A 56,931-nucleotide genomic window follows, 5' to 3' on the forward strand; every position below is an offset into this window, starting at 1 on the left:
GCGCGGCGGTGATGGCATGCCCCAGCCGCTGTTCCAGTTCACGCAGGTTCAAACGTTGCGCCTCATCCAGCACGGCCGCAAGAAACTGCGCCTCATCGGCAAACGGGCTTGCCGCGAGTGCCAGCTGCCAGGCTTCGCACTGGGCGAGCTGCTCGCCTTGTTCAGTCTCGATACGCGCCCGCACGGTGTGCAACTGGCCCTGTAACCGATCACGTTGCTGCTGGGCAGCCGGCCAGCTGCTTTGCAGGCTGTGCAACTGCTCTAGGGGCTGCGCCGCCGGGACAAGCAGTGGCAACGCCTGCGCACCTTGCTCGACCCAGCGCTGCTGCCAGACCAACGCCTGCTCCTGCGCAGACTGCACGGCATGCCTGCACGCTTGCACTTGGCTGGCCAAGCTCTGGCTCAGCGCCTGCTCAGCCTGCCAATGCTGCCACGCCTGCTGCTGTTCTTGCAGCCAGCGCACTGGGGTTTCAGGCCAGGCATAGCCCAGTGCCTGCAAACTACTGGTTAGCCGTGCCTGACGTTGAGCCTGTTTGCGCACCAGCTGCTGCATGTGCGCCTGACTGTCGAGCTGACGCTGTTGCTGGCTGCCTTGTCTGGCCAGCAGTGACTCCAGCTGGGCACGGCAGCGATTGAGTTCGCGCTCAGCCTGCAAACGCCCATCAACGCACCCCTGCAGCGCGCGCTTGAGCTGATCGAGCCGGGTCAGCCGTGACTGCTGCGCCGCCAGCTGTTGCTCGTGCTGTTGCTGTGCGACGAGCAGCGCCGCGGCATCCACAAGCAGCTCACCGAGTCGCTCACAGCCTTGTTGCCAGCGCTGGCTGCACTCTGCCAGCCCCTGCTCGGCGCTGCTGAGCTGAGCCTGGCTGTGCGCGACCTGCGCCTCGATCACGCCCAGTTGCTTATTCAGCGCCTCGCCCTGCGCCCGCACCGCATCCTGCTCATGCTGCTTGGCCTGCAAGGCTTGGGCAGTTTGCGAGGGATCGAGCGCCTGATATTCAGCGATTGCCGGATGCTCATGGGAACCGCACAAGGGGCAAGCCTCATCGACCTGCAGCGCCGCGCGATGCTGCTCCAGTTGCTGGATGCGCTGTTCCTGCTCAAACAGCTTCTGTTTATCGGCGATCTGTTGTTTGAGGTCGACGAACTGACTGCGCAATGCCTCACGCCGACGGTTCAACTCTGTCAGCTCGCCCTGCTGTTCGCTCAGTTGCGCCTGGCTCTGGGCCTGCAGCACAACATCGCGCCGACGTTGCGTCTCGATAAGCTGCAGATGCTCAAGGACACGCCCGCGCTCAGTCAGTTGCTGCGATTGCTCACGCAGCGCGGCATCGTCCTGCCCGGCCAACACCTGGTCGAGCTGCTGCTGGGCCACGCGGGCCGCCTGCTCGGCCTGCTGATAGTCCGTCTCGGCTGTCTTTAGCGCGACCTGTTGCCGAGCCAGCTCGACGCCTAGTTCGCTCAGTATCTGGCCGGTCTTCTCTTGCTCGGCCTGTTCAGCCGCCTGCTCCAGCTCGCCCTGCTGCAAGGCATCGAACTGCTCTTGCCACACCGGCAGGTGCGCCCCGAGCTGTGCACGCTGGGGTTGCCGCGCCAGTTGTTGCACGTTTTCATCAGCGCGCTGCTGCACGTCCGCCAAAGCCTGCTGCTCTACCTGCAAAGCCTGCTGACTGAATTGCTGACCTTGCCAGGCGTATTGGCTGATCTGCTGCAGCGCCTGCGCATGCTGCGTCTGCAGCTGCTGCGCCTGAGCCTGACTGTCGTGCAACTGCCGACGTAGCCGTTGCAGCTCGTGGTACAGCGGCTGCAACTGGGTGGCGGGCACACTGGCGGCCAATTGTTGCAACTGCGGCTGTGCCTGCAGCTGCGCCTGCCGGGCCGCATCAAGTTGCTGGCGGGCCTGCTGCAATTGCGCCTGGGCGGCAGCGCTCGCCTCACGCCACTGCTGCTGGGCCTGCGCGCTGGCTTGCTCAAGCGCCAGGCGCTGCTCATCCTGCGTCAACTGCTCGGCTTCAGCACTGAGTTGATCCCGCTGCTGGTCGCCGAGCAACTCGACGCCTTCGGCCCTGGCACGCAGCTGGTCGAGGGCGACCTTGACCTCGCGGGTCTGCTCGAACACGCGCTGGGAAATCTGGCCGTAGATATCGGTGCCGGTCAGCTCTTCCAGCAGCTCGGCGCGCTGGTTGGCATTGGCCTCGAGGAAGGCGGCGAAACCGCCCTGGGCCAGCAACATGGACTTGGTGAAGCGCTCGAAATCGAGGCCGGTGAGGCGCTCGGTCTCGCGCAGCTTCTCGCTGATCTTGTCGCTGAGGATGCTGCCATCGGCCGCCGCCAGCTCCACCTTGGGCGCCTGCAGCGCGCCGCCGGCCTTGTCGCGGGCACGGCGCTGGCTCCAGAAGGCGCGGTAACGCGCTCCCTTGACCTCGAATTCGACCTCGGCCAGGCAATCGCCGGTGTGTCGGGTCATCAGCTCGTTGGCGCTGGCCGAGACGCTGCTCATGCGCGGCGTGCGGTGGTACAAGGCCAGGCAGATGGCGTCGAGCAGGGTGGTCTTGCCGGCACCGGTCGGCCCGGTGATGGCGAACAGGCCGTTGTCCTTGAACGGCTCGGCGGTGAAATCGATCTTCCACTCGCCCTTCAGCGAGTTGAGGTTTTTCAGGCGCAGGCTGAGGATCTTCATGCCTGGCCCTCGCGCAGTTCGCCGACCACCTGGCGGTACAAGGCGAGCAAGGGGGCCTGCTGCGCTTCGTCCAGGGTTTCGCTGCTCAGGCGCTGGGCGAACACCTCCTCCACGCTCAGTTCGTCCAGGGTTTCTTTAGCCTGGCCCGGCAGCGCGGCCACGGCAGTGCCGCGCTCGCGGCGGATGCGCAGCACTTCGACCGGCAGGCCCTCGCACAGCGCGGCGATGCGCAACTGCAGGTCGCTGAGGTAGTCATCGCTGCTCACCTGCACTTCCAGCCACACCGGCCGCGCGCTGCTGCCCTGCTGCGCGGCCTCGGCAATCGCCGCTTCCAGCACCTTGAGCGAGCCGCGCAAGGCCAACAGCGGCTGCAAACGCGGCACCGGCAAGGCCGTGACGCTGCGCAAAGCACTGCCCTCCAGCTCGACCAGCAGCACCTCCTTCTGCTGTCTGGCCTCATCGAAACTCAGCGGGAGCGGCGAACCGCAATAACGGATATGTTCCAAACCGCCGACCTTCTGCGGCCGGTGGATATGGCCCAGGGCGATATAGGCCGCCGGCGGAAAAGCGCTGGTAGGGAAGGCTTCCAGGCTGCCGACGTAGATCTCGCGCACCGACTCGCTGGCGCTGGCACCGACCGTGGTCAAGTGCCCGCTGGCGATGATCGGCAGCTCGCCGCCCAGTTCGGCGCGCCGGGCCTCGGCCAGGGCATACAGCGCCTGGTAATGCTGCCCGATCGCCTGCTGCAACGACAGTTGCTTGTCCTGCGCACTCTGCCCGGCCTGGCTCAGCAGCACATCGCGCGGACGGATAAAGGGGACGGCGCAGAGCAGCGCGCCGGGCGTGCCGTCGCGCCGATGCAGCACCAGCAACTGCTCGGCAAGCTGCTCGCAAACGCCGGGAACCACCCGGGTACCGAGCTGCGCCAGCAGGGTCTTGCTCTCGCCGAGCATGGCCACCGAGTCGTGGTTGCCGCCGAGCACCACCAGCTCGCAGCCGCTGCCGCGCAACTCGACGACAAAACGGTTGTACTGCTCGCGGGCGTAACTGGGCGGCGCGCCGGTGTCGAACACATCGCCGGCGATCAGCAGCGCATCGACCTCATGCGCGCGCACCTGCTCGATCAGCCAGGCGCAGAACGCCTGATGCTCGGCCTGGCGGGTCTTGCCCATGAAATGCTGGCCGAGGTGCCAGTCGGAGGTGTGGAGGATACGCATGGGCCGGCTCAAAATGCCCAATCCTTGACCACCACATGGGTCTTGACCTTCTGCATGCCGGGGAAGTTTTCGATCTGCCCGCGGATCTCGCTGAAGCGCTGCATGGACGCCGCCTCGAGATACACCAGCATGTCGGTCTCGCCGCTGATACCGCTGCAACGACGCACCTCGGGAAATACCCGCATGCGCTCGACATAGTGCTCGCAGCGCCCGCCCTGGTAGAACAGCTCCAGGTAGGCCTTTATGCCGGCATCGCCCGGCGCGGCTATCCGGGCGTGATAGCCACTGATAATGCCGCTTTGCTCCAACTGGCGAATGCGCTCGCCGACCGCCGAACGCGACAGATTGATTTCACGGGCGATCTGACTCACGGCCAGACGGGCATCGGCACGCAACAGGGCGAGGATCTGCTGATCGAACTTGTCCACTCGGGGCGTCTCATGCAAAAACAGATTGACGGGTAATAGCGCCATTTTGCCGGTCAGAGCCGGCAGCTTGCCGCGGGTTGGCGGCTTAATATGGCGACATTCTTCGAAAGGACACGAGCATACCTTATGAGCCGCCTCAACCAGGAACTGGGCCTGCTGCAAGGCATCGGCCTGCTCAGCACATCGCTGCTCGGCACCGGCATTTTCGTCGTGCCGGCGCTGGCCGCCACCGCCGCTGGCGCCGCCTCGTTATGGGCCTGGATGATCCTCATCGCCCTGGTGCTGCCGATCGCCTTCACCTTCGCCCAACTGGGTCGTCGCCACCCCCATGCCGGCGGTGCGCCGCACCTGATCGGCCGCGCCTTCGGCCCGCGCATGGAGCGCCTCAGCGCCTGGCTGTTCCTCGCCGTGTTGCCGGTCGGCTTGCCGGCGGCACTGAATATCGCCAGCGGTTTCTGGCAGGCCGTGGTCGACTTGAATCGCGGCCAGGCGCTGACCATCCAGCTCGCCACCCTCGGCGCCATCCTGCTGCTCGGCCAGCGTCCGGCCAAGGCCTCGGGGCTGCTGCAGGGGCTGATCGCCGTGGCCATTATCGGCAGCGTCGCGCTGATCTGGTGGGTCGGCGACTTGCCGCGCACCGACCACCCCTTGTTGCCGCCCATTCAGGGCTCCTGGCAGCTGCTGCCGGCGGCGCTGGGGGTGATGTTCTGGTGTTTCGTCGGCATCGAGGCCTTTACCCATATGGGCGAAGAATTCAAACGCCCCGAACGCGACTTCCCCCTGGCCCTGCTACTCGGCGTGCTGCTGGCCGGCCTGGTGTACTGGGCCTGTTCGGTGGCGGTGCTGAGTTTCAACGCCTACGGCAATGTGCAGACGGATGCGGCCTCGCTGCCGCGGCTGTTCGACCTGCTGCTGGGCGAGCGGGCGCGTTGGCTGGTCGCGGTGGTCGGCTACCTGGCCTGCTTCGCCTCGATCAACGTCTACATCCAGGGTTTCGCCCGATTGATCTGGAGCCTGGCCGACGAAGGCAAACTGCCGGCCCGCCTGGCCCGGCGCAACCACCACGGCGTACCCGCCCGCGCCCTGCTGCTGGTGGTGCTGGGCTGCGCCCTGTGCGCCAGCCTGGCCGGTCTGCTCAACCTCACGGTGGACGACCTGATCCGCTACGCCAACGGCAACTTCGTGGTCATCTACCTGCTCAGCATGGCCGCAGGCGCAGTGCTGCTGCGTGGCCTCTGGCGTTGGCTGGCCAGCTTCAGCGCGCTGCTCTGCGCCCTGGTGCTGATCATGCTCGGCGTGGATGCCTGGTATGCCCTGGGGCTGCTCGGCGGGTTGGCGCTGCTCGATTGCGCGCGCCATCCGCCCATGCAGGCGGCAAAGGTGACCTGAAGCCGCAGATGCTTCTATCCTTGCAGCGAACCCGCCGAAAGGAAGCCCCATGCGCCGTGTGCTCAAAGACCTGAAGATCATGCTGCTGGCCAACCTGTGGATCGTCCCGGTGCTGGCCGCCTTGATTGGCGCGCTGTTCTATTTCGTCGCCCCGCCGCCACCGATGCACGCCCGCATGGCCACCGGCGCGGAGGGCGGCAATTACCGGCTATTCGCCGAGAAGCTGAAGACGCAACTGGCCAGGGAAGGCTTCGAGCTGAGCCTGGTGCCCAGTGCCGGCTCGCGAGACAACCTCGAGCGCCTGCTGGCCGAGCAACCCGCCGTGCAGATCGCCCTGGTGCAGAGCGGCCTGGAGCGCCAGCTCGAAGATGCCGACCGCGCCCGCCTGCACAGCCTGGGCGCGGTGTATCAGGAACCGCTGTGGTTGTTCTACCGCAAGGACATTGCGCTCGAGCGCATCGCCGACCTGCTGCCGCTGCGCCTGGCCCTGGGCAGCGTCGGCAGCGGCACCCGTGCGGCCAGCGAGGCGATCCTCGCCGCCAACGCCATCAGCCCAACGCAATACTCCGCGAGCTGGCAGGATCTGGGCGGTAACAAGGCCGCCGCCGCCCTCAACGCCGGCGAGCTGGACGCCGGCTTTTTCGTCGGCCCGGCAGAAAATACGCGGGTACAGCAACTGGCGGCCAACCCGGCGTTGCGCCTGGCCAACTTCCGCCGCGCCGCCGCCTATGAAGCCCGCCTGCCGTTCTTCAAGCGCGTGACTATCGACGAGGGCCTGCTCAACCTGGCGCAGAACAGCCCACCGCAGACCACCGTCACCCTCTCCCCGGTGGCCACCCTGGCGATCAACCAGGACTTCCACCCCGGGTTGGTGCCGCTATTCCTCGAGGCCAGCCGCGAGGTGATGAAGCACGGCACATTGCTCGATCCGGCCGGCGCCTTTCCCAGCGCCGCGCCACGCACCTTCGAATTGTCCGGCGCTGCCGAACATTACTACCAGAACGGCCTGCCGCTGCTGCAGCGCTACCTGCCGTTTCGCATCGCCTCGCTGGCCGACCGCTACATCATCCTGCTGATCCCGCTGCTCGTGGTGCTGGTGCCGCTGCTCAAGGCGGTCGGGCCGCTGTATCGCTGGCGCATCCGCGCGCGCATCTACCGCTGGTACAAACACCTGCGCGAGATCGACCGGCAACTGGATGCCGGCACCCTGCCGGCACGCCTGGATAGCGAAGTCGAGCGCCTGGAACAGCTGGAGGACGAACTGGCCAAGGTCGAGGTGCCGCTGTCCTACTCCAACGAGCTGTATGAGCTGCATGTGCACCTGCGCTATGTGATCGAGCGGCTGCACACCCTGCAGCGGCGACGGGCGACCCAAGCCGGGACTCTCGGGTAAACTGCGCGCCATCCAATGCTTAGCCGATTCCCAAGAGACCGCCCATGCCGATCCGCCATTGCATCGTCCACCTGATCGACAAGAAGCCCGATGGCAGCCCTGCCGTGCTGCATGCCCGCGATACCGAGCTGGGCGCCTCGCAAGCCATCGAGAACATGCTCGCCGACCTCAACGAGAGCTACAACGCCAAACAGGGCAAGGCCTGGGGCCTGTTTCACGGCGAGTCCGGCGCCTATCCGTTCAGCGGCTGGCTCAAGCAGTACCTCGACGGCGGCCAGGACTTCGCCGCCTTCAGCCGCCAGGCGGTCGAGCACCTGCAGAAGCTGATGGAGGAGTCCAACCTGTCCACCGGCGGCCATGTGCTGTTCGCCCATTACCAGCAGGGCATGACCGATTACCTGGCGATCGCCCTGCTCCATCACAGCGAGGGCGTGGCGGTCAACGAGGCGCTGGACGTGACCGCCGCCAAACACCTGGATCTCGGCCAGCTGCACCTGGCGGCGCGGATCAACATCTCCGAATGGCAGAACAACGCCCATTCCAAGCAGTACATCTCCTTTATCAAGGGCAAGCACGGCAAGAAGGTCTCGGAGTACTTCCGCGACTTTATCGGCTGCCAGGAAGGCGTCGACGGCCCGGGCGAGACCCGTACCCTGCTCAAGGCCTTCAGCGACTTCGTCGAAAGCGAAGACCTGCCGGAAGAAGCCGCCCGCGAGAAAACCAAGACCCTGGTCGACTATGCCAGCAGCCAGGCCAAGCTGGGCGAACCCATGGGCCTGCAGGAGCTCTCCGGACTGATCGACGAGGAACGTCCGCGCGCCTTCTACGAGCATATCCGCAACAAGGACTACGGCCTGTCGCCGGAGATTCCCGCCGATAAGCGCACGCTCAACCAGTTCCGCCGCTTCACCGGCCGCGCCGAAGGCCTGTCGATCAGCTTCGAGTCGCACCTGCTCGGCTCGAAAATCGAGTATGACGAAGCCCAGGACACCCTGACCATCCGCAACCTGCCGACCCAACTGACCGATCAGCTCAAGCGGCGCAAGGACTGAGGCCGCGAGCCATGCAACGGCGACGCACCGCAACGCTCATCGGCCTGGGCCTGCTGCTGGCGAGCCTGGCGCAAGCGGAGCCGGAGCCGACCAGGGCGGTCGATGAGCTGCGTTTCGTCACCGCCAACGCCGAATTCACCCTGCTGCATGAAATGGGCCACCTGCTGATCAGCGAACTCAAGCTGCCGGTGCTCGGCCGCGAAGAGGATGCCGCCGACCAGTTGGGCTTTATGGGCCTGTTCCTGCTGTTCGAGCGCCAGCGCGATGCCGGTTTCTACGCCAGGCTGCTCGACGTCGCCGATTACTGGCGCCTGGAATGGCAACGACAAACGCCCGGTCAGGAAGAGATTAAGGCCTGGGACAGCCATGCACTGGATGCCCAGCGCTTCTTCAATATCGCCTGCCTGGCCTACGGCAGCGACCCGCAGCGCCTGGAATGGATCATCGAAGAGACCGGGCTGCCCTATGAGCGAGCCCTCTATTGCCCGGAGGAATACCAGCAGGTGGAGCACGCGGTGAACTGGATCCGCGACTACTTCCGCCGGCCCCCGGATCAACCTGTGCGCCATCGTATCGCGGTGGTTTATGAGCCGCCGCCCCAGCATCTCGATGGCGGCGTCGAACTGCTCGAGCGGGTGCGCGCCTCGGGCGAAGTGGAAGCGATCGCGGACAAAGCCAGCCAGACCTTCGACCTGCCCCGCGACCTGACCCTCAGGCTCGCGGCCTGCGGCGCGCCGGATGCCTGGTATAACCGCATCAGCGGCGAGCTGACCCTGTGCTACGAGCGCATACTCTACTTTCGCCAACTGGCCGGCGAACTGCAGCGCCAGCCCCCTGCTACCGCGACCAAGCAACGCCCATGAAGAAAATTCTCGTATTACTCACGGCGCTGGCGCTCTACCAGCACTGGGGGCGGCTGCAAGACTGGTTCGACCCGGCGCCGGCCAACGGCCGCGCCGAGGTGGTGCTGTATGCCACCCAATGGTGTGGCTACTGCGCCAAGACCCGGGCGCTGCTCGCCGAGGAGGGCATTGCCTACCGCGAAGTCGATATCGAACAGAGCCGCGCCGGCCAGGCCGCGTTTCAGGCGTTGGGCGGGCGCGGCGTGCCGCTGCTCGATGTGCGCGGCGAGATCATCCACGGCTACAACCCGCCGGCCATGCGCGCGGCCTTCTGAATGCGGGCGCCCACCCGCCAGCATCGGCCGAACCCGCCCGCGACCTGTAATTACAGCGCCTTGATGGCGAAGCCCAATCGCGGGAAATGCACATGCACCACCCCGGCACGCGGGTCTTCGCGGCGCAGGATCAGCTCTTCGCGGCCGCTGAACAGCAACTCGCCCTCGACCGCATCGACGCCGTAGTCGACGGCGGCGATCGCCACCCGCTGGCCGGCCTGGAAGCCGTTGGGCTCGACCAACGGCTCATTCGGCAAGGCCGCTGGCGTGGCGTCACGCGCCAGCGCGATGGCCTCTTCGCCACTCATCTCGCTATGCGCACCGTGGCCGAAACCGAGCACCCGGTTCAGCCATGCGGCGACGGCCGGGTAGTCGTCGACCAGTGGCGCCGTCACCGGGGTACCGCGCAGGAACCACAATGAATGAGCCATGGCGAAGTCGGCCAGCGAGGGCTCGCCGAACAGGAAGTCGCCCGCTTCGCGCTCCAGTTGCTGCTGCAAGCGGGCCATCAGGCTTGGCCACTGGTGCCGGGCCAGCTCCAGCGGCAGGCGGCTGGCCTGGCCGCCACTGAACAGCGCGCTGCGGTCGGCCATAAAGGTCTTGAGGAATTCCGCCGGCAAACGGCCAAAACGGGCGGCAATGGACGCGGGCTGGAACACCAGGCTGACCGCATGCTGGAACAGCACCGAGTCGGCCCACTGGGCGATGCCGGCGACATTGAATTCCTGGCCTTCGGGGAATAACGCCGGGATGGCCTTTTCCGCCTCCAGACGCCGGGCGATCAGGGCACTGTCGCAATAGATGTCGGCGCCGACCTGCAGCACCGGGGTCTTGCGATAGCCTCCGGTCAAGGCGGTCAGCTCCGGTTTGGGCATCACCGCCGGGATCAGCACCGAACGCCAGGACAGTTGCTTGAAGCCCAACAGCAGGCGAACCTTCTCGGCAAACGGCGAGGTCGGGTAATGGTGCAAGATCAGCTCGTGCATGACAGGCTCCGCAGCGATGGCTAAACCAGCAGCTTACCCGCGCCGACAGCAACGGCCTACCCGCTTAGCCTGATAGCTCGCCATCAGCCACAGCGATAAGACTGCCGCCTGCCACCAGCGCTTCCTTGGCCGCCTTGCCCAGCCGCTTGATCGTGCGCTCGCGGCGCAGGGCATCGCCCTTGCCCGCACAGGCTTCGGTGTAGACCAGCGCCAGCGCCGGGCTGGAGTAAAAGAAGCGCGCGCCCTTGCCGCTCTGGTGCTGGGCGAAACGCCGCTGCGGATTGTCGCTGATCCCGCAATAGAGCGCGCCGTTCTGCGCCCGCACCAGATAGACGAACCAGGCTTTGCCGGTGGCCTCAGTCATCGCAGGCACAGCCCACCAACCGAGTCAGGCGAACCATTCGCGGGCCGTGCGCCACAGGCAGATAGCGACGAAATAGACAGAGGCCAGCCCCCAGACCAGCAGCAGCCAGGTCTGGTTGAGTGGGTACTGCACGACCAGCAAGGCGCAGGCCGCCATCCACACCAGGGTTACGCCGATATTCAGCGGCATGAACTGCTTGACCCGAAACGGGTGGAGAAACTTCATCTTGGTCAGGGTCAGGCCCGACAGCAGCAGGACAGTGGCGAAGCTCAGCCAGGGAGCGAAGTCCAGCAGGTAGAGGTACACCACCACCACGTTCCAGGCCGCCGGAAAACCGACGAAGTAGTTGTCCTGGCTCTTCATGTTGAGGTTGCAGAAGCAGAACAACGACGACAGCAGGATCACCCCGACCGACAGCAGCAGGGTGTATTCGGGCAGAGGAATGAAGCGATACACGAAGATCGCCGGAATGAACACATAGGTGAGGTAGTCGATCACCAGATCCAGGGTCGAACCATCGAAGTGCGGCAACACCCCCTTGACGTCGAATTTGCGCGCCAGGGTGCCGTCCAGGCCGTCCACCAACAGCGCCAGGCCCAACCAGAGCAGACAGACCTGCGGCCGGCCATCGAGTACGGCCAACAAGGCCAGCAACGCCAGAATCACCCCGCTGGCAGTGACGGCGTGCACGCTCCAGGCCTTGGCTTTGCTTGCGGACAGCAACATTACACTCATGATCAGACTTCCTGACGGACTGGCTCTTGGCTGGCAGCTGAAGGGCAACTGCTCCCGGTTAGCACCGCGCTCTGCAGCGGTCTGTTATTCAACGAATAGTCCAGGTTTACAGCTTGCGCCGGAGGTCGCTGAGGGTTCAGACCAGAAAGCCTACCATTGCGTTGGTTAAATCGGCTAAAAGCCGTGAAGCAAGCGCTAGCAGGCCGTTGAAAAATGTAGGCGAGGCAGGCAAGACAAGGCAAAAACGGCCGAGGAAGCGGAGTTTACTGGCTGTAAATGAGCATTCCGAGGCCGTTTTTAACGCAGTATTGCCAACGCAGGTAGTTTTTCAACGGCCTGCTAGCGAGAGGCTCTGAACTGCGCCAAACCCTTGGCCGCCTGGCGCCGGATGGCGTTCTGCACCGGCGGCGCCCAGCCCAGCAACAGCCCTTGCATGCCCAAGGCCTGACGTGCCCAGCGCCACAGGTCGAACTGGTCGCGGTGTTCGACGATCTTGCCGTCGCGAAAAACGAAGTGGGCATCGATACGGTTGACCACCGTGTTGCCGGTCTGGCTGAACAGGTAGGTCGCCACCCACTGCGCGCGGCCCTGCCGCTCGTCCGCCTCGACGTGGTCGAAGGTCAGCGAGAAGTTCTGCGCCCGCGCCGTCAGCATCCGCCACATGTCCGCGGCTTCGCGGCCGCGCAAATCCCCGAACACCGGGTCGCTGAAGCGCACATCATCGGCATAGCAAGCCGCCATGGCCTCGGCGTCACGCTGCTGGAAGGCTTGGTAGAAACGGCTGATGAGTTCGGCATTGGGGTGCTTCATGGACGCGGCTCCGTGGCAAAGGCTGCCTCCAGTATTGTCGGCAAAGTGGCGGATGGCGATTGGCGCGCACGCCAACTTTGCGTCAACAATCGCCAGCTCTTCCCTATGAGCCACTCGCCATGCTCGGCATTGCGCTCTACGTCTGCCCGCAAACCGTCTGCTCCAGCCTGAACATGGCCTGCGATGCCTTTGCCAAACGGCTCAAGCCGCTCTGCGGCGAACCCCGGGCGCCCTGAACGCCCGAACCAACCAGCGGGCATGGCAGGGACGCGCGCATTGACGGCCTGGATCGCGCCGGTCAACGCGCGTCGATTTGCTGCTGCAGGTTCTGGATCTGGGCTTGCAAGGTGCTGATATTGCGGGTCATCTGCCCGCGGAAGGCATCGAACTCGGCGGTGTTGCTGTTCGCCGCCGGGCGATTGTCCAGCTCGCTGCGCAGCACCAGCAGATCCTGCTCCAGACGGCCGATGGCCTGATTCGGATTACCGATCTGCTTCAGCGCCTCGACCTCGTCACTCAGGCTTTTCAGCCGACCATCGAGCTTGCTCAGCCCGGCTTGCGCGGCTTTCAAGGACACCTGTTCGGCTTGCAGCGAAGCCTGGTTTTTTTTCAGCAGCGCCTGTTCGCCGCTCAGGCCCTGCAGGCTGCCGTCGAATTTGCTGGCCGCGCCTTGCTGGGTTTTAAGGTCGGCCGCCAACTGCTCGATCCGCTGGTTCTGGCCACTCTGCTGACCGGCAACGCTTTGCTGCTGTTTGCTCAGTTCGGCCAGCTTGTTTTCCAGCTGTTTGACTTGCAACTTGAGCGCCTCACTGCCGCTGGTGACCGTGGACTCGGTAGCCACCACCTTGCCGCTAATATCCTGGATCCGCCCGGCAGCCTCCTCGCTGATACGCGCGAAGCTCTCCTGGGTGGCCACCAATTGCTGCTGCATCAGGCCGATCTGCTGAAAACTCCACCAACCCAAACCCCCCAGGGCGATGGTCAGGGCACCGACCAACGACCACAGCGCGCCGTTGCTGGCCGTTTTGGGTGCGGCCGCCGCCGCGCGGGCGGGAGTGCGCATGACGGACTCGTGGCGACCCTCATCGAAGTCCTCGCGATCACGCTGGTCGGTGGTCAGGCTGGGCACATGATCGGGTTCGTCGTGGGCATCGTTACGCATAAGTAAACCTTTTAGAAACGCTGAAGACGCGAAATGCCGGCCAGTATAACGGTTAGTGCGCGACGCTTCAGTGTCGCGCCAAGCCAGGGCAAGACGCACCGGCGCAGAGCCCAGCGCTGACGCAGTGGCCGGCTACAGACCGCGCAGTTGCGCACTATGTGAACGGGTCGACGCTCAGGCCGCAGCCTGCACAGCCCTTCGTTGACGCGCCCCACGGCGCTGGCGGCATTGCTGCGGGCCTAGCGAGGGCAACGTTTATACCAGCTACCCTGTTACCCATGACCCACCAATCCCAACCGGAGTCAGGCATGGCCACAAACAGTTGGATGATCTACGGCGCCAACGGTTACACCGGCCACCTGCTGGCCGCCGAGGCGCAACGCCAGGGGTTGACGCCGATTCTGGCCGGGCGCAATCCGGCGGCGGTGCATGCCCTGGGCAGCCTGCTCGGCCTGGAATGCCGGATATTCGACATTCGGCAGCCCGAGCGCGCTCGTCAGGCACTGGCCGATGTGGCGCTGGTCGCCCACTGCGCCGGGCCCTTTTCCGCCACCAGTGCGCCGATGCTCGATGCCTGCCTGGCCAGTGCGACCCATTATGTCGATATCACCGGCGAGATCGGCGTGTTCGAAGCGGCCCACGGTCGTGACCTGCAAGCCCGGGAGGCCGGGCTGGTGGTCTGCCCCGGCGTTGGCTTCGACGTCATCCCCAGCGATTGCCTGGCCGCCTGCCTGCACCAGGCGCTGCCCGATGCCAGCCACCTGGCCCTGGGTTTCGACACGGCCAGCGGGCTGTCGCCGGGCACCGCGAAGACCACGCTGGAAGGTCTCAAACTCGGCGGCAAGATACGTCGTGCCGGGCTCATCGTCGATGTGCCGCTGGGTTATAAGCGCCGTGAGATCGACTTCGGCCGCGGCGCCAAGCACGCGGTCAGCATTCCCTGGGGCGACGTGGCGACCGCCTACTACTCCACCGGCATTGGCAACATTGAGGTCTATCTACCCACACCGCCAGCCCTGGCCATCGGCATGCGCCTGCTCGATCCGCTGCGCCCGTTGCTCGGCCGGGAGAGCGTCCAGCACAGGCTCAAGCGTCTGATCGAAAAGCGCGTGCACGGCCCCGACCAGAGCAGCCGCGAGCACCAGCGTACCTGGCTGTGGGGCGAGGTTCGCAACGCCGCCGGCGAACTGAAAACCGCCCACCTGGAGACGGCCAACGGCTATGCGGTGACCGTGCATGGCGTGTTGCTGGCAGTGCGCCACCTGCTCGCCTACGACGGCCCGGGGGGCTATTTCACGCCGTCCAAACTGTTCGGCGAACGCTGCGTGGAACAGCTGCCCGGCTCGGGCCCCATCCTCATCAGCTGAGGCGAAGCCGCCAAACCAGGCGGCTATTTTGCCTGCCAAGTGCCGGCCCTCCTGAACCTGGTGCGGCTCCCAGCGGCTGTGGAAGGCTTCTGCGTCGCTCGCCGAACATCGCCGGGCGCGATTGTCCCTGAGCGATGCCGACAGATGCCGACAGATGCGCCAGGCCATAGCATCCGCGCCGACCCGCTGGAGCGGGCAGCCTATCCCTCTGCGCCGCCGCGGGTGTCGCCCGGGTGATTCTTTTTATTTACACGCGTCAATTTATCCGCACGATTCTTGCAGAATATCCAACAAACACCCGACCGTGTAACCCTTCTACCCGCGGAACTCCGAACATGCCATTACGCCTCAGACTCGCCCTCAGTTACCTGGCAATTGGCCTTATTCCGGTGTTGGCGGTGGCATTCACCGCCTACCACCAAGCCAGCAAGGCGCTGCAGGAACAAACCCTCAACGCCCTGGAAGCCGTCGCGAATATCAAACAGCGACAGCTGCTGGACAACTGGCAGGCACGACACAACCAGCTCAGCACCCTGGCCAGCAACCTGGCCACCAGCTACCAGGGCCTGAACGATGCGGCCCTGATCAGCGCGGCCAACTACGACCGGCCGATTTTCCTGAACTTCATCAAGACCTTCGGCTTCAGCGAACTCAAGCTGATCGCCAGCGACGCCAGCGTGGTGTTCAGCGTGCTGCGCGGCGATGACTACCAACAAAATCTCCACACTGAGCGCTGGCGCGACACGCCCATGGCCCGGCTGGCCAAGGCCGCCTTGACCAGCCAGCAGGTGCAGATTGGCGACCTGCTGATCAACCCACAGACCGGCGAACCCAGTCAGTTCCTGGCCGCGCCGATCATCGCCGACGGCGAGCTGCTGGCCCTGCTGATGCTGGAGTTGCCAATCGCCCCGCTCAATGACGTGATGCAGACCCGCCAGGGCCTTGGCCAAGCCGGGGAAACCTATCTGGTCGGCGCCGACGGCCTGCTGCGTTCCGACTCGGTGCGCTTCGCCGAGCAACGGGTCAGCCGCCGCGAACAACCTGGCCAGCCGCTCGCCGGCAATGCCGTGGCCCTGGCCCTGCAGGGCCAGCAGGGCCGCCTGAGCGAAGCCGGACTGGACGGCCAGACGGCCCTCAAAGCCTTCGTGCCATTGGAGTTTGCCGGCCAGCACTGGGCACTGATCGCCGAGATGAACCAGGCGCAAGCCTTTGCCGCGGTGCACCAGTTGCTGCGGCAGATGCTCCTGCTCGGCCTGTTGACCATTGCCGCCGTGGCCCTCGCGACCTGGCTGGTCAGCCGTAGCCTGATGCGCCCCCTGGGCGGCGAGCCGAGCAACATGGCGGCCCTGGCCCGCCGCCTGGCGGCGGGCGAACTGCGCCTGCCCGCACAGGCGGCCGCGCACAGCGGCCTGATGCAGGCCTTGCATGAAATGGCCGATGCCTGGCGCACGGTCATCGAACAACTACGCCACGCCAGCCAAGCGGTTGACGATGCCAGCGGCAATATCCTCGGCGCTGCCGGGCAGACCAGCAGCCGCCTCGACCAGCAGCAGCAAGCGCTGGAGATGGTGGTCAGCGCGGTCGACCAGATGGCCGCCACCGTGCAGGAAATCGCCGCCAGTGCCAGCCAGAGCGCCGATGGCAGCGCCGCGGCGCGGCAGGCCTTCACCACCATGCAGGACACCTTGCAATGCATGATCGGGCGCCAGGATCAACTCCTCGCCGGTCTGCGCCAGGCCGACGAGGTGGTGCACACCCTGGCCGCCAGCAGCCAGCAGGTCGGCTCGGTGCTGGCGGTGATTCGCGGCATTGCCGAGCAGACCAACCTGCTCGCCCTGAATGCGGCAATCGAAGCCGCCCGCGCCGGCGAACAGGGTCGCGGCTTCGCCGTGGTCGCCGACGAGGTGCGCAGCCTGGCTCTGCGCACCCGCACCGCCACCGAAGAAATCGAGCAGACCCTCGCCAGCATCGGCGCCTCCTCCAGCCAGGCACAAACCTGTATGCAGGGTTCGACCGCACAGGCCCGCACCCTGGAACAGGAGACCCAGGCCGTGCTCGGCTCGCTCGCTCACCTCGACGACTCCCTGCAGGGCGTGCATGCCCTGGCCTTCCAGATCGCCGCGGCCGCCGAGGAGCAGGCGGCGACCACCCAGGAAGTCAATCAGCACATGCACCGCCTGCACCAGATGACCGGGGAAAACCGCCAGACCGCGGCCCATACCCGCGACTGCGGCGAGCACCTGCAGAAGCTCGCCGGCAGCCAGCAGCAACTGGTGGCGCACTTCAAGCTCTAACAGGCCGGCGCGACCAACCAGACCTTCGCCGCCTGCTGCAGGTGGCGGGTGAGCGTCGCCATCAGCTCGCCGCCGTTGCGCCAGTGGTGCCAGTACAGCGGCACGTCCAGTGGCCGTCCGGGCAGAACTTCCTGCAGCGCACCGCTGGCCAGTGCCTGCTCGACCTGCAGTTCCGGCACCAGGCCCCAGCCGAAGCCGGCACTGGTCAGGCGCACGAAGCCCTCGGAGGACGGACACAGGTGATGGGCGAAGCCTCCCGCCACGCCCAGCCCGGCCAGGTAGCGATGCTGCAACTGGTCATCCGGACCGAACACGATAGCCGGCACCCGCGCCAGTTCCTGCGCCGCTATGCCCTGGGGGAAATGCCGGGAGATAAAGCCCGGGCTGGCCAGCGCCCGATAGCGCATGGCGCCCAGCGCCAGCGAGCGCGCCCCCGCCAGCGGGCGCTCGCTGGCGCAGACGCAGCCCGCCACTTCGCCGGCGCGCATGCGCTTGAGACCGACCTCCTGATCCTCCACCACCAGATCCAGCAAGACCCGCTGTGCGGCGCAGAACTCGCCCACCGCCGGCGCCCACCAGGTCGCCAGGCTGTCGGCATTGAGGGCGATGCGCAGGCGCTCGGGCAAGCCGCCTTCGTCCAGCGCCGGCACCTGCCCCTGCAGGTCGCGTTCGAGCAGGCGCACCTGCTGCACATGATTGAGCAGACGCCGGCCGATCTCGGTCGCCGTGGGCGGTGTCGCGCGCACCAGCACCGGCTGCCCCACCCGCGCCTCGAGCAGCTTGATCCGCTGCGACACCGCCGATTGCGACAACCCCAGCACCTGGGCCGCCCGCTCGAAACCGGCCTGTTCCACCACTGCGGCCAGGGCGGCCAGCAGCTTGTAATCGAACATATCAATTCTCCTAATGAGCGATCAGCAATATTGATTTTTCTTATACAACCAAGCCACGCAGACTGACCAGCATTCAAGAGGAGAGAACGTCATGTGGCACAGCTATCTGAATGGTTTATCGGTCGCCGCCGGGCTGATCATCGCCCTCGGCGCCCAGAACGCCTTCGTCCTGGCGCAAAGCCTGCGCCGCGAACATCACCTGCCCGTCGCCTTGCTCTGCGTGGCCTGCGATGCCCTGCTGGTGGCCGCCGGGGTGTTCGGCCTGGCCGCGCTGCTGGCGCAGAACCCGCTGCTGCTGGGTGTCGCCCGCTGGGGCGGCGCGGCCTTCCTGCTCTGGTATGGCGCCCAGGCCCTGCTGCGCGCCTGCCGGCCACAAGGGCTCGAACAAACGGCCGCAGCCACTCCGCGCCCGTTGCGCGCCGTACTGCTCGCCGCACTGGCGGTTACCCTGCTCAACCCCCATGTGTATCTCGATACCGTGCTGTTGATCGGCTCGCTCGGCGCCCAGCAAAGCGTCCCCGGCGCCTATGCCCTGGGCGCCGCCAGCGCCTCGCTGCTGTGGTTCTTCAGCCTGGCCCTGGGCGCCGCCTGGCTCGCCCCCCAACTGGCACGACCGGCAACCTGGCGGCTGATCGATCTGGCCGTGGCCTTGATGATGCTGGCCATCGCCTGGCAGTTGCTGGCCAGTCCCGCAGCCGCCTGAATCGCCCGCCTAACCAGCCTGGGATCGCCACTTCAAGTGGGTTTCCCACACAGTTGCCGCGTGTTTATGTCGCAGGCCCAGTGCTATGCTTCTGAGCCTGCGGCGCAAAGAGATAACTCCCGCCGCTGAGATGGCCGCCCGTGATCGGCTTCGCGAACACCGCACCTGACCTGATTAGGAGATCAACCATGGCTTTCGAATTGCCGCCACTGCCGTACGCACATGACGCTCTGCAGCCGCACATTTCCCAGGAAACCCTGGAATACCACCACGACAAGCACCACAACACCTATGTCGTGAACCTGAACAACCTGGTACCTGGTACCGAGTTCGAAGGCAAAACCCTGGAAGAGATCGTCAAGACTTCTTCGGGCGGCATCTTCAACAACGCCGCTCAAGTCTGGAACCACACCTTCTACTGGAACTGCATGAAGCCTAACGGCGGCGGTCAACCGAGCGGCGCCCTGGCCGACGCGATCAACGCGGCCTTCGGTTCCTTCGACAAGTTCAAGGAAGAGTTCAGCAAAGTGTCCATCGGCACCTTCGGTTCCGGCTGGGGCTGGCTGGTGAAGAAAGCCGACGGCTCCCTGGCTCTGGCCAGCACCATCGGCGCCGGTTGCCCGCTGACCAGCGGCGATACCCCGCTGCTGACCTGCGACGTCTGGGAGCACGCCTACTACATCGACTACCGCAACCTGCGTCCGAAGTACGTCGAAGCGTTCTGGAACCTGGTCAACTGGGACTTCGTCGCGAACAACTACGCCGCCTGAGACCTGCCAGCGCCCTCCCCCCCAGGGCCCGCGCAAGTAGTCAACGGCCATGTGTACCCGTTAACTGAGGGCAAAGCCCGGCAGATCTGCCGGGCTTTGCCCTTTTCACTGTGCGCTCAGCCCCGCACCACAGCCCCTCGTCCAACGCCGGCCATGGCGTGAAGGGGTGCAACCACCCAGTGCCAGCAGAATCAATAGCGAGTTCGGCATCCTGATCATCACGGGGACACTTCACGGATCAGGGCGCGACGCAGTGAACGGCGCAAAATAAAAGCTCATCGCAGCCAAGGACTCAGCGCCGGCGCATCGACATCCTAGAGGGGCTGCCAACGCCCTGTCGCCGCCACACCGGCATCGACTGATGCGCATTGCGCTAATGGCCCTTTGACGGCAACCGCGAGTTTGCTAATACTCACAGCGGTCTGACGCCTCTGGCATCGAACAAGGAACCGCCATTTGAAGCTGGAACTCAAAAACAGCCTGTCTCTCACGTTGCTGCGCGTGGTGCTGCTTTCGGCACTTGCCGTTGGGGTGGTATTGAGCTGCGCGCAAATTGTCTTCGACGTTTACAAGACCCGCCAGACCGTGACCAACGATGCCCAGCGGATTCTCGGCATGTTCCGCGACCCCTCGACCCAGGCGGTTTACAGCCTGAATCGCGAAATGGGCACACAGGTCATCGAAGGCCTGTTCCAGCACGAATCGGTGCGCATGGCGGCCATCGGCCACCCGAACGAGCCGATGCTGGCGAAGAAGTCCCGTGATCTCGCGCAATTACCCACCCGCTGGCTGACCGACCCGATTCTCGGCCAGGAACAGCACTTCACCACCAAACTGGTGGGCCGCGGCCCCTACAGCGAGTACTACGGCGACCTCAGCATCGCCCTCGACACCGCACGCTACGGCGAGGCGTTCGTCACCAACTCGGTGATCATCTTCATTGCCGGCGTGCTTCGCGCCCTGGCCATGGGCCTGGTGCTGTACCTGGTCTACCACTGGCTACTGACCAAGCCGCTGTCGAAAATCATCGACCACCTCAGCCAGATCAACCCGGATCGACCCGGCGCCCACAAGCTGCCGATGCTCAAAGGCAACGAGAAGAACGAGCTGGGTCTGTGGATCAACACCGCCAACCAGTTGCTCTCCTCCATCGAACGCAACACCCACCTGCGCCGCGAAGCGGAAAACAGCCTGTTGCGCATGGCCCAGTACGACTTCCTCACCGGCCTGCCGAACCGCCAGCAACTGCAGCAGCAACTCGACCAGATCCTCGAGGACGCCGGCCGCCTGCAGCGCCGGGTTGCCGTGCTCTGCGTCGGCCTGGACGATTTCAAAGGCATCAACGAACAGTTCAGCTACCAGACCGGCGACCAACTGCTGCTGGCCCTGTCCGACCGCTTGCGCAGCCACAACGGTCGGCTCGGCGCCCTGGCCCGCCTCGGTGGCGACCAGTTCGCCCTGGTTCAGGCCGACATCGAGCAACCCTACGAAGCCGCGGAGCTCGCGCAAAGCGTGCTGGACGACCTGGAAATCCCGTTCACCGTCGACCAACAGGTGGTGCACCTGCGTGCCACCATCGGCATCACCCTGTTCCCGGAAGACGGCGACAACACCGAGAAGCTGCTGCAGAAAGCCGAACAGACCATGACCCTGGCCAAGAGTCGCTCGCGCAACCGCTATCAGTTCTACATCGCCAGCATCGACAGCGAGATGCGCCGCCGTCGCGAGCTGGAGAAGGATCTGCGCGAAGCCCTGCCCCTCAACCAGTTATTTCTGGTTTATCAACCCCAGGTGGACTACCACGATCACCGGGTAGTCGGCGTCGAGGTGTTGCTGCGCTGGAAACACCCGCAACATGGCCTGGTGCCGCCGGATCTGTTCATCCCGCTGGCCGAGCAGAATGGCACCATCATCGCGATCGGCGAGTGGGTTCTCGACCAGGCTTGCAAGCAACTGCGCGAATGGCATGACCAGGGCTTCAGCGAGCTGCGCATGGCGATCAACCTGTCCACCGTGCAGCTGCACCATGCCGAACTGCCACGGGTGATCAACAACCTGATGCAGATCTATCGCCTGCCGCCGCGCAGCCTTGAGCTGGAAGTCACCGAAACCGGCCTGATGGAAGACATCACCACCGCCGCCCAGCACCTGCTCAGCCTGCGCCGCTCCGGCGCGCTCATCGCCATCGATGACTTCGGTACCGGCTACTCCTCGTTGAGCTACCTGAAGAGCCTGCCGCTAGACAAGATCAAGATCGACAAGAGCTTCGTCCAGGATCTGCTGGACGACGAAGACGATGCCACCATCGTGCGCGCCATCATCCAGCTCGGTAAGAATCTGGGCATGCAGGTGATCGCCGAGGGCGTAGAAACGATCGAACAAGAGGCCTATATCATTGCCCAGGGCTGCAACGAAGGTCAGGGCTACTTCTACAGCAAGCCCTTGCCAGCCCGCGAATTGCTCCTGTACCTCAAGCAGGCCCGCCGCCTCAGCGCCGCCAACCCGGTCACACTGTGACAACCCGCAGCCTGCCAAAGGATGCCCTTAGGTGCCGCCCCTAACCTGGGCCATGCCTGCCAACAGGTTGCTAGGGTGGGCTTTAGCCCAGCGGAGGCCGCCCTACAGCGCCCTCACCCCGAGCAACCAGGCCGTGGCCAAGGCTCCGCTCAGGCAAAGCACGGCGCCGCCGGCCGCCTGCCAATGGAAATGCCGAGCCAGCTCGTCTTCGCCGGCATTGGCCAGGATGAACGGCCGCGACTCCACGGGGGCGCCCAGAAGGTGCTGCGCCGGTTGCGCACTCTGCTGACGGTGCCGGTCTTCGGCTTCCAGGTGCGCGGCCAGGCGCACGCGGTTCCACTCCTGCTCGTCCAGCCGGCCGTTGCGGTCACTGTCGAAACGCTGCAATAGGCCGCTGAAATCGCCCTTCCACTCACGAATCACGGCGCTCTGCGCCACCTCCGGATTGCGCGCCTGACGACCGCCGCCACTGCTGCGAAAATCACCGATGGCATACAGCGGCTGGCCGACCTGCAGGCGCTCCTCGCTGTAGCGGTAGCGCTTGCCGCTGCCCAACCAGCTGAGCAAGCCGCTCTTCGCCGGCCCCATGGGGTGGCGCAGACTGCCTTGCCAGACTTCGCGGATCGCCGGGCGAACCTCGGCGCCACGCGGGTCGATCAGGCAGTCGCCGGTGCCGTCGTGCAAGCACAACCAGGCTTCGCTGCTGCCGCTCTCGACCACCCGCCAACTGCGGCTCTTGCCGCTGGACTGGTGTTGTTCGATCTTGAAGCGCCACCACAGGCAGGGCTTGCCGGTCAGCGGAGCACGCACCTGCGCATTGGCCTGCGCCACCAACACGCCATAGAACTCGGCATAGCCCTGAGCCGCCGAGCGGATCTTCGAGGTCGGCGTGTCCAGCAAATGGCGGGCCTGGAACCAACGTTTCAGGCTCCACCAGGCGCCAGCGACAGTCGCGCCGCCGCTAAACAGCAGGCTAAGCAACAATTCCTCGAGCGCCACGGCCTAACTGAACAGCGACTTGAGGTCGACGTCGGCCATCTCGGCGTCGCTGAACTCCAGCAACTCGCCGGCCTGGAAGGCAAAGGCCCGGGCGATCACCACATCGGGAAACTGCTCGATGCGCACGTTGTTCAGGTTGACCGCCTCGTTGTACAACTCGCGCCGGTCGGCGATGCCGTTCTCTAGACCGCTGATGCGCTGCTGCAGGTGCTGGAAGCTGTCATTGGCCTTCAGTTCCGGGTAGTTCTCGGCCAGCGCGAACAGTTGCCCCAGGCCAAGCCGCAAGCCACTTTCAGCCTTGCCCAGAGCGCCGACGTCATGCTGCTCGCGGGCGCTGGCGACGGCGTTGCGCGCGGCAATCACTCGCTCCAGGGTGCGCCCCTCGTACTGCATGTACTGCTTGCAGGTCTCCACCAGTTTGGGCAACTCGTCGTGGCGCTGCTTGAGCAACACATCGATATTCGCCCAGGCCTTGCTCAGCCCGTGCTTCAAACGCACCAGGGCGTTGTAGAGCATCACCGCATAAGCGGCGAGAAGCAGCAGAATCACGAGGACGGCAACACTGGTAAGGCTCATACGGCTGACTCCATAACGGTGGGCATGACGGCGAGGCGAATGCTGGCATTCTAACGGCATCGTGCTGCCGGGACGGCGACCCGGCGCACGGCTTTATGCGATTTAATCGCAACGACCCTTTGCGCAAAATGCAAATCTTTCGCATTATGTTGCAGCTTTGCGTGCGCGTTCGCGTGCCGCTCTCATTTTCATGCAAAGGATTTCGTCATGATTCGTATGCCCCTGGCTCGCGCCAGCCTACTGGCCATTGCTATCTCCCTCGCCGGTTGCGGCGAAGACCAGGCCCCCGTCAGCCAAGCCCCGGCACCTGCCGCCAGCAGCGCCAGCGCCCCGGTAGCCGTGGCCAGCCAAATCGACGAAGCCGCGGCCAGCGCCGTGGTCGCCCACTATGCCGACCTGGCGCTGGCCGTCTTCAGCGACGCCGCCAGTACCGGCAAGGCGCTGCAGAGCGCGATCGACGCACTGCTCGCCAACCCGACCGAGGCCACCCTGCAAGCCGCCCGCGCAGCCTGGTTGGCGGCGCGCGTGCCCTACATGCAGTCCGAAGTCTTCCGCTTCGGCAACGCCGTGGTCGACGACTGGGAAGGCCAACTCAATGCCTGGCCACTGGACGAAGGTCTGATCGATTACGTGGCCGCCGACTACCAGCACGCCCTGGGCAATCCAGGCGCCAGCGCCAACATCATCGCCAACACGCACATCCAGGTCGGTGAAGACCAACTCGACGTGACTGAAATCACTGCGGAAAAACTCGCCAGCCTGAACGAGCTGGGGGGTTCCGAGGCCAACGTCGCCACTGGTTACCATGCCATCGAATTTCTGCTCTGGGGCCAGGATCTGAACGGCACCAACCCAGGCGCAGGCGCACGCCCGGCGAGCGATTATGGGCTTGGCGAAGGCGCCACCGGCGGCCACAACGAACGCCGTCGCGCCTACCTCAAAGCCGTCACCGCGCTGCTGGTCAGCGACCTGGACGAGATGGTCGGCCAATGGCAAGCCGGCGTAGCGGACAATTACCGCGCCAGCCTGCAAGCCGAATCGGCCGAGAACGGCCTGCGCAAGATGCTCTTCGGCATGGGCAGCCTGTCCCTTGGCGAACTGGCGGGCGAGCGCATGAAGGTCGCCCTGGAAGCCAACTCCAGCGAAGACGAGCACGACTGCTTCAGCGACAATACCCACAACTCGCATTTCTATAACGCCAAGGGCATCCGCAACGTCTATCTGGGCGAATACCTCAAGGCCGACGGCAGCACCCTGAGCGGCCCGAGCCTGTCCGCGCTGGTGGCCAAGGTCGACGTCCAGGCCGACAGCACGCTCAAGGCCGACCTCGCCGCGAGCGAAGCCAAGTTGCAGGCCTTGGTCGACAGCGCCAATAACGGCCAACACTTCGACCAACTGATCGGCGCCGACAACACCGCAGGCCAGCAGATCGTCCGCGACGCCATCGCCGCTCTGGTCACACAGACCGGCGCCATCGAACAGGTCGCGGGCAAACTGGGGATCGGCGACCTCAACCCGGACACCGCCGACCACACCTTCTAAGGCGACGCGCAACAGCAGCCGATGCGATCGCCTGATCGCATCGGCTCTTTTCTGCCTGCGACCTTTCACTGTCGACGCTAACGCAAATCTGTCTTATTTAAATTCAACTGGCCTGCTAAGCTTGCCCGCCTGACTTTCTTGCTGCGGACTCCTGTCGATGCCTGCCCCGCTTCCTCGCCTGCTGCTGTGCCTGCTCCTGGGCCTGGCCGGCTGTGACCAGTCGCCTCGCTTTAGCCAGGCCGAACCGGACGAAGCGCTATCCGCCGGCAGCGCCACCGTGTTCAAACACGACCACAACGCCTTCTCCCTGCCATCGGCCAATCTGGCCCCTTCGCGCCGCCTGGATTTCAGCGTCGGCAACAGTTTCTTTCGCAACCCCTGGGTGATCGCCCCGGCCACCACCACGGCACGCGACGGCCTGGGCCCGCTGTTCAACACCAACGCCTGCCAGAATTGCCACATCAAGGACGGCCGCGGTCACCCGCCCGGGCCGGATGCCATCAGCGCCGCCTCGATGCTGGTGCGCCTGTCGCTGCCCGCGGGCGTCGAGCAGGCGGCCATCATCGAGCGCCTGGGCGTACTGGCCGAACCCACCTACGGCGGCCAGCTGCAAGACATGGCCAACCCGGGCGTCGCCCCCGAGGCCAAGATACGGGTCAGCTATAGCCTGCACAGCCTGCGCTTTGCCGATGGCAGTACGGTTGCACTGCGTCGACCCAAGCTGAACATCAGCCGGCTCGGCAATGGCCCCCTGCATCCAGACACCCGGTTTTCCGCCCGCATCGCCCCGCCGATGATCGGCCTGGGCCTGCTCGAAGCCATCCCCGAGGCGGCGATTCTGGCCAATGCCGACCCGCAGGATAACGACGCGGACGGCATCTCCGGACGTGCCAATCGGGTCTGGGACAGGGCGCAACAGCGCACGACGCTGGGCCGCTTCGGCTGGAAAGCCGGGCAACCCAGCCTCAACCAGCAGAACGCCGAGGCCTTCGCCAACGACATGGGCCTGACCAACTCACTGGTCAGCCAGGACAACTGCACCAGCCTGCAAACCGACTGCCGCAACGCCGCCCATGGTGGCGAACCCGAAGTCAGCGCCAGCATTCTCGCCAGCGTGCTGTTCTACAGCCGCAACCTGGGCGTACCGGCGCGGCGTGACGTCGAGGCACCCGAGGTGCTCGAAGGCAAGAGCCTGTTCCACCAGGCCGGCTGCCAGCGCTGCCATGCTCCGCAGTTCACCACCGCCAGCGATGCGGCCGAGCCCGAGTTGGCCAACCAACTGATTCGCCCCTACAGCGACCTGCTGCTGCACGACATGGGCGAAGGTTTGGCGGATAACCGCAGCGAGTTTCTCGCCAACGGTCGCGAGTGGCGTACCCCACCGCTGTGGGGCATAGGCCTCACCGAAACGGTCAACGGCCATACCCAGTTCTTGCATGACGGCCGGGCGCGCAACCTGCTGGAAGCCATTCTCTGGCACGGCGGCGAAGCCGAGGCGGCCAAGCAGAAGGTACTGACTTTCTCCACCGGCCAGCGCACCGCGCTGCTGGTTTTTTTGAATTCGCTGTAAGGAGTTGCACATGGCCCGCTCACCCCTCGCCCTCGTCTTGCTGAGCCTGGCACTCAGCGCCTGCTCACCCGCCGACCCGCAGCAGAGCGTCAGCCGCGCCCTGACCGACGACGTGCTGCTGCCGGCTTACGCCAGCTGGGTCGAGGCCAATCGCCAACTGGCCCAAAGCGGCCAGGCCTTCTGCGCCGGCGAGCAGAGCCTGAGCGATGCACATCAGGCCTTCCGCACCGTACAAAGCGCCTGGGCCGGCCTGCAGCCGCTGCTGATCGGCCCGCTGGCCGAAGGCAACCGCGCCTGGCAGGTACAGTTCTGGCCGGATAAAAAGAATCTGGTGGCGCGCCAGGTCACCGCGCTGATTAACAGCAAACCGCAACTGAGCCCTGCCGACCTGGATAAATCCAGCGTGGTGGTGCAAGGCCTGAGCGCTTACGAATACCTGCTGTACGACCCGGCTATCGACCTCGCCAATGCCGAACAGAAGGCCCGTTATTGCCCGCTGGCGGTCGCCATCGGCCAGCACCAGCAAGCCCTGGCAAGCGACGTACTCGAGCTCTGGCAAGCCAAGGACGGCATGGCCGCACAACTGCAAGACTTCCCCAACCAGCGCTACGCCGAACCTGCCGAAGCGCTGGCCGAGTTGCTGCGCACCCAGGTCAGTGCCATCGACGGCTTGAAGAAGAAGCTCGGCACCCCGCTCGGCCGACAAAGCAAGGGCCAGCCACAGCCTTATCAGGCCGAGGCCTGGCGCAGCCAGGCCAGTCTGGCCAATCTGGCGGCCGGCCTGGCCAGCGCCGAACGCATCTGGCACGGAGCCGAGCAGGACGGCATCCAGGCGCTGTTGAGCAGCGACCAGGCCGCCCTCAAGCAGCGCATCGACGCCGCCTACGGCGACACCCGCCAACGCCTCGCCGCCCTGCAACGCCCGCTCGGCGAGTTGCTCGCCGAGCAGCCCGGACGCGACCAATTGAACGCGCTCTACGACAGCCTCGATGCATTGCACCGCCTGCACGAAAGCGAACTGGCAAAAGCCCTCGGCATCCAGATGGGCTTCAATGCCCATGATGGTGACTAAGTGAAACGCAGAGACTTCCTCGGCCTGAGCGCTGCAGCCCTGGCCGTCACGGCAGCTAGCGGCGCCTGCGCCGGCTGGACGCTGATCGACAACGGCGCGCAGCCACTGCTGCTGTCCGCCCGCAACAATGCGGCGGGCCGGCACTATGCAGTGGGCTATCGCCTGGATGGCAGCCAGGTGTTCGCCACCCAGGTCAGCGAACGTTGTCATGACGTGGTGCCACACCCCAGCCTGCCGCTGGCGCTATTCGTCGGGCGCCGACCCAGCACCCAGAGCTATCTACTCGATAGCCGCAACGGTCGCCTGCTGCAAACCCTGCACACGCCAGCACAACGGCACTTCTACGGCCACGCGGTGTTCCACAACAGCGGCGAGTGGCTGTACACCACCGAGAACGACACCAGCGACCCCGGCCGCGGCGTGCTCGGCGTCTATCGCCTGCAAGGCGGGCAGCTGCAACACACCGCCGAGCTGTCGAGCCACGGCCTCGGCCCGCACCAACTGCTCTGGCTGCCCGACGGCGAAACCCTGGCGGTGGCCAACGGCGGCATCCGCACCGAAGCCGACAGCCGGGTGGAGATCGACCTCGACGCCATGGACTCCAGCCTGGTTCTGCTCAACCGCGACGGCAGCCTGCTGAGCAAAGAACAGCTGCCCGAGCGCATGAACAGCGTGCGCCACCTGGCGGTGGCCAACGACGGCACCCTCGTCAGCGCCCAGCAATACATGGGCGAACCCGACGCGGCGGCGCCACTGCTGGCGATCAAGCGGCCCGGGCAAGCCTTCCAGCCCTTCCCGCTGGCCGAGGCGCAGCGCCTGGCGATGCATCAATACAGCGCCAGCGTGGCGATCAACGACGAGCTGCGCCTGCTGGCACTGACCGCGCCACGCGGCAACCGGGTGTTCATCTGGGATCTGGACAGTACCGAGCTGCGCCTGGATGCAGCGCTGCCCGACTGCGCTGGCGTCGGCGCGGTGGCCGAGGGATTTGTGGTCAGCAGCGGCATGGGCCGGTGCCGGCTTTACGACTGCCGCCACGGCAAAATCACCGCCCAGCCCCTGCAACTGCCGGCGGGGCTGTGGGATAACCATTTGCGCTTGGTCTGAGCGCTTGTTGACCTGCGCAACCAGGGGCTACGAGCCAGCAAACGGCCAGCATTTACCGGCCACTGTGGCAATTCGTCGGACACTTCGTTGCCTGGATGCACCCTCGAAATCTTTTGCGAAGGTACCGCTTTGACATAACTGAAAAGGACTTTTAAGGTGCCCCTCTTGCCTATTCCCAGGCCCCATTTGCCTCGCCAAGGAACCGGAATATGTTGCTTCGCCGCATGTTGATCATGCTGGGCGTAGTCGCCCTCGTGGTACTCGCCCTCGCCGCCTACAAAGGCCTGTCCATCTACCGGGAAATCCAGCAGTTCTCCGCGCCGCCGCCACCGATCAGCGTCAACGCGGCAGAAGCCGTGGAGCGGCCCTGGCAGAGTCGCCTGCCGGCCATAGGGACGCTGAAAGCCTTCCAGGGCATCGATCTGACCGTAGAAGTCGCGGGCACCGCACGCGATGTGCTGTTCCAGTCCGGCGAGAAGGTCGGCCTCGACCAGCCGCTGATCCAGATGGACAGCGATGTGGAAAAAGCCAGCCTGAGCACCGCCCAGGCCGAGCTGGGGCTGGCGCGGGTCGAGTACCAGCGCGGGCGCAATCTGGTCAACCGTCAGGCCATTTCCAAGAGCGAGTTCGATCGGCTCTCCGCCGAGTTGCAGAAAGCCAACGCCAGCGTCGCCCAACTGCAAGCCACCCTGGCCAAGAAGCGCATCCTCGCGCCCTTCGCCGGCACCATCGGCATCCGCCAGATCGACGTCGGCGACTACCTGGCCTCCGGCACCACCATCGCCACCCTGCAGGATCTGTCGACCCTGTTCGTCGATTTCTTCCTGCCGGAACAGAACGTGCCGCAATTGGCCATCGGCCAACGCGTGCGCGTCCAGGTGGCGGCCTATCCCGACGAGGTGTTCGACGCTCAGATCGTCGCAATCAACCCCAAGGTCGAGGCGACCACGCGCAACCTGCTGGTGCGCGCCAGGCTGGCCAATCCGGACGAGAAACTGCTGCCCGGCATGTTCGCCAATCTGCAGGTGCTGCTCGCCGGCGAGACGCCGCAGGTGCTGATCCCGGAAACCGCGATCACCTACACCCTGTACGGCAACTCGGTGTACGTGATCGCGCCGCAGCGCGCCGAAGACGGCAGCCCGGCCAGCACGGCCGACGGCCAGCCGATCCTGCAGGTCGAGCGGCGCTTCGTCGAAACCGGCGAGCGCCGCGAAGGCCGGGTGGTGATTCTCAAGGGCCTGCAGAGCGGCGAACAAGTGGTCAGTGCCGGTCAGCTCAAGCTGGATAACGGCGCCCGCGTGGCGATCGTCAGCGATGCCGTCGAAACCGTCGAATAGCACCAACCGGCCGGCAGCGCCTGGAGCGCTGCTGGCGTAAAGGAACTGCCCATGGCTTTTACCGATCCCTTCATCCGTCGCCCGGTACTGGCGACCGTGGTCAGCCTGCTGATCGTCCTGCTCGGCCTGCAGGCCTTCGACAAATTGACCATCCGCCAGTACCCGCAGATGGAGAACGCCCTGATCACGGTCACCACCGCCTACCCGGGCGCCAACGCCGAAACCATCCAGGGCTACATCACCCAGCCCCTGCAACAGAGCCTGGCCAGCGCCGAAGGCATCGACTACATGACCTCGGTGAGCCGGCAGAATCTCTCGAGCGTGTCGATCTACGCGCGCATTGGCGCCGACAGCGACCGCCTGTTCACCGAACTGCTGGCCAAGGCCAACGAGGTGAAGAACCAGCTGCCGCAAGACGCCGAAGACCCGGTGCTGAGCAAGGAGGCGGCCGACGCCTCGGCGCTGATGTACATCAGCTTCTACAGTGATGAGCTGTCCAACCCGCAGATCACCGACTACCTGTCACGGGTGATCCAGCCCAAGCTGGCCACCCTGCCGGGCATGGCCGAAGCGGAAATCCTCGGCAACCAGGTGTTCGCCATGCGCCTGTGGCTCGACCCGCTGAAGATGGCCGCCTACCAACTGAGCGCCAGCGACATCAACGACGCCGTGCGCCAGTACAACTTCCTCGCCGCCGCCGGCGAAGTGAAGGGCGAGTACGTGCTCACCAGCATCAACGCCAGCACCGAGCTGAAATCGCCGCAGGCCTTCGCCGCCATCCCGTTGAAAACCATCGGCGACAGCCGGGTGCTGCTCGGCGATGTGGCGCGGGTGGAAATGGGCGCGCAGAACTACGATTCGATCAGCTCCTTCGACGGCACGCCCTCGGTCTACATCGCCATCAAGGGCACGCCGAGCGCCAACCCGCTGGACGTGATCAAGGAAGTGCGGCAGATCATGCCCGAGATCGAGGCGCAGCTACCGCCCAACCTCAAGGTGTCGATTGCCTACGACGCCACCCTGTTCATCCAGGCGTCCATCGATGAGGTGGTGAAAACCCTGTTCGAGGCGATCCTGATCGTCATAGTCGTGGTCTTCCTGTTCCTCGGCGCGCTGCGCTCGGTGCTGATCCCGGTGATCACCATCCCGCTGTCGATGATCGGCGTGCTGTTCTTCATGCAGCTGATGGGCTACTCGATCAACCTGCTGACCCTGCTGGCCATGGTGCTGGCCATCGGCCTGGTGGTGGATGACGCCATCGTGGTGGTGGAGAACATCCATCGGCATATCGAGCAAGGCAAGACGCCCTTCGCTGCGGCCATCGAAGGCGCCCGCGAGATCGCCGTGCCGGTGCTGTCGATGACCATCACCCTGGCCGCGGTCTACGCCCCGATCGGCTTCCTCGAAGGCCTGACCGGCGCCCTGTTCAAGGAGTTCGCCCTGACCCTGGCCGGCGCGGTGATCATCTCCGGCATCGTCGCCCTGACCCTGTCGCCGATGATGTGCGCCAAGCTGCTGCGCCACGACGAGAAACCCAGCGGCCTGGCCCATCGTCTGGACATGCTCTTCGATACGCTCAAGCGGCGCTATCAGCACGCCCTGCATGGCACCCTGAACACTCGCCCGGTGGTGCTGGTGTTCGCCCTGATCGTGCTGTGCCTGATTCCGCTGCTGCTGATGTTCACCAAGAGCGAACTGGCGCCCGAGGAAGACCAGGGCATCGTCTTCCTCATGAGCAATGCACCGCAACCGACCAACCTCGAGTACCTGAACCGTTACACCGATGAGTTCGTCGCGATCTTCAAGGAGTTCCCGGAGTACTACTCCTCGTTCCAGATCAACGGCTTCAGCGGCGTGCAGTCGGGCATCGGCGGCTTCCTGCTGACGCCCTGGAACGAGCGCGAACGCACCCAGATGGAGATCCTGCCGCAGGTGCAGGCGCGCCTGAGCCAGATCGCCGGCCTGCAGATCTTCGGCTTCAACCTGCCTTCGCTGCCGGGCACCGGCGAGGGGCTGCCGTTCCAGTTCGTGATCAACACACCCAACGATTACCAGTCGCTGCTGCAGGTCACCGAACGGGTCAAGCAGCGCGCCCTGGCCTCCGGCAAGTTCGCCTTCCTCGACATCGACCTGGCCTTCGACAAGCCCGAGGTGGTGGTCGACATCGACCGCGCCAAGGCGGCGCAGATGGGCGTGTCCATGGAGGATATCGGCCTGACCCTGGCGACCCTGCTCGGCGAGGGCGAAATCAACCGTTTCACCATCGACGGCCGCAGCTACAAGGTGATCGCCCAGGTCGAGCGCGCCTACCGCGACAACCCGGACTGGCTCGGCAGCTACCAGGTGAAGAGCGAAAGCGGCGAGATGCTGCCGTTGTCGACCCTGATCACGGTCAGCGACCGGGCGCGGCCCACCCAGTTGAACCAGTTCCAACAACTCAATTCGGCGATCATCCAGGGCGTGCCTATCGTCAGCATGGGCGAAGCCATCGAGACCGTGCAGCAGATCATGGCCGAGGAGGCGCCGGCCGGTTTCGCCGCCGACTATGCCGGCGCGGCACGCCAGTTCATTCAGGAAGGCAGCGCCCTGTATGCCACCTTCGGCCTGGCTCTGGCGCTGATTTTCCTGGTGCTGGCGGCGCAGTTCGAAAGCTTCCGCGATCCGCTGGTGATCCTGGTGACGGTGCCGCTGTCGATCTGCGGCGCGCTGATCCCGCTGTTCCTCGGCTTCTCCAGCATGAACATCTACACCCAGGTGGGCCTGGTGACGCTGATCGGCCTGATCACCAAGCACGGTATCCTGATCGTCGAGTTTGCCAACCAGCTACGCCGCAACCAGGGCTTGTCGCGCCGCGCCGCCGTCGAGGAAGCGGCGGCGATTCGCCTGCGGCCGGTGCTGATGACCACCGCGGCCATGGTCTTCGCCATGATTCCGCTGATCCTCGCCACGGGCGCGGGGGCGGTGAGTCGTTTCGACATAGGCCTGGTGATCGCCACCGGCATGGCGGTGGGCACCCTGTTCACCCTGTTCGTCCTGCCCTGCGTCTACAGCCTGCTGGCCAAGCCGGACACGGAGCCCGCCATGGCGCCGACGGCCAACTGAGCCGCAGGCAACGGGCCCGCCCAGCCATACACGAAAAATGCCGTGCACTTGACCCAAGTGCACGGCATTGGCACGCCAATGGGGATTGTCAGGCCGATCACGCGCTCATTTCTGCCCGCTCAGACTCTGCGACAAACTGAACATAAACAGCAGCAAGTCCCGATCCGGCACCACCTGTTGCAGCGCTGCGCTGGCCTTGTGGGGCACAGGACAGTGCAGGCTGCTGGATTTACCCAGTATGACCGGGCCTGGCTCATGCCAGGCGGCCGCGGCCCATGACGCCACGCCCAGCGCCGCGACCAGGAAAATACCTCTAGCTGTTTCTAACTTCATAGCTACAACCCCTTGATAGCGCTGCCAAACGCTTGCTGGTAAAAGTAGACCAATAGATCCCAATCACCAGCACTCCACGACGAATGGCGCTTGAGTTGCTGCATATCGTGACGGGCAGCCTGGCGCGGACTGAAACGCCGCCGGCTTTTTTCCAGATCCAGCACGGCGGTTTCGACTTCGATGCGCTCACCCACCCGCTCGACCCGCACGAACAGATGCTTCTGATAGAGGCAACCATGCTGCCAGCACGCCCGGTGGAACCGCGCCAACATACCGGCCACTTGCTTCAGTAGTTGCTCGTTCACCGCCGCACCGAAACGCTCACGTCCGCCCTCGGCATACCAGATATTGAGTTCCTGAAAACCTTTCAGCTCCTCCGACACCAGCAGACCGCGCCAGAGTCCGGCGCTGTCCCGCTGGACATCACAGAAGACCAGGCTCGGCGCCTTGACGTCGATCTGCTTCAGGGCCAGCAAGGCATCGCGCTCGCGCAACACGGTAGGGCGACCGAAGGGATAGCGCAGGCTGCGGTAGAAGTGGCCCACCTGGCGCTTGGCATAGAGCACCTGGCCGTCGTCCTGGCGCAGACGCTGCACGCCGCTCTCGCCACCGCGTCGGCGGTTCGGTTCCTCGACCCATTCACCCTGTAACTGCCACCACTGCTCGAATGCCATAACAACTGTCATTTGATTCGCCTGTAAACCCAACATCACCAAAACCAGACTCGACCAGAAGCCTTACCCAGTCACCAACAGTAACAAAACCTCAATCGCGTAACCCCAAGCCACTCCCAGGCATCGATGCACAAGACCCTGACAGCCCCTGACCTGACTTCATAACCGCGCCGACCAGTGGTAGCACGCTTGCGCCAAACCGTACCTTAACGCAATTTCCACACCATATATGGCCCAGGCGGTTCCGGGCCACCCCAGCTTGCCGTCCGCGGCCCGCTCACTCGCCACTGCACACAGCGCCGGGACAACCTCGAGCCAAGCGCAATGCAGCCAAGCCGCCATACTTGCACCGGCTGGCTAAAAAAAAACCCGCGCCGAGGCGCGGGTTTTTCAGGGACTACTGGGGAGCCGACTGGCTTACATCATGCCGCCCATGCCACCCATGCCGCCCATGTCCGGCATGCCGCCAGCGGATGGCTTGTCTTCGACGATCTCGGCGATCATCGCTTCGGTGGTGATCATCAGGCTGGCAATCGAGGAAGCGGCCTGCAACGCCGAACGGGTCACTTTGGCCGGGTCGAGGATGCCCATTTCGATCATGTCGCCGTACTCGCCGCTCGCCGCGTTGTAACCGTAGTTACCCGAACCTTGCTTGACCTTGTCGACCACTACGCTCGGCTCGTCACCGGAGTTGGCAACGATCTGACGCAGCGGCGCTTCGACAGCGCGGCGCAGCAGAGCGATACCCACGTCCTGATCGGCATTCTCGCCTTTCAGCTCGCTGATAGCCTGCAGGGCACGTACCAGAGCCACACCGCCGCCAGGTACCACGCCTTCTTCGACGGCCGCACGGGTGGCGTGCAGGGCGTCTTCAACGCGGGCTTTCTTCTCTTTCATTTCCACTTCGGTACCGGCACCGACCTTGATCACGGCAACACCGCCGGCCAGTTTGGCCAGACGCTCTTGCAGCTTCTCTTTGTCGTAGTCGGACGAGGTGTCTTCGACCTGCTTGCGGATCTGGGCGACACGCGCCTGGATGTCGGCTTGCACGCCAGCACCGTCGATGATGGTGGTGTTTTCCTTGTTGAGGATGACCCGCTTGGCGTTACCCAGGTGTTCCAGGGTGGCGCTTTCCAGGCTCAGGCCGACTTCTTCGCTGATCACGGTACCGCCGGTGAGGATGGCGATGTCCTGCAGCATGGCCTTGCGACGGTCGCCGAAGCCCGGCGCCTTGACGGCAGCGACCTTGACGATACCGCGCATGTTGTTCACCACCAGGGTGGCCAGGGCTTCGCCTTCGACGTCTTCGGCGACGATCAGCAGCGGACGGCCGGCTTTGGCCACGGCTTCCAGCACCGGCAGCATTTCGCGGATGTTGGAGATCTTCTTGTCGACCAGCAGGATCAGCGGGCCGTCGAGTTCGGCGACCATGGTGTCCGGCTTGTTGATGAAGTACGGCGACAGGTAGCCACGGTCGAACTGCATGCCTTCTACGACCGACAGTTCGTTTTCCAGGCCCGAGCCTTCTTCAACGGTGATCACGCCTTCCTTGCCGACTTTTTCCATGGCTTCGGCAATGATGTCGCCGATGGAGCTGTCGGAGTTGGCGGAAATGGTGCCGACCTGGGCGATGGCCTTGGTGTCGGCGCACGGCTTGGATTGCGCTTTGAGCTGAGCAACGATGGCGATGGTCGCCTTGTCGATGCCGCGCTTCAGATCCATCGGGTTCATCCCGGCAGCGACGGCTTTCAGGCCTTCGTTGACGATCGACTGAGCCAGCACGGTAGCGGTGGTGGTGCCGTCGCCCGCGTCGTCGTTGGCACGCGAGGCCACGTCTTTGACCAGCTGCGCGCCCATGTTTTCGAAGCGATCTTTCAGTTCGATTTCTTTGGCGACGGAAACGCCGTCCTTGGTGATGGTCGGAGCGCCGAAGCTCTTCTCGATGATCACGTTACGGCCTTTCGGGCCGAGGGTCGCTTTAACGGCATCGGCCAGGACGTTTACACCGGCGAGCATTTTCTTGCGGGCGGAGTCGCCGAACTTAACTTCTTTAGCAGCCATGTTGGATATTCCTCAAAATTCGTTTTGGTGGAGCGCAATACGCTGTGGCGGAGTCTGCAATCAGGCTTCGACAACGGCCAGGATTTCGCTCTCGCCCATGACCAGCAGGTCTTCGCCGTCAACCTTGACGGTGTTGCTGCCGGAGTAAGGACCAAACACCACCTTGTCGCCGACCTTGACGGCCAGCGGGCGGACTTCGCCGCTGTCCAGCACGCGACCGGTGCCTACAGCGACAATTTCGCCCTGGTTTGGCTTCTCGGCAGCGGAACCCGGCAGCACGATGCCGCCTGCGGTTTTGGTTTCTTCTTCGCTGCGACGGATCACGACGCGGTCATGCAGAGGACGAAGCTTCATTGTCGATCTCTCCCAATAGGTTGGTTACATCGGCTGGCGTTCACGCCAGCGGGTTGGCAAAGTCCGGCGGAGCCGGTTGCGCTGCACCGGAGTGCAACGCGGAAGTCTGTTCTGCCGAAACCGGCAGAAAACCTTGCGGTGACCGCTACATAAGGGCGCACAAGGGGATTTCAAGGGGCGGCGATGTTTTTTTTGCGTTCGATGAACGCCTGCAGCGGCGTATTGACGCCGGCCCGACAGGCAAAATCGCCCGCCATGGGGCAACGCCCAACCCTGGCCTGCTAGCGGAACCGGCACAATCGCGTCAGTCGTGACGCTTGTACTCACCTTCCAGCACATTCGGCCGGGTCTGCCCGGAACGCGCCGCCAGATCATCGGCAAACGCCCGCTGGCGCATGGCTTGCTCAGCCGCGCGCAGGCGGATTTTGTTGGCCAGCAAGCGGCGGCTGAAGGGCATCAGGCACAGCACGCCGAGGAGGTCGCTGATGAAGCCCGGCAGCAGCAGCAGGCCGCCACCTACCGCAATCAGCAGACCCTCGAGCATCTCCTGCTCCGGCAGTTCGCCGCGCGCCAGCTTTTCGCGCGCACGCCAGGCGGTGGCCACCCCGGCAATACGCAGCAGAATGCCGCCAAGAATCGCCGTACCTATGACCAGCAACAGCGTCGGCAGCACGCCAATGGCGCTGCCGACCTGAATCAGCAGGGCCAGCTCGATAAGCGGAAACAACAGGAACAAAAACAGAACAACACGCATCAAGAATTCCTTAGCGGAAGAACGGCTTCCAATAAGAGTGAGATATGGGGCATTGCGCTTAATTCAAGCGGAAACAGCGCCGCCGGTCGGCCAAACAGCGGCATGCGCCAGCGACACAAAGGCCTGACGCACCTCGTCGGGAGCGTGACAGGATGCGGCAAAGGCCAGCCAATAGACACTGCGGCCGATGCGCAGGTGGAACCCCTCACTGTCGACACCCACCAACTCAGCCGGCACCTGGGTCGGCAAACCGGCCAGCGCGACATAATGAGCGATGGCACTGGCATGGTCACGGTTCATGTGCTCCAGCATGCCCCGCTCGTTTTCGCCCGCGAAAGGGTTACTCAGCGCCACCCGATCCAGCCAGTGAATCGCACCGAAACCGCCGATATAACGCCAACGCACCGGCGCCAGCATCCAGAAATCGAAATCATGGGAGCGGTGATAATTTCGCGATTCGGGAAAGTAGCGGTAATAACGCGCTGCGGCAGCCTCGATTGCGCCCTGGTCATGCAACTGTCGCGCTTCGGCGAGTAGCGTATGACGGCCAACCGCCTGCACGTCCTCGGCGCCACGCTCGCCGACCAACAGCGAACACTTGGCGTCCTGCCTGAGGTTATGGGTGTGCTGGGCGATGCGGCTGATCAGAAGCAGCGGACAACCCTGAGCGTCCAGGCAGTAGGGCACCACCGATCCGAAAGGAAAGCCCGGCATGGCCTTGGAATGGGTCGAGAGCATCCCACGGTATTCCTTGAGCAGCAATTCTCGGGCATGCTTAGCGGCTTTCACGCTCACGTTATGACTCCTCGCAAAGAATCCGTCACTAGCGGACAGGCGCCCTAGAATAGCTGTTACAGCGCGCCAGCGGGGCCACACGAGATACCTTGAGGGGATACGCGATGCAACTCAAAGACAAAGTTATCATCATCACCGGCGGCTGCCAGGGTCTGGGCCGCGCCATGGGCGAATACCTGGCCGGCAAAGGCGTGAAACTGGCGCTGGTCGATCTCAACCAGGAAAAACTCGACGAGGCCGTGGCCGCCTGCGAGGCCTATGGCGTGGAAGCACGGGCTTACCTGTGCAACGTGGCCAATGAAGAACAGGTCAGCCACATGGTCGCCCAGGTCGCCGAAGACTTCGGCGCGATCAATGGCCTGGTCAACAATGCCGGGATCCTGCGTGACGGCCTGACCATCCGGGTCAAGGACGGCGAAATGAGCAAGATGAGCCTGGCCCAGTGGCAGGCGGTGATCGACGTCAACCTGACCGGCGTATTCCTCTGCACCCGCGAAGTGGCGGCGAAAATGATCGAATTGCAGAATCAGGGCGCGATCGTCAACATCTCCTCGATCTCCCGCGCCGGCAACATCGGCCAGGCCAACTACTCGGCGGCCAAGGCTGGCGTCGCCGCCGACACCGTGGTCTGGGCCAAGGAACTGGCGCGTTACGGCATTCGGGTGGCCGGCGTGGCGCCGGGCTTCATCGAAACCGAGATGACCCTGAGCATGAAGCCGGAAGCACTGGAGAAAATGACCTCGGGTATTCCGCTGCGGCGCATGGGCAAACCGGCGGAAATCGCCCACTCGGTGGCCTACATTCTGGAAAACGACTACTACACCGGCCGCATTCTCGAGCTGGACGGCGGCCTGCGCCTGTAACCTGCGCGCGCCCTGAAAAATGCCGCTTTCCCGAACAAGGAAAGCGGCATTTTCATAGCCGAACAGGCACCGACGAACTCAGCTGGACTGCACCAGATGCACCACCCGTTGCGGGAACGGAATACCGATGCCGGCCTCGCTCAATTGCTCCTTGGCCGACTCGGTAAACGCGAAGGTCACCGGCCAGAAGTCCGCCGTCGCCACCCACACCCGCAGCGACAGATTGACCGCGCTGTCGCCCAAGCCGGTGACGAACACCACTGGCGCCGGATCGCTGTGCACCCGCGGGTCTTCGGCGATTTTCAGCAGCACATCGCGCGCCTGCTTGATATCGCTGGAGTAATCGATGCCCAGGTTGATGTCGACGCGGCGCTTGGGTTCACGCGAATAATTGGTGATATGGCCATTCGACAAGCTGCCGTTGGGCACGATGACCACTTTGTTGTCCGCGGTTTTCAGCGTGGTGTGGAAGATCTGGATGCTGTCGACGCTACCGGAAACGCCCTGGCCTTCGATCCAGTCGCCGGCGCGGAACGGGCGAAACAGCATGATCAGCACGCCACCGGCGAAGTTCGCCAGGCTGCCCTGCAGGGCCAGGCCGATGGCCAGACCGGCGGCACCGATCACCGCGATAAAGGAGGTGGTTTCCACACCGATCATCGAGGCCACGCTGACCAGCAACAGCACCTTGAGGACGATGCTGGCCAGGCTGCCGATGAAGCTGTGCAGGGCGCGGTCGACGTTGCGGCGATCCAGCACCGCGCTGACTTTGCGGGTCAGCGTGTTGATCAACCACCAACCGATCAGCAAGGTAAGAATTGCCAGGGTCAGCTGACCACTGTATTGCAGCAGCACCGGCAGCCAGGTCTCGGACATCCTCACCAGTTGCTCGACATTCATCTCCATTTGCCACTCCTTTTTCGACGCTTAAAACGCGACCGCCATGGCAAGCCATGGCGGTCGCTTTACGATCATTGCCGCCGCGACACCCGGTGTCCGGCAGGCTTGCCGCATCAATCGCGGAAGTTGTTGAATTGCAGCGGCATGCCGAACTCCTTGGCCCGCAGGGCGGCGATCGCCTCCTGCAGGTCGTCGCGCTTCTTGCCGGTAATGCGCACCTGCTCGCCCTGGATGGCGGCCTGCACCTTGAGCTTGCTGTCCTTGATGTGAGCGACGATCTTCTTCGCCAGCTCCTTGTCGATGCCTTCACGCAGGGTCATCTCCTGCTTGACGCTCTTGCCCGAGGGGTAGGCGTCCTTGAATTCCAGACATTGCACATCGATCTTGCGCTTTACCAGGCAGAGTTTGAGAATCTCGACCATCTGCTCCAGCTGGAAATCCGCGTCGGCCGTCAGGTTGACGGTCAGGTCTTTAAGCTCGAAGCTGCCTTTACCGCGCAGGTCATAACGACGCTCGAGCTCCTTGATGGCGTTGTCGACAGCATTGGTCACTTCGTGTTTGTCCAGTTCGGACACCACGTCGAACGAGGGCATGGGCTTCCTCCAGATAGACGGCGCGACCCAGATCACGGGCGGAACGCGCTTGGCTTGACGGTTAAATAACCCGGCCAGTATATATCGATAGCAACAAAGCCTGCCCGGCGATGTACCGGGCCCATGCGAGTTTCCCTAAGAGCCTGCCCATGCCCAACCCCCATCTCAGCATCCTGGTGGTGGACGACGCCAAGTTCTCCAGCGCCATGATCGGCCGTGCCCTGAGCCAGGCCGGCTACCAGGACGTGCGCTTCGCCCACAGTGCTGCCGAAGCCCTCAAGCTGGTCGAGCAGCGCCCGGCCAGCGTGCTCCTGGCGGACTGGCTGATGCCGGAAATGGATGGCCTGGAACTGACCGGACGGGTACGCCAGCTGGATGAAATGGCCGATCATTACACCTACGTCATGCTGCTGACCGGCAAGGAAGGCGGAAACGTACTGGGCGAAGCCTTTGACCGCGGCGTCGACGACTTCATCAACAAGGCGCAGATGAATGAACAGCTGGTGCCCCGGGTCTACGCCGCCGACCGCCTATGCAACTCCCTGCAACGTCTGCTCCAGGAAAATCGCCTGCTGACGGAAAACATCGCCAGCCTGGAACAGCGCAACCTGGTGGATACGCTGACCGGTCTGGGCAATGCCCGCTACCTGCGGCAGAAGCTGCTCGACAGCCTGCGCCAGGTCGAGTCGCGTGGCGGCGCGCTGTGCTACCTGTTGATCGGCCTGCAAGAGGCGGGCGAACTGCGCCAGCGTCATGGCAACGGCTTCTACAACGAATTGCTGCATGGCGTCGCCCGCCGCTTGCAGCAACTGGTGCGCCCGCTGGACGTGCTGGTGCGCCTGGACGACAACCATTTCGCCCTGATCGCCCTGCTCGAAAACCTGCAAGAGTGTGCGCCGAGCAGCTTTAAACGCCTGCACGAAGGGCTCAACGTCAAGGCGTTCAAGACCAGCGAAGGTTTCATCGGCCTCAAAGCCGGTATCTGCCTGGTCGGCCTCAACGCCAAAGCCTTGCCCATCGACCCGGACAGCCTGATCGCGCATGCGACCAAGCTGCTGCCGGAGTCTTATGCCAGTGGCCGGGTCGCCGCCATGCGCCTGCCGCTGACGAACTAGGCGAGCGCCGAGATGAGCTGGCATGTACTCGGCGCCGGCAGCCTGGGTGGCCTCTGGGCGGCACGCCTGGCCCGCGCCGGCGTGCCGGTGCAGTTGATCCTGCGCGACGCCAGTCGTCTCGCCGCTTATCGGCGCGCGGGAGGCCTGACCCTGGTCGAACAGGGGCAGGCCCGGCACTACCCCGTACCGGGACAGACCGCCGCCGACTCGGCGCCGATCCAGCGCCTGCTGCTGGCCTGCAAGGCCTACGACGCCGAAAGCGCCATTGCCGCTCTCAAGCCGCGCCTGGCCCCCGGCGCCGAGCTGATCCTCCTGCAAAACGGCCTGGGCAGCCAGGATGCCGTGGCGGCCCAGGTACCTAATGCGCGCTGTATTTTCGCCTCGAGCACCGAAGGCGCCTTTCGCGATGGCGCCGCGCCCGAAGGAGAATGGCGCGTGGTATTCGCCGGCCAAGGCCATACCTGGCTCGGCGACCCGCTCGACAACACCCCGGCGAGCTGGCTCGACGAACTCGAACGCAGCGGCATCCCCCACCAGTGGAGCCCGGACATTCTCAGCCGGCTATGGCGCAAGCTGGCGCTGAACTGCGCCATCAACCCGCTGACCGTCCTCTACGATTGCCGCAACGGCGGCCTACGCGAACACCCGACGGAGGTCGCCACCCTCTGCGCCGAACTCGGCGAACTGCTGGCCACCTGCGGCCAGCCCGCCGCCGCACAGGATTTGCATGCCGAGGTGCAGCGGGTGATCCAGGCGACCGCGGCGAACTACTCCTCGATGCACCAGGATGTCGCCCGGGGCCGGCGCAGTGAAATTGCCTATCTGCTCGGTTATGCCTGTGCCGCGGCGCAGCGCCATGGCCTGGTTTTAGCGCACCTCGAGGCGCTGCATGCACGTTTGCGCGGGCACCTGAGCGCGCGCGGATTGCCCAGCCATTAAGCCACGCGTTACCCTGCTCGCACTCCCTCGTCACCGCGGCTTGCCAGCCCATGCTATTGCGCCAGCGTCTCGAAAACCTTCCGGTCGGCCGCAAACTGCTTGCCGCGCTGCTGGTACTGCTGGCCGCCGTGCTGCTGATGGCGAACCTGGCGTTCATCAGCGCGGCCTACTGGATTTCCCAGCAGAGCGTCGCGCCGCAAGCCTTGCACACCTTGGGCCGACTGATCGCCAGCGCATCCCTGAGCCAGGAAGCGCTGGGCTCGGCAAACGCCGCCGAAGCCCTGCTGCAACGTCTGGACGACTACGCACCCCTGCGCGCCGCGGCGATCTACGACAGCAACGGCGCCAGCCTGGCCCAGCTACAACGCGGGGAAAAGCTTCAGTTGCCGCTACGCGTCGAACAACTGGAGAGCTGGCGCCACAGCGAATTCCGCACCAACCTGCTGGTCGAGCTGCCCCAGCCCGATGCAGAGCCTGGCTACTTGCTGCTGGTTGCCTCCAGCGAGCTGCCCAGCGCCTTCTACACCGGCACCCTGACCGCCAGCCTGGCGATCCTCGCCTTCAGCGTGCTGCTCTGGCTGCTGGTGGCACGGCAGATCCGCCGACTGGTGACCAAACCGATCCGCAGACTGGAAGAACTGTCGCGCCAGGTTACCCGCGAGGAGAATTATTCACTGCGGGCCAGGCGCGGCAACCAGGACGAGATCGGCAGCCTGGCCGATGCCTTCAACACCATGCTGACGCGCATGGAGGCGCGCGAGCAACAGCTTAAACGTGCCCGCGACGACGCCCAGGCGGCGTTCGACCAAGCACAAGGGCTGGCCGAAGAAACCCGCCACTCCAACCGCAAGCTGGAGCTGGAGGTGCAGGTACGCAGCAAGATCGAGAAAAAGCTCACGGGCTTTCAGAACTACCTCAACAGCATCATCGACTCCATGCCCTCGGCCTTGATCGCCCTCGACGAACAACTCTACGTCACCCAGTGGAACCAGGAAGCCAGCGTCCTCTCCGGCACGCGCCTGAACGAGGCGCTGAACCAGCCGGTATTCCTCGCCTTCCCGCCGCTGAAACCCTTTCTGCCGATGCTCAAACACACCGCCGAACAGCACAAGGTGGAGAAGATCGAGCGGGTGACCTGGAGCAAGGACGAAGAACCGCATCACTACGCCCTGACCTTTTACCCACTGATGGGCGGCAGTGGCCGCGGCGTGGTGATCCGCATCGACGACATCAGCCAGCGCCTGAGCCTGGAGGAGATGATGGTGCAGTCGGAAAAAATGCTCTCGGTCGGCGGCCTGGCCGCCGGCATGGCCCACGAGATCAACAACCCGCTTGGCGCCATTTTGCATAACGTGCAGAACATCCGCCGGCGCCTGTCGCCGGAGTTGGAGAAGAACCGCGAACAGGCCGCGCAGATTGGCGTGTGCCTGGAAGCCATCGACCGTTACCTGCACGCACGGGAGATCCCGCGCCTGCTCGACGACATCCAGCAGGCCGGAACCCGGGCGGCGAGAATCGTCAGCCATATGCTCAGTTTCAGCCGTCGCAGCAACCGCCAACTGGCGCCCTGCCAGCTGCCCGCCGTGATCGACCAGGCGCTGGAAATCGCCGGCAACGACTTCGACCTGACCGAAAGCTTCGACTTCAAGAGCCTGCTCATCCGCCGCGAATTCGACGCCGCTCTGGGCCCGGTGCCCGGCACCGCCAACGAGCTGGAGCAGGTGCTGCTCAATCTGTTGAAAAACGCCGCCCAGGCGATTCACCAGCGCGCCGACAGCCGCACGCCCGGGCAGATCATCTTACGCACCCGATTGGCGCCGCCCTGGGCAGAAATCCAGGTGGAAGACAACGGCGTCGGCATGCCCGAACTGGTACGCAAGCGCATCTTCGAGCCGTTCTTCACCACCAAGGAAGTCGGCCAAGGCACCGGGCTGGGCCTGTCGGTCTCCTACTTCATCATCACCAACAACCATAAAGGGCAAATGGAAGTGCACTCCAATAGCACTCAGGGCACTTGTTTTACCCTGCGTCTCCCGCTAACTGCCGCACCCGCCATTACAGGTTTATAAACATGGGTTATCGACTGTCGAAAATTTACACCCGCACCGGCGATGCCGGCGAAACCGGCCTGGCCGACGGCCGCCGGGTGGCCAAGGATCACCCGCGGGTGGAGGCCATGGGCGAGGTGGACACACTGAACAGCCAACTCGGTCTGCTGCTCGCCGAACTCGCCGAACAGCAGGCCATGTGCCCGGGCCTGAGCGAACTCATCGAGGTGCTCGCGCCCTGCCAGCACCGCCTGTTCGACCTCGGCGGCGAGCTGGCGATGCCCGAGTACCAGGCCCTGCAACAAACCGAAGTCGAGCGCCTGGAGACGGCGATAGACCGCTGGAACGAGGAGCTCGGCCCGCTGCAAGATTTCATCCTGCCGGGCGGCTCGCGGCTGATCGCCCAGGCCCACGTTTGCCGCAGCCTGGCGCGCGGCGCCGAACGCCGCTGCCAGCAGCTGAACGCCGTGGAACCCCTCCGCGGTATCGGCCTGGCCTATGTCAACCGCCTCTCCGACCTGCTGTTCGTCGCCGCGCGCCTGATCGCCCAGCGCCAGCAGATCAATGAGGTGCTGTGGCAGGCGGCGCCGAAACAGCCGGCGTAACCCGCGGCCGCAGACTGCGGCTGCGCAGGAGGGCCGTTCTGTAACCCGGGTGCAGTCCGGGAGCGGCTTATCTGGCGCTGAACCGTCCCGAATTGCCTCCGGGCTACGGCATCAGGTCAGGCTCAGGCGACTCTCGAAGCGGCGTTGCTCGCCGCTTAGCGGATCGATAAAGCTCAGGCCCTGGGCCAGCAATTTGAGCGGCCGACTGTAGTCGTCAGGGGCATCGGCGCCTTCGCCGATCTCGGGGTAGAAGGGGTCGTTGCAGATAGGCGCGCCCAGGGCCGCCAGGTGCACCCGTAGCTGATGCTTTTTGCCGGTCACGGGGAACAAGGCGTAGCGCCAGAGCTCACCGAGTTTTTCCGCGACCTCGATACGGGTCTCGGTATTGGCCATGCCGGCGACTTCCTGCATGCGGAAAAACGGCTCGCCGGCCACCAGCCGCGTGGCCCGCCGCAGGGGAAAGTCCAGGTTCGGCAAAGCCGGTGCCAGCGCCTCGTAACGCTTGTCCATCTGCCGTTCACGGAACAGCGCCTGATAGCGGCCACGACTCTGCGGATGGGTGGAAAACAGCACCAGCCCGGCGGTATGCCGGTCGATGCGGTGCAGTGGCACCAGGTCGGCATTACCCAGGCGCTTGGCCAGGCGTGCCTGCAACGTCTGTTCGACATACTCGCCGGCCGGCATCACCGGCAGGAAATGCGGCTTGTCGGCCACCAGTAGGTGTTCGTCGACATACAGCACCGATTCGACGAAGGGGATCGGCGTCTCCGCCGCCACCTCGCGAAAATAATGCACGCGCAGGCCTGCCCGGTAGGCATGCGCCGGCCCCAGCGGCGCGCCGTCGGCATCCAGCACCCGGCCACGGGCCATGCGCTGCAGCCATTGCTCGCGGCTGATCGCCGGAAAGTGCGCGCACAGGCAATCGAGCACGGTCGCCCAAGCGCCTTGCGGCAAATGCAGGGTACTCGGACGCATATTGGACGGGGAACGGGCTTGCACGGACATGATGACACTCGGCGGACAGGCTGGCGTAACGAACGCCCATTAGGCCGCAGCCCCGCACCTGGCGTCAAAGTGCAATGCGGCTACAGCAGGATCACCGCCCAGACCACCGCGATCAGGCTCAGGGTCAGCAATTGCGCGGCGCTGCCCAGATCCTTGGCCTGTTTCGACAAGGGGTGCAGTGCCAGAGAGATGCGATCCACCGTGGCCTCGATGGCCGAGTTGAGCAACTCGACGATCAGCGCCAGCAGGCATACGGCGATCAGCAGCGCGCGCTCGACCTTGGCGACCTCCAGGCAAAACGCCAGCGGCAGCAGCACGCCATTGAGCAGCAGCAATTGGCGGAACGCCGCCTCGCCGCGAAATGCCGCCAGCAAGCCCGCCCAGGAATAGCCGCCGGCATGCATGATCCGCCGCCAGCCGGTTTGCCCCTTCAGCGCGCGGCCGTCGAGCGCCGTGACAGCGGCTTCAGGCTTCACGCTGAGAGGCCGCCACGCTGTCGGTCGAACCATCGCAGGCGGCGTAGGCGTCGAGCAAGGTGCGCCAGTCGGCTGACGGCATGTCGCCACGCCGCCGAGAGAGCTGAGCGAGGTCGCGGCGCGCCGCGGCGCTGCCGAACAGCCGGCGGCGGCTTTTCTCCAGATCGAGCAACGCCACTTCGGCCCAATCGCTGCTGCCGGCGGCGTGACGCTTGACGAAGATGTGCTTGGGGTACAGACAACCATGCTGCCAACCGGCCCGGTGCAGACGCCTGAGGGTCAGCGCCAGCTCTTGCAACAAGCGGCCCTGGAATCCGTGGCCCCAACGCTGCGGCGCCTCACTGGCGTACCACTGCTCCAGGCTGACGAAGCCTTCCAGCGCCTCGGTGACCAACAGTGCGCGCCACTGCCCGGCGTGTTTCTGCGCGGCGCCATAGACCAGCTTCGGCACGCGGATGGCGAGCTTTTCCAACGCCTGCATGGCGTGCAACTCACGCAACACCGTGGGCCGACCCCAAGGGTGTCGCCAGGAGCGGTACAGATGCCCGGTCTGACGCTTGAGGTACAACGACGGCCCGGTTGCATGACGCAAACGTTGCACGCCACTTTCGCCGCCGCGGCGTCGATTGGGCGCCTCGACCCACTCGCCGCGAGTCTGCCACCAATCCTCGAAGGCACTGGGTACCCGCTCGCTCTGCGCTAACGCCGTCAGGCCGTTCATCTCAGTTGCCCTTGCGCAGGACATAGACCCGCCACATGGCGTAGCCCGGGAGGAAGTCCTGGTGGCCGAGGGTATCGAAACCGACCTGCTTGAACTCCGCCTCGATGGTCGACCGGGCAATGACGAAACGGTTCTGATTGGCACCGCCCGGCCCCTCGGCGGCACGCCGCGCCTCCAGCTGCCGACGCTTCCAGGCCTTGTAGTTGCCGTCGACCCACAGCGAGACGATCAGGGTATCGCGGGTCACCCGGTGCAGCTCGCGCAACATCGCCAGGCGATGCTCGGGGTCGGCGATGTGATGCAGCAGGCGCATGCAGAAAATGCTGTCGACCGCGTTATCGCCCAGATCGATGGCGAAGGCCGAGGTCTGGAAAGCCTTAACCCTGGCGACCACATCTGCCGGCTGCCCGGCCGTGGCAATCGCCAGCATGTCCGCTGAATTGTCCGCCGCGAGAATCACCCGGTTCGGCTGTTCGGCCAGCAGCGGCCAGAAGCGTCCCGCGCCGCACGGTAGGTCGAGCACCAGGTTAGGCTCGCCGGCCAGCTTCAAGGCATGCCGAGCCAGTTGTTCGTCGCGCCAATGGGACAGCCGACGCGCCAGGCCGTCCTGATGTTTGTGCAAATACTGGCGGGCATGCTCACGGTCGTACTTGTGCGAGAACGCCAAATCGATGGGTTTGTCGCTAGACATGACAACCTGCTCCCTTGAGGAATCCATGGCTGCCAAAGTAACCAGCGGGGCATCAAGCCCGCGTCAAAAGAATGTGAAAAAAGCGTGAAACGCTGGCCGAACAGGCCGCACGCCATGCGCCGGCGTCATCAGCGCCGCAAGCTGACCTCGAACACGCTGCCCTGCGGTGGCAAATCGCGCACCTGCACCGCCCAGCCTTGGTGCGTACAGATCCGCTTGACCAGAGACAAGCCCAACCCCAAGCCTTCGCCCCGCGCCTGGGTACCCCGCACGAAGGGTTGGAACATCTGTGCCTGCTGATCCTGGGGAATGCCGACGCCGCTGTCCTCGACGCGAAAGCTGCCGTTTTCGAGGATCAGCCGCACCGTGCCCTGCTCGGTGTAGTGCAAGGCATTGCGCAGCAGATTGGAGATCACCGTGCGCAGGAACGTCAGGTTGTACTGCGCGTCATCCTGGCCTCGCTCGATCAACTGGAACTGCAGGCCTTTCTCGCGCATCAAGGGCGCCCAGCGCTTGCTCTGTTCATCGGCCACCGCGGCCAGGGTCGCGCTGCCGCCCTGGCTCGACTCCTGCAACCTGGCCCGCGCCAGGATCAGAAAGGTCTGCACCAGATCACGCATTTCCTCGGTCGCGCGGCCAATGCGCTGTACCTGCTCGCGCTGGCGGGCATCCAGATCGGGCGCCTCGGCCAGCAACTCACAGGAGCTGGCAATGATCATCAGCGGCGTGCGCAGTTCATGGCTGACGTCACTGGTGAACAGGCGCTCGCGCTCCAGAGAATGGCGCAACTGGCCGAGCGTGCTATCGAAGGCCGCCGCCAGGTGGCCGACTTCATCGTCCGGGTATTCCGGCGCCAAGGCCGGTGCCAGCGCGTGCAACTGATCGCGGTGACGCACCTGATTGGCCAGCCGGATCACCGGCGCCATCACCCGCCGCGCCAGCAACCAACCGAGCCCCCAGGCGACCAGTACGCTGAGCAGAAAACCGGCCAGCACCACATCGAACAACACCTGCTCGCGCGCCTCGAACTCGTGCTGCTCCTGCACCAGCATAGAGACCAGGCCGTTGCCGCTGCTGCGCTTGAACAGATAAAACGCCTGGTCGCCCTCGATCACCTCGGAAAACCCCTCCTCGGCCGCGGCGAACTGCTGCGGCACGGGATAGTCGGGCAAGTCCGACGCGAAAAACCGCGTACTGGCATCCAGCCGAGGCGCTCTGCCGCTGCCCAGGTCGTCCTGGATCACGGTGTCCAGTTCGCGCGCCAGCTCCTGGGAAACCAGATGCTCCTCGACGAAGTGCACGCTGGCGACAATGCCCAGCGACAGTATCCCGCTGACCACCAGGGTCATGAGCACGAAGGCGATCACGATACGCCGCAACAACGGCTGCTTAGACACCATCTGCGGACTCCGCCAGGCGATAACCGATACCGTGAATGGTGTGCAGCAACGGGGTGGCGAAGGGTTTGTCGAGCACCAAGCGCAGTTGATGAATATGGCTGCGCAGGCTGTCGCTGTCCGGGCAATCGTCGCCCCACAACGCCTCCTCCAGTGCCTCGCGGCGAACCACCGCCGGGCTGCGCTGCATCAGCACGGCCAACAGCTTCAGGCCCAATGGATTGAGTTTTAGCGGCTGCCCGGCGCGGCTGACATGCAGGGTATCGAGGTCATAGGCCAGCTCGCCGACTCGCAGTTGGCGCTTACGGCTGCCCTGGCTGCGCCGCAGGATGGCCTCGATCCGCGCCACCAGCTCGGACAGGGCGAACGGCTTGAGCAGGTAATCGTCGGCCCCGGCATTCAAGCCCTGCAGACGGTCGTCGAGGGCGTCGCGGGCGGTCAGCATGATGATCGGCGTGTCGCGGCGGGCATCCTCGCGCAAGCGCCGGCACAATTGATAACCGTCGATGCCCGGCAGCATGATGTCCAGCACGATCAGGTCGTAATGCCCGGAGGCCGCCAGGTGCAAGCCGCTCAGACCATCCTGGGCGCAGTCGACGCTGTAGCCCTTCAACGTCAGATAGTCGAGGACATTGGCCAGAATGTCCCGATTGTCTTCCACCACAAGAATGCGCATGTCCGTTTAGCCCTTGAGCGCGTCGAAACGATTTGACGTTTTTTTCACGCGGTTTCTACATTCGCCTCACACACCGACGAGCAGAGTGCACGGCATCTTTTCGCTGCAGGATCATACGATGCCAGCCTTGAAGTTTGCTCAACTGCGTTACCTCGCCCTGATTCTACTGACCTGGCTGACGATTTTTGCCCTGACCCGTAGCGTCTTGCTGCTCAGCCATCTCGTTGCGGCGGATCTCGGCTTGGCCGAGCTGGCCCGTGTCTATGCCACCGGCCTGGGCTATGACCTGGGTTTCGTCTGTTACGCCGCACTGCCGCTGGCCTTTTACCTGCTGCTGTGCCCACGCAGGATCTGGCAGCAGCGCTGGCACCGCGGCCTGTTGCATGCGCTGGTCGCCGTCAGCCTGTTCGCCATGCTGTTTACCGCCGTGGCGGAATGGTTGTTCTGGGACGAGTTCGCGGTGCGCTTCAACTTTATCGCCGTGGACTACCTGGTTTACTCCGACGAGGTGCTCAACAACATCCTCGAGTCTTACCCGATCTACCCGCTGCTGGCCGCCCTGGCAGTGATTGCGGTGGTTGCCGCCATGCTCTTGGGCAAAGCCACTGACGCCGCCCTCAACGCAGCGCCGTTGAGCTGGCGCGATACGCCATGGCTAGCGGCCGGGTTGATCCTGACGGCCTGCGTCAGCAGCTTGCTGCTCGACCAGGACTTCCCCCGCGGCACGGATGGCAATGCCTACCAGCGCGAACTGGCCAGCAATGGCCCCTACCAATTCTTCGCCGCCTTTCGCAACAACGAACTGGATTACCCACAGTTCTACGCCACCCTTAACCAGGGCGAAATCGCCAAGCAGCTGCGCGCCGAGCTAAGCGAGCCCAACGCACGCTTTATCGGCAGCGATCCCCTGGATATTCGCCGGCGGATCGACAACCCCGGCCAGGTGCAGCGACGCAATGTGGTGCTGGTGACCATCGAGAGCCTCAGCGCCAAATACCTGGGCAGCTTCGGCGATACTCGCGGCCTGACCCCCAACCTCGACCGCCTGCGCCAACAGAGCCTGTTCTTCAGCAACTTCTACGCCACCGGCACCCGCACCGACCGCGGGCTGGAGGCCATCAGCCTGTCGATCCCGCCGACGCCGGGGCGCTCCATCGTCAAACGCATCGGCCGCGAGAGCGGTTTCGCCAGCCTCGGCCAACAATTCCAGGCATTGGGTTACGACAGCGCCTTCGTCTATGGCGGACGCGGCTATTTCGACAACATGAACGCGTTTTTCAGCGGCAACGGTTACCGTGTGGTCGATCAGAGCAGCGTTGCCGAGCCGGGCATCCAGTTCAAGAATGCCTGGGGCATGTCCGACGAAGACCTCTATAGCCAGACCCTGAAGCTGGCCGACGCCGACCATGCCGCCGGCAAGCCGTTCTACCTGCAACTGATGACCACCTCCAACCACCGGCCCTACACCTACCCAAGCGGACGCATCGATATCCCGTCGGGCGATGGCCGCGAGGGGGCGGTGAAATACACCGACTACGCCATCGGCCAATTCCTCGAGCAGGCGCGGCACAAACCCTGGTTCGCCAACACCCTGTTCGTCTTCGTCGCCGACCACACCGCGGGCAGCGCCGGCAGCGAAGACCTGCCGGTGGCCAACTACCATATCCCGCTGTTCATCTACGCCCCGGGCTTTATCGCACCCCGCGAGCATGCCGCACTGGTCAGCCAGATCGATCTGGCGCCGACCTTGCTGGGCCTGCTCAACATCGATTACACCTCGACCTTTTTTGGCCGCAATGTGCTGCGCGCCGATGCCGCGCCAGGCCGCGCCCTGATTGGCAATTACCAACACCTGGGCCTGTTCGATGGGCAGGATCTGGCGATTCTCAGCCCACGCCAGAGCATCCGCCGTCACGCCGATGCCCTGGGTCTCAGCCACGAATCGAGTGCCACGGCCAACGATCCCCTGGTCAAGCGCAATATCAGCTACTACCAGAGCGCCAGCTACGACTTCAACCACCACCTGCTCGACTGGCAGCCGTCTCGCGCCACCGGCACCGGGCGACTCGCCGCCGCCCAGGCCCAGGAACGCGACCATGCGCTTTGAACTCCGCCCTGGCGCATCGCGGCCGTTCAATTTCCACCTGGGCTTTGGCCTGCCCCTCGCGCTGATGCTGTTGTTGTTGCTGGCAGATCCGACCGCGCTGGACTTCGCCATCGCCCACTGGGCCTACGATCCGCAGGCGGGCTTTATTGGCCGGCATAGCGGGTTTCTCGAAGGCATCCTGCATGACCGGGCCAAGCAGGCGGTGATCCTCATCGGCCTGCTGGCCATTGTCGGCTTCGTCCTCAGCCTGCTGGTAGGGCGCTGGCGGGCATGGCGCCGCCCGCTGGGTTACCTGGTGCTGGCGATGGGGCTTTCGACCGGCTATGTCACGCCACTCAAGGCCCTGACCGGCGTGCACTGCCCCTGGAGCCTCAGCGAGTTCGGCGGCCAGGAAAGCTACACGCCGCTGCTCGGCAGCCGCGCGCCGACCGCCAAGCCAGGCCGCTGCTGGCCCGGCGGCCATGCGGGCGCGGGGTTCTCGCTGTTCGCGCTGTTCTTCGTCCTGCGCGACCGTCGCCCGCGCCTGGCCAAGGCGGCGCTGGCCCTGGCACTGGCCCTGGGCATCAGCTTCTCGGTCGGACGCATGCTGCAGGGCGCGTACTTCTTCTCGCACAACCTGTGGACCGCGCTGTTCGACTGGCTGATCAGCCTGGGCTGCTACCGCCTGCTGCTGTACCGGCTGGCCCCCGCTCCGGCTGGCGAACTCGCGGCTCAGTCCGAGGCAGACCTGACTTCAAACTGAGCGCGCAGATGCTGAGCCAGCGGCCGGATCAACCCGGCCAGAATGCGCGAATCCCCGCCACGCCCTGGGCCCCGGCCGACCAGGCTCGCTCGAGATCCGCCGGGCCGACGCCGCCGAGCAGGTAGGCCGGCCGATTGAAACCCTGCAACAGCTCGCGGGCGCGAGCCCAGCCGAGCGGCCGGGCCTGGGGATGGGTCTGGGTCGCCTGCAACGGCGACAGGGTGACGAAGTCCACCCCCAGCTGCGCGGCCAGGGCCAGTTCCTCGGCGCCGTGGCAGGAGGCCGCCAGCCAGCGTGCGGCCGGGAAGGGTCTTCCCTTGGCGGCGTAGGTGCGCAGTTGGGCGGAGGTCAGGTGCCAGCCGGCGGCGGGGAAATCGCCGAGCCACTCCAGCGGCCCCTTGAGCATCAGCTGCGCCTTGCCCGCGCACAGGCCCTGGATGTCCACCGCCAGGTCGCGGTACTGGGCATCGAACAGCCCCGGCGCCCGCAGCTGGATCAGGCCAATGCCCGCCGCCAGGGCATCACGCACCCCCTGCAACAGCACCTGGGGCTCCAGGCCTTCCGGCGTGATCAGGTAGCGCTCGGGCAAACGGGCGGCAGCGACTATCGGCCGATTGGCCGCGGGAAATTCATAGTCGGGTAACTGCCGCGGGCTGACCCAGGCCAGTGGCTGATCCTCGGCGCCATGGGGCTCGCCGACGAAGGCCGAGACCTCCCAGACGTCCAGCAGCACCTGCTTGTCCGGATAGTCATGGCGCACCTGGATCAGCGGCCGCGTGACCGTCGGGCGAATCCCAAGCTCCTCCTCCAGTTCGCGCGCCAGGGCCGCCTGCACGGTCTCGCCAGGCTCCAGCTTGCCGCCGGGGAACTCCCACAGGCCGCCCTGGTGCTGCTCGTCCGCGCGCCTGGCGATCAGGATGCGACCGTCCGCCGCGCGGATCAGCGCCGCCGCCACATGGATGCGTTTCACCCCAGCCGTTCCTCCTGCGCCGCCTGGTACCAGCGCTGGAATGCCGGCCACTGGTAGACCGTCGCCACATACGCCGCCGCCACCTCGGGCAGTTCGACCCGGTAGCTGCGCAGCCGCGCCGCCACCGGGGCGAAGAAGGCGTCCGCCAGGCTGGCATGGCCGAACAGATAGGGGCCGTCCTGGCCAAACTGGGCCCGGCAGTCGGCCCAGAGTTCGCAGATGCGCTGGATATCCGCCTGGGCATCGGCCGGGATCGCAGTCAGCGCCTGATCGTGTTTGAGATCCATCGGCAGGTGCGTGCGCAGCGCGGCGAAGCCGCTGTGCATTTCGGCGCAGACCGAACGCGCCACCGCACGGGCGTACTCGCCACGCGGCCACAGGTAGGCCTCGGGGAAGCGTTCGGCCAGGTATTCGCCAATCGCCAGGGAGTCCCATACCGGGCCCTCCTCGGTCTGCAGCAGCGGCACCTTGCCAGTCGGCGAATGCTCGAGGATGCGCGCCCGGCTGTCCGGGCGATCGAGTGGGATCAGCAGTTCGCTATAAGGTGCCTCGGCCAGCTCCATCGCCAAGGCGGCACGCAGCGACCAGGAAGAATAGTTTTTGTTGCCGATGATCAGAGTCAGGGACATGAGCGTGCTCCATGCACAGAGGGTTGCCGAGGGTGTCAGCCGACCTTAAAAGGCGCCTGCCGCAATAGCAAATTCCCGTTGTTCATGGGGCCATGAACAACGGGAATAGAGACAACCCTATTGCGTCCCGGTCGAGATCAGGTGCGGTATTCGGCGTTGATCTTGACGTACTCGTGAGACAGGTCGGTGGTCCAGATGGTCTCGCTGCAGGTACCACGGCCCAACTCGATGCGAATGGTGATTTCCTCTTTGGCCATCACCGCCGCCCCCTGCTCCTCGGTATAACTGGCCGCCCGGCAACCGTGACTGGCAATGCACAGCTCGCCGAGAAACACGTCGATCTTGCTCACATCCAACTGCGCCACGCCGGCACGGCCGACCGCCGCGAGGATGCGTCCCCAGTTCGGGTCGGAGGCGAACAGCGCGGTCTTGATCAGCGGCGAGTGGGCCACGGCGTAACCGACGTCCAGACACTCCTGATGGGTCGCCCCGCCGTTGACCTGCACGGTGACGAACTTGGTCGCGCCCTCGCCGTCGCGGACGATGGCCTGGGCCACCTCCATGCACACCGCAAACACCGCTTCCTTGAGCTTGGCGAACAGTTCGCCGCTGGCCTGGCTGATTTCCGCCAGCGCCGCCTGGCCGGTGGCGACCAGCATGCAGCAGTCGTTGGTCGAGGTATCGCCGTCGATGGTGATGCGGTTGAACGACTTGTTCGCCGCGTCGCGCAGCAGATCCTGCAACACGCCCTGGGCCACTTTCGCGTCGGTGGCGATGTAGCCGAGCATGGTCGCCATGTTCGGCTTGATCATCCCGGCGCCCTTGCTGATGCCGGTGACGGTGACGGTGACACCGTCATGCACGAACTGGCGGCTGGCGCCCTTGGGCAGGGTGTCGGTGGTCATGATGCCGCTGGCCGCCTCGGCCCAATGATCCCCCGCCAAGTCGTCCAGGGCCGCCTGCAAGGCAGCCTCGATCTTCTCCACCGGCAACGGCTCGCCGATCACCCCGGTGGAGAACGGCAACACCGCGCTGTCGTCGACACCGGCCAACTGCGCCAGGGCGGCGCAGGTGCGCACGGCATGCTGCAGGCCGGGCTCGCCGGTGCCGGCGTTGGCATTGCCGGTGTTGGTCAGCAGGTAGCGCACGCTACCCAGCACGCGCTTCCTGGCCAGGATCACCGGCGCCGCGCAGAAGGCATTGAGGGTGAACACCCCGGCGACGCTGGAGCCTTCGGCGCAGCGCATGACTACCACATCCTTGCGCCCCGGGCGCTTGATGCCGGCCGAAGCGATACCCAGTTCGAAACCTGGAACCGGGTGCAGGGTAGACAGCGGGCCAAGACCAACAGCCATAGAGTGCGCTCCTTGAGGGACTTAAGTGTCGTGCCGCTGGGCACGACCGGGTTCGATGGTAAAACGCCGCGAGCGGCTAAACCGTTCGCGGCGTTGTAGAGCGGGCTCAAGCAGAGCCAAAGCCAATACCCTTTCCGCTGTGCGGGGTCGGCCAGCCGGTCAGTTGAGCTGACCGTGGCAATGCTTGTACTTCTTGCCGGAACCGCACGGGCAGGGTTCGTTGCGGCCGATCTTCGGCTCGGCACGCACTGGCGGCGGCGCAACCGCCACATCACCGTCCTCAGCCACGGCGTCTGGCTGCATCAGGGCCGAGGCCTCGGCGTGCTGGAACTGCATGCGCTCGGCCAGTGCCTCGGCCTCGTGGCGCAGACGCGCCTCTTCCTCGGCCGGGTCTTCGCGGCGCACCTGGACATGCGACAAGACCCGGATGGTGTCGCGTTTGATCGAGTTGAGCAGCTCCTGGAACAGGTCGAAGGACTCGCGTTTGTATTCCTGCTTGGGGTTCTTCTGCGCATAACCACGCAAGTGGATACCGTGACGCAGATGATCCATGGTCGACAGGTGGTCTTTCCACAGGTCGTCGAGTACGCGCAGCAGAATCTGCTTCTCGAAGGTGCGCAGGGCTTCGGCGCTGGCTTCGATTTCCTTCTCGTTGTAGGCCTTGACCAGCTCGTCGAGGATGCGCTCGCGCAGGGTTTCCTCGTAGAGTTTGTGGTCGTCGTCGAGCCATTGCTGGATCGGCAGCCTGAGGTTGAAGCTGGCGTAGAGCGCCTCCTCCAGACCCGCGATATTCCACTGCTCGGGCAACGACTGCGGCGCGATATATTCGTTGATGGTGCCGTCCAGCACTTCCTTGCGGAAGTCGGCAATGGTTTCGCCAATATCC

52 protein-coding genes (2 of these 52 only partly in view) are annotated in these 56,931 nt (G+C 64.7%); 23 read left to right on the forward strand and 29 right to left on the reverse strand.

What is annotated here, in order from left to right:
* The 3 genes in view from P8H27_RS01070 to P8H27_RS01080 are tightly spaced (at most 8 nt apart) and all read right to left on the reverse strand, a layout consistent with a single transcriptional unit that may run on beyond the window.
* Positions 1-2,680 carry the 5' portion of an AAA family ATPase gene (locus tag P8H27_RS01070; protein WP_289634763.1) on the reverse strand. Its footprint begins 764 nt before the window's first position, so 2,680 of the gene's 3,444 nt are visible here — the first part of the coding sequence; its start codon is at positions 2,678-2,680; its stop codon lies off the left edge, out of view.
* Positions 2,677-3,897 (reverse strand): exonuclease subunit SbcD, encoded by a 1,221-nt coding sequence (gene sbcD / locus P8H27_RS01075; RefSeq protein ID WP_289634764.1) that lies wholly within the window; start codon positions 3,895-3,897, stop codon positions 2,677-2,679. The genes P8H27_RS01070 and sbcD overlap by 4 nt, the downstream gene beginning before the upstream one ends.
* Positions 3,898-3,905: 8 nt before the next feature.
* The gene (locus P8H27_RS01080; protein WP_289634765.1) at positions 3,906-4,325 is read right to left on the reverse strand and encodes an Lrp/AsnC family transcriptional regulator; all 420 of its coding nucleotides are present in this window, start codon (positions 4,323-4,325) and stop codon (positions 3,906-3,908) included.
* A gap of 126 nt (positions 4,326-4,451) precedes the next feature.
* On the opposite strand from P8H27_RS01080, the gene yjeH reads away from it, so the two are divergent.
* From yjeH to P8H27_RS01105, 5 genes are read left to right on the forward strand one after another with little or no spacing between them, the layout of a single operon-like run.
* Positions 4,452-5,714, forward strand: coding sequence for an L-methionine/branched-chain amino acid transporter (yjeH, locus tag P8H27_RS01085; protein ID WP_289634766.1), 1,263 nt, complete (start codon positions 4,452-4,454; stop codon positions 5,712-5,714).
* 49 nt (positions 5,715-5,763) lie between these two features.
* The gene (locus tag P8H27_RS01090; protein ID WP_289634767.1) at positions 5,764-7,107 is read left to right on the forward strand and encodes a TAXI family TRAP transporter solute-binding subunit; all 1,344 of its coding nucleotides are present in this window, start codon (positions 5,764-5,766) and stop codon (positions 7,105-7,107) included.
* A gap of 44 nt (positions 7,108-7,151) precedes the next feature.
* Positions 7,152-8,159 carry a nucleoid-associated protein YejK gene (gene yejK, locus P8H27_RS01095; RefSeq protein ID WP_289634768.1) on the forward strand — a complete coding sequence of 336 codons (1,008 nt, stop codon included), beginning with the start codon at positions 7,152-7,154 and terminating at the stop codon, positions 8,157-8,159.
* An 11-nt stretch (positions 8,160-8,170) separates the two neighbouring features.
* Entirely contained in the window at positions 8,171-9,022 is an 852-nt protein-coding gene (locus tag P8H27_RS01100) for a DUF4344 domain-containing metallopeptidase (protein ID WP_289634769.1), read from the forward strand.
* Complete coding sequence (locus tag P8H27_RS01105) at positions 9,019-9,336, forward strand: glutaredoxin family protein (protein ID WP_289634770.1); 318 nt, start codon at positions 9,019-9,021, stop codon at positions 9,334-9,336. Before P8H27_RS01100 ends, P8H27_RS01105 begins: the two co-directional genes overlap by 4 nt.
* 50 nt (positions 9,337-9,386) lie before the next feature.
* Here the strand turns inward: P8H27_RS01105 and P8H27_RS01110 are convergent, their stop codons facing one another.
* The 5 genes from P8H27_RS01110 to P8H27_RS01130 all read right to left on the reverse strand — a co-directional run bounded on the left by P8H27_RS01110 (position 9,387) and on the right by P8H27_RS01130 (position 13,393).
* Positions 9,387-10,322 (reverse strand): glutathione S-transferase family protein, encoded by a 936-nt coding sequence (locus tag P8H27_RS01110; protein ID WP_289634771.1) that lies wholly within the window; start codon positions 10,320-10,322, stop codon positions 9,387-9,389.
* Between the two features lie 64 nt (positions 10,323-10,386).
* On the reverse strand, positions 10,387-10,686 hold the full coding sequence (locus P8H27_RS01115) for a GIY-YIG nuclease family protein (protein ID WP_289634772.1): 300 nt from the start codon (positions 10,684-10,686) through the stop codon (positions 10,387-10,389).
* Positions 10,687-10,710: 24 nt separating this feature from the next.
* Positions 10,711-11,421 (reverse strand): phosphatidylcholine synthase, encoded by a 711-nt coding sequence (pcsA, locus tag P8H27_RS01120; RefSeq protein WP_289634773.1) that lies wholly within the window; start codon positions 11,419-11,421, stop codon positions 10,711-10,713.
* A 339-nt stretch (positions 11,422-11,760) separates the two neighbouring features.
* Positions 11,761-12,231: a nuclear transport factor 2 family protein gene (locus P8H27_RS01125; protein WP_289634774.1), complete on the reverse strand. Its 471-nt coding sequence runs from the start codon at positions 12,229-12,231 to the stop codon at positions 11,761-11,763.
* Between the two features lie 298 nt (positions 12,232-12,529).
* The gene (locus P8H27_RS01130; protein WP_289634775.1) at positions 12,530-13,393 is read right to left on the reverse strand and encodes an ATPase; all 864 of its coding nucleotides are present in this window, start codon (positions 13,391-13,393) and stop codon (positions 12,530-12,532) included.
* Between the two features lie 308 nt (positions 13,394-13,701).
* On the opposite strand from P8H27_RS01130, the gene P8H27_RS01135 reads away from it, so the two are divergent.
* Both P8H27_RS01135 and P8H27_RS01140 read left to right on the forward strand, forming a co-directional pair.
* Positions 13,702-14,760 carry a trans-acting enoyl reductase family protein gene (locus P8H27_RS01135; protein ID WP_289634776.1) on the forward strand — a complete coding sequence of 353 codons (1,059 nt, stop codon included), beginning with the start codon at positions 13,702-13,704 and terminating at the stop codon, positions 14,758-14,760.
* Between the two features lie 335 nt (positions 14,761-15,095).
* A complete protein-coding gene (locus P8H27_RS01140) occupies positions 15,096-17,054 on the forward strand; it encodes a methyl-accepting chemotaxis protein (protein WP_289634777.1) in 1,959 nt (652 codons plus the stop codon).
* Here P8H27_RS01140 and P8H27_RS01145 read toward each other — a convergent pair.
* The gene (locus tag P8H27_RS01145; protein WP_289634884.1) at positions 17,051-17,953 is read right to left on the reverse strand and encodes a LysR family transcriptional regulator ArgP; all 903 of its coding nucleotides are present in this window, start codon (positions 17,951-17,953) and stop codon (positions 17,051-17,053) included. The two genes, P8H27_RS01140 and P8H27_RS01145, sit on opposite strands and share 4 nt — an antisense overlap.
* Positions 17,954-18,038: 85 nt before the next feature.
* On the opposite strand from P8H27_RS01145, the gene P8H27_RS01150 reads away from it, so the two are divergent.
* The 3 genes from P8H27_RS01150 (at position 18,039) to P8H27_RS01160 (ending at position 21,937) form a co-directional block, all read left to right on the forward strand.
* Positions 18,039-18,650 (forward strand): LysE/ArgO family amino acid transporter, encoded by a 612-nt coding sequence (locus P8H27_RS01150; RefSeq protein WP_289634778.1) that lies wholly within the window; start codon positions 18,039-18,041, stop codon positions 18,648-18,650.
* A gap of 188 nt (positions 18,651-18,838) precedes the next feature.
* Complete coding sequence (locus P8H27_RS01155; RefSeq protein ID WP_289634779.1) at positions 18,839-19,420, forward strand: superoxide dismutase; 582 nt, start codon at positions 18,839-18,841, stop codon at positions 19,418-19,420.
* A gap of 456 nt (positions 19,421-19,876) precedes the next feature.
* On the forward strand, positions 19,877-21,937 hold the full coding sequence (locus tag P8H27_RS01160; RefSeq protein WP_289634780.1) for a bifunctional diguanylate cyclase/phosphodiesterase: 2,061 nt from the start codon (positions 19,877-19,879) through the stop codon (positions 21,935-21,937).
* A gap of 102 nt (positions 21,938-22,039) precedes the next feature.
* Here the strand turns inward: P8H27_RS01160 and P8H27_RS01165 are convergent, their stop codons facing one another.
* The gene (locus P8H27_RS01165; RefSeq protein ID WP_374761308.1) at positions 22,040-22,918 is read right to left on the reverse strand and encodes a GIDE domain-containing protein; all 879 of its coding nucleotides are present in this window, start codon (positions 22,916-22,918) and stop codon (positions 22,040-22,042) included.
* 21 nt (positions 22,919-22,939) lie between these two features.
* Complete coding sequence (locus P8H27_RS01170; RefSeq protein WP_289634781.1) at positions 22,940-23,512, reverse strand: LemA family protein; 573 nt, start codon at positions 23,510-23,512, stop codon at positions 22,940-22,942.
* Between the two features lie 207 nt (positions 23,513-23,719).
* Between P8H27_RS01170 and P8H27_RS01175 the strand changes: the two genes are divergently transcribed.
* The 6 genes from P8H27_RS01175 (at position 23,720) to P8H27_RS01200 (ending at position 33,242) form a co-directional block, all read left to right on the forward strand.
* Positions 23,720-25,054 (forward strand): imelysin family protein, encoded by a 1,335-nt coding sequence (locus P8H27_RS01175; protein ID WP_289634783.1) that lies wholly within the window; start codon positions 23,720-23,722, stop codon positions 25,052-25,054.
* A gap of 157 nt (positions 25,055-25,211) precedes the next feature.
* Positions 25,212-26,624: a di-heme oxidoredictase family protein gene (locus P8H27_RS01180; RefSeq protein ID WP_289634784.1), complete on the forward strand. Its 1,413-nt coding sequence runs from the start codon at positions 25,212-25,214 to the stop codon at positions 26,622-26,624.
* 10 nt (positions 26,625-26,634) lie between these two features.
* Positions 26,635-27,696 (forward strand): imelysin family protein, encoded by a 1,062-nt coding sequence (locus P8H27_RS01185; RefSeq protein ID WP_289634785.1) that lies wholly within the window; start codon positions 26,635-26,637, stop codon positions 27,694-27,696.
* On the forward strand, positions 27,697-28,803 hold the full coding sequence (locus tag P8H27_RS01190) for a DUF1513 domain-containing protein (RefSeq protein WP_289634786.1): 1,107 nt from the start codon (positions 27,697-27,699) through the stop codon (positions 28,801-28,803).
* Positions 28,804-29,012: 209 nt separating this feature from the next.
* Positions 29,013-30,140, forward strand: a complete 1,128-nt coding sequence (locus P8H27_RS01195) for an efflux RND transporter periplasmic adaptor subunit (RefSeq protein ID WP_289634788.1) — start codon at positions 29,013-29,015, stop codon at positions 30,138-30,140.
* 51 nt (positions 30,141-30,191) lie between these two features.
* Positions 30,192-33,242: a multidrug efflux RND transporter permease subunit gene (locus tag P8H27_RS01200; protein ID WP_289634789.1), complete on the forward strand. Its 3,051-nt coding sequence runs from the start codon at positions 30,192-30,194 to the stop codon at positions 33,240-33,242.
* Positions 33,243-33,347: 105 nt separating this feature from the next.
* Here P8H27_RS01200 and P8H27_RS01205 read toward each other — a convergent pair whose 3' ends face one another.
* From P8H27_RS01205 to P8H27_RS01230, 6 genes are all read right to left on the reverse strand, one after another.
* Positions 33,348-33,575, reverse strand: a complete 228-nt coding sequence (locus P8H27_RS01205) for a hypothetical protein (RefSeq protein WP_289634790.1) — start codon at positions 33,573-33,575, stop codon at positions 33,348-33,350.
* A gap of 2 nt (positions 33,576-33,577) precedes the next feature.
* A complete protein-coding gene (locus P8H27_RS01210; RefSeq protein ID WP_289634791.1) occupies positions 33,578-34,261 on the reverse strand; it encodes a lipopolysaccharide kinase InaA family protein in 684 nt (227 codons plus the stop codon).
* A gap of 405 nt (positions 34,262-34,666) precedes the next feature.
* On the reverse strand, positions 34,667-36,310 hold the full coding sequence (gene groL / locus P8H27_RS01215; RefSeq protein ID WP_289634792.1) for a chaperonin GroEL: 1,644 nt from the start codon (positions 36,308-36,310) through the stop codon (positions 34,667-34,669).
* A gap of 60 nt (positions 36,311-36,370) precedes the next feature.
* The gene (locus P8H27_RS01220) at positions 36,371-36,664 is read right to left on the reverse strand and encodes a co-chaperone GroES (RefSeq protein WP_289634793.1); all 294 of its coding nucleotides are present in this window, start codon (positions 36,662-36,664) and stop codon (positions 36,371-36,373) included.
* Between the two features lie 304 nt (positions 36,665-36,968).
* Positions 36,969-37,418 carry an FxsA family protein gene (locus P8H27_RS01225; RefSeq protein ID WP_289634794.1) on the reverse strand — a complete coding sequence of 150 codons (450 nt, stop codon included), beginning with the start codon at positions 37,416-37,418 and terminating at the stop codon, positions 36,969-36,971.
* A 63-nt stretch (positions 37,419-37,481) separates the two neighbouring features.
* Positions 37,482-38,213, reverse strand: coding sequence for a HugZ family protein (locus P8H27_RS01230; protein ID WP_289634795.1), 732 nt, complete (start codon positions 38,211-38,213; stop codon positions 37,482-37,484).
* 104 nt (positions 38,214-38,317) lie between these two features.
* Here P8H27_RS01230 and P8H27_RS01235 point away from each other — a divergent pair, with 104 nt between their 5' ends.
* Complete coding sequence (locus P8H27_RS01235) at positions 38,318-39,076, forward strand: SDR family oxidoreductase (RefSeq protein ID WP_289634796.1); 759 nt, start codon at positions 38,318-38,320, stop codon at positions 39,074-39,076.
* Between the two features lie 78 nt (positions 39,077-39,154).
* On the opposite strand, the gene P8H27_RS01240 is transcribed toward P8H27_RS01235, so the two are convergent.
* Positions 39,155-39,982: a mechanosensitive ion channel family protein gene (locus tag P8H27_RS01240; RefSeq protein WP_289634797.1), complete on the reverse strand. Its 828-nt coding sequence runs from the start codon at positions 39,980-39,982 to the stop codon at positions 39,155-39,157.
* A 107-nt stretch (positions 39,983-40,089) separates the two neighbouring features.
* A complete protein-coding gene (locus P8H27_RS01245; protein WP_289634798.1) occupies positions 40,090-40,569 on the reverse strand; it encodes a YajQ family cyclic di-GMP-binding protein in 480 nt (159 codons plus the stop codon).
* 149 nt (positions 40,570-40,718) lie between these two features.
* Between P8H27_RS01245 and P8H27_RS01250 the strand changes: the two genes are divergently transcribed.
* Genes P8H27_RS01250 through P8H27_RS01265 form a run of 4 tightly spaced genes read left to right on the forward strand, consistent with a single transcriptional unit; the run spans position 40,719 to position 45,276 of the window.
* Positions 40,719-41,684, forward strand: coding sequence for a response regulator (locus tag P8H27_RS01250; protein ID WP_289634799.1), 966 nt, complete (start codon positions 40,719-40,721; stop codon positions 41,682-41,684).
* 12 nt (positions 41,685-41,696) lie between these two features.
* Positions 41,697-42,623: a putative 2-dehydropantoate 2-reductase gene (locus P8H27_RS01255; protein ID WP_289634800.1), complete on the forward strand. Its 927-nt coding sequence runs from the start codon at positions 41,697-41,699 to the stop codon at positions 42,621-42,623.
* Between the two features lie 50 nt (positions 42,624-42,673).
* Positions 42,674-44,692: an ATP-binding protein gene (locus P8H27_RS01260; protein ID WP_289634801.1), complete on the forward strand. Its 2,019-nt coding sequence runs from the start codon at positions 42,674-42,676 to the stop codon at positions 44,690-44,692.
* Between the two features lie 2 nt (positions 44,693-44,694).
* Positions 44,695-45,276, forward strand: a complete 582-nt coding sequence (locus tag P8H27_RS01265) for a cob(I)yrinic acid a,c-diamide adenosyltransferase (RefSeq protein ID WP_289634802.1) — start codon at positions 44,695-44,697, stop codon at positions 45,274-45,276.
* A 111-nt stretch (positions 45,277-45,387) separates the two neighbouring features.
* On the opposite strand, the gene P8H27_RS01270 is transcribed toward P8H27_RS01265, so the two are convergent.
* The 6 genes from P8H27_RS01270 to P8H27_RS01295 all read right to left on the reverse strand — a co-directional run bounded on the left by P8H27_RS01270 (position 45,388) and on the right by P8H27_RS01295 (position 50,242).
* On the reverse strand, positions 45,388-46,281 hold the full coding sequence (locus P8H27_RS01270) for a pseudouridine synthase (protein WP_289634803.1): 894 nt from the start codon (positions 46,279-46,281) through the stop codon (positions 45,388-45,390).
* Positions 46,282-46,361: 80 nt separating this feature from the next.
* Positions 46,362-46,685 (reverse strand): diacylglycerol kinase, encoded by a 324-nt coding sequence (locus tag P8H27_RS01275; protein ID WP_289634886.1) that lies wholly within the window; start codon positions 46,683-46,685, stop codon positions 46,362-46,364.
* A gap of 61 nt (positions 46,686-46,746) precedes the next feature.
* Positions 46,747-47,478: a lipopolysaccharide kinase InaA family protein gene (locus P8H27_RS01280; RefSeq protein ID WP_289634805.1), complete on the reverse strand. Its 732-nt coding sequence runs from the start codon at positions 47,476-47,478 to the stop codon at positions 46,747-46,749.
* 1 nt (position 47,479) lies between these two features.
* Positions 47,480-48,169, reverse strand: a complete 690-nt coding sequence (locus P8H27_RS01285) for a class I SAM-dependent methyltransferase (protein ID WP_289634806.1) — start codon at positions 48,167-48,169, stop codon at positions 47,480-47,482.
* A 128-nt stretch (positions 48,170-48,297) separates the two neighbouring features.
* A complete protein-coding gene (locus tag P8H27_RS01290; protein WP_289634807.1) occupies positions 48,298-49,569 on the reverse strand; it encodes a HAMP domain-containing sensor histidine kinase in 1,272 nt (423 codons plus the stop codon).
* On the reverse strand, positions 49,559-50,242 hold the full coding sequence (locus P8H27_RS01295) for a response regulator transcription factor (RefSeq protein ID WP_289634808.1): 684 nt from the start codon (positions 50,240-50,242) through the stop codon (positions 49,559-49,561). The genes P8H27_RS01290 and P8H27_RS01295 overlap by 11 nt, the downstream gene beginning before the upstream one ends.
* A gap of 118 nt (positions 50,243-50,360) precedes the next feature.
* Here P8H27_RS01295 and P8H27_RS01300 point away from each other — a divergent pair, with 118 nt between their 5' ends.
* Both P8H27_RS01300 and P8H27_RS01305 read left to right on the forward strand, forming a co-directional pair.
* On the forward strand, positions 50,361-52,349 hold the full coding sequence (locus P8H27_RS01300) for an LTA synthase family protein (RefSeq protein ID WP_289634809.1): 1,989 nt from the start codon (positions 50,361-50,363) through the stop codon (positions 52,347-52,349).
* A complete protein-coding gene (locus P8H27_RS01305; protein WP_289634810.1) occupies positions 52,339-53,091 on the forward strand; it encodes a phosphatase PAP2 family protein in 753 nt (250 codons plus the stop codon). The genes P8H27_RS01300 and P8H27_RS01305 overlap by 11 nt, the downstream gene beginning before the upstream one ends.
* 28 nt (positions 53,092-53,119) lie before the next feature.
* Here P8H27_RS01305 and P8H27_RS01310 read toward each other — a convergent pair whose 3' ends face one another.
* From P8H27_RS01310 to secA, 4 genes are all read right to left on the reverse strand, one after another.
* Entirely contained in the window at positions 53,120-54,061 is a 942-nt protein-coding gene (locus P8H27_RS01310) for a Nudix family hydrolase (protein ID WP_289634811.1), read from the reverse strand.
* On the reverse strand, positions 54,058-54,690 hold the full coding sequence (locus P8H27_RS01315) for a glutathione S-transferase family protein (RefSeq protein WP_289634812.1): 633 nt from the start codon (positions 54,688-54,690) through the stop codon (positions 54,058-54,060). Before P8H27_RS01315 ends, P8H27_RS01310 begins: the two co-directional genes overlap by 4 nt.
* Positions 54,691-54,827: 137 nt before the next feature.
* Positions 54,828-56,045 carry a bifunctional glutamate N-acetyltransferase/amino-acid acetyltransferase ArgJ gene (gene argJ, locus P8H27_RS01320; RefSeq protein ID WP_289634813.1) on the reverse strand — a complete coding sequence of 406 codons (1,218 nt, stop codon included), beginning with the start codon at positions 56,043-56,045 and terminating at the stop codon, positions 54,828-54,830.
* 159 nt (positions 56,046-56,204) lie between these two features.
* A protein-coding gene (gene secA, locus P8H27_RS01325; protein ID WP_289634814.1) for a preprotein translocase subunit SecA crosses the window boundary here: on the reverse strand, positions 56,205-56,931 show its end. It continues 2,009 nt past the right edge of the window; only the last 727 of its 2,736 coding nucleotides appear in the window; the start codon falls outside the window, past its right edge; it ends in the stop codon at positions 56,205-56,207.

This window comes from Pseudomonas sp. sp1636 (assembly GCF_030376615.1).
Taxonomy (GTDB): Bacteria; Pseudomonadota; Gammaproteobacteria; order Pseudomonadales; family Pseudomonadaceae; genus Aquipseudomonas.

Bases quoted from the DNA above. Each gene is read 5' to 3' on its own strand.
- yejK (WP_289634768.1), top strand. From the start codon at position 7,152: ATGCCGATCCGCCATTGCATCGTCCACCTGATCGACAAGAAGCCCGAT.
- P8H27_RS01100 (WP_289634769.1), top strand. From the start codon at position 8,171: ATGCAACGGCGACGCACCGCAACGCTCATCGGCCTGGGCCTGCTGCTG.
- P8H27_RS01115 (WP_289634772.1), bottom strand. From the start codon at position 10,686: ATGACTGAGGCCACCGGCAAAGCCTGGTTCGTCTATCTGGTGCGGGCG.
- P8H27_RS01195 (WP_289634788.1), top strand. From the start codon at position 29,013: ATGTTGCTTCGCCGCATGTTGATCATGCTGGGCGTAGTCGCCCTCGTG.
- P8H27_RS01265 (WP_289634802.1), top strand. From the start codon at position 44,695: ATGGGTTATCGACTGTCGAAAATTTACACCCGCACCGGCGATGCCGGC.
- P8H27_RS01285 (WP_289634806.1), bottom strand. From the start codon at position 48,169: ATGTCTAGCGACAAACCCATCGATTTGGCGTTCTCGCACAAGTACGAC.
- P8H27_RS01130 (WP_289634775.1), bottom strand. From the start codon at position 13,393: ATGCGTAACGATGCCCACGACGAACCCGATCATGTGCCCAGCCTGACC.
- P8H27_RS01135 (WP_289634776.1), top strand. From the start codon at position 13,702: ATGGCCACAAACAGTTGGATGATCTACGGCGCCAACGGTTACACCGGC.
- P8H27_RS01125 (WP_289634774.1), bottom strand. From the start codon at position 12,231: ATGAAGCACCCCAATGCCGAACTCATCAGCCGTTTCTACCAAGCCTTC.
- P8H27_RS01180 (WP_289634784.1), top strand. From the start codon at position 25,212: ATGCCTGCCCCGCTTCCTCGCCTGCTGCTGTGCCTGCTCCTGGGCCTG.
- groL (WP_289634792.1), bottom strand. From the start codon at position 36,310: ATGGCTGCTAAAGAAGTTAAGTTCGGCGACTCCGCCCGCAAGAAAATG.
- P8H27_RS01315 (WP_289634812.1), bottom strand. From the start codon at position 54,690: ATGTCCCTGACTCTGATCATCGGCAACAAAAACTATTCTTCCTGGTCG.
- P8H27_RS01140 (WP_289634777.1), top strand. From the start codon at position 15,096: ATGCCATTACGCCTCAGACTCGCCCTCAGTTACCTGGCAATTGGCCTT.
- P8H27_RS01250 (WP_289634799.1), top strand. From the start codon at position 40,719: ATGCCCAACCCCCATCTCAGCATCCTGGTGGTGGACGACGCCAAGTTC.
- P8H27_RS01290 (WP_289634807.1), bottom strand. From the start codon at position 49,569: ATGGTGTCTAAGCAGCCGTTGTTGCGGCGTATCGTGATCGCCTTCGTG.
- pcsA (WP_289634773.1), bottom strand. From the start codon at position 11,421: ATGAGTGTAATGTTGCTGTCCGCAAGCAAAGCCAAGGCCTGGAGCGTG.
- P8H27_RS01205 (WP_289634790.1), bottom strand. From the start codon at position 33,575: ATGAAGTTAGAAACAGCTAGAGGTATTTTCCTGGTCGCGGCGCTGGGC.
- P8H27_RS01150 (WP_289634778.1), top strand. From the start codon at position 18,039: ATGTGGCACAGCTATCTGAATGGTTTATCGGTCGCCGCCGGGCTGATC.
- P8H27_RS01260 (WP_289634801.1), top strand. From the start codon at position 42,674: ATGCTATTGCGCCAGCGTCTCGAAAACCTTCCGGTCGGCCGCAAACTG.
- P8H27_RS01280 (WP_289634805.1), bottom strand. From the start codon at position 47,478: ATGAACGGCCTGACGGCGTTAGCGCAGAGCGAGCGGGTACCCAGTGCC.
- P8H27_RS01305 (WP_289634810.1), top strand. From the start codon at position 52,339: ATGCGCTTTGAACTCCGCCCTGGCGCATCGCGGCCGTTCAATTTCCAC.
- P8H27_RS01245 (WP_289634798.1), bottom strand. From the start codon at position 40,569: ATGCCCTCGTTCGACGTGGTGTCCGAACTGGACAAACACGAAGTGACC.
- sbcD (WP_289634764.1), bottom strand. From the start codon at position 3,897: ATGCGTATCCTCCACACCTCCGACTGGCACCTCGGCCAGCATTTCATG.
- P8H27_RS01275 (WP_289634886.1), bottom strand. From the start codon at position 46,685: ATGCATGCCGGCGGCTATTCCTGGGCGGGCTTGCTGGCGGCATTTCGC.
- P8H27_RS01105 (WP_289634770.1), top strand. From the start codon at position 9,019: ATGAAGAAAATTCTCGTATTACTCACGGCGCTGGCGCTCTACCAGCAC.
- P8H27_RS01210 (WP_289634791.1), bottom strand. From the start codon at position 34,261: ATGACAGTTGTTATGGCATTCGAGCAGTGGTGGCAGTTACAGGGTGAA.
- P8H27_RS01110 (WP_289634771.1), bottom strand. From the start codon at position 10,322: ATGCACGAGCTGATCTTGCACCATTACCCGACCTCGCCGTTTGCCGAG.
- P8H27_RS01200 (WP_289634789.1), top strand. From the start codon at position 30,192: ATGGCTTTTACCGATCCCTTCATCCGTCGCCCGGTACTGGCGACCGTG.
- P8H27_RS01240 (WP_289634797.1), bottom strand. From the start codon at position 39,982: ATGGAGATGAATGTCGAGCAACTGGTGAGGATGTCCGAGACCTGGCTG.
- P8H27_RS01255 (WP_289634800.1), top strand. From the start codon at position 41,697: ATGAGCTGGCATGTACTCGGCGCCGGCAGCCTGGGTGGCCTCTGGGCG.
- P8H27_RS01220 (WP_289634793.1), bottom strand. From the start codon at position 36,664: ATGAAGCTTCGTCCTCTGCATGACCGCGTCGTGATCCGTCGCAGCGAA.
- P8H27_RS01300 (WP_289634809.1), top strand. From the start codon at position 50,361: ATGCCAGCCTTGAAGTTTGCTCAACTGCGTTACCTCGCCCTGATTCTA.
- P8H27_RS01235 (WP_289634796.1), top strand. From the start codon at position 38,318: ATGCAACTCAAAGACAAAGTTATCATCATCACCGGCGGCTGCCAGGGT.
- yjeH (WP_289634766.1), top strand. From the start codon at position 4,452: ATGAGCCGCCTCAACCAGGAACTGGGCCTGCTGCAAGGCATCGGCCTG.
- P8H27_RS01270 (WP_289634803.1), bottom strand. From the start codon at position 46,281: ATGTCCGTGCAAGCCCGTTCCCCGTCCAATATGCGTCCGAGTACCCTG.
- P8H27_RS01155 (WP_289634779.1), top strand. From the start codon at position 18,839: ATGGCTTTCGAATTGCCGCCACTGCCGTACGCACATGACGCTCTGCAG.
- P8H27_RS01185 (WP_289634785.1), top strand. From the start codon at position 26,635: ATGGCCCGCTCACCCCTCGCCCTCGTCTTGCTGAGCCTGGCACTCAGC.
- P8H27_RS01295 (WP_289634808.1), bottom strand. From the start codon at position 50,242: ATGCGCATTCTTGTGGTGGAAGACAATCGGGACATTCTGGCCAATGTC.
- P8H27_RS01170 (WP_289634781.1), bottom strand. From the start codon at position 23,512: ATGAGCCTTACCAGTGTTGCCGTCCTCGTGATTCTGCTGCTTCTCGCC.
- P8H27_RS01090 (WP_289634767.1), top strand. From the start codon at position 5,764: ATGCGCCGTGTGCTCAAAGACCTGAAGATCATGCTGCTGGCCAACCTG.
- argJ (WP_289634813.1), bottom strand. From the start codon at position 56,045: ATGGCTGTTGGTCTTGGCCCGCTGTCTACCCTGCACCCGGTTCCAGGT.
- P8H27_RS01175 (WP_289634783.1), top strand. From the start codon at position 23,720: ATGATTCGTATGCCCCTGGCTCGCGCCAGCCTACTGGCCATTGCTATC.
- P8H27_RS01225 (WP_289634794.1), bottom strand. From the start codon at position 37,418: ATGCGTGTTGTTCTGTTTTTGTTCCTGTTGTTTCCGCTTATCGAGCTG.